Source organism: Amycolatopsis sp. NPDC051372, from assembly GCF_040682095.1.
Lineage (GTDB): Bacteria > Actinomycetota > Actinomycetes > Mycobacteriales > Pseudonocardiaceae > Amycolatopsis.
Genome location: NZ_JBFBAF010000017.1, coordinates 56,620 through 109,871 on the forward strand (window position 1 = coordinate 56,620; position 53,252 = coordinate 109,871).

Genomic DNA, 53,252 nt, shown 5'->3' on the forward strand with positions numbered 1-53,252 from the left:
GGCGGCCTCGACACGGCTCGTGCCCTCGGTGCGCACGGCGTGGCGGGCGACCTGTTCGTCGACGGCGCGCTCGGCTCCCGCACCGCCGCGCTGAGCAGCCCGTACGCCGATGAGCCGGGCACGTCCGGTGCCCTCTACACCGACGCCGCAGGTATCGGCGAGCACCTCGCCGCGTGCACCGAGGCCGGACTGCAGGCCGGTTTCCACGTGATCGGCGACGCGGCCGTCGTGGAGGTCGTCGAAGGCTTCCGGCTGGCCGAGAAGGAGGTGGGCCAGCGCGCGCTCGCCGCCCGCCACCACCGGCTCGAGCACCTGGAGATGGTCACCGCCGACCAGGCCCGCGCCCTCGCCGGCTGGGGTGTCGTCGCCTCGGCGCAGCCGCTGTTCGACGACGCGTGGGGCGGCGACGCCGGCATGTATGCCGAGCGCCTCGGCGCCGACCGCGCCGCCGGGCTCAACCCGTTCGCCACGCTCGCCGCCGAGGGTGTGGTGCTCGCTTTCGGCTCCGACTCCCCGGTGACTGCGCTCGACCCGTGGGCCGCCGTCCGCGCGGCCGTGCACCACCACACCCCGGCCGCCCGGCTCTCCGCGCGCGCCGCCTTCACCGCTCACACTCGCGCGGGCCACCGCGCCGCCGGCGTCAACGACGGCGTGACCGGCAGTCTCGTGCCTGGCGCACCGGCGCACTACGCGATCTGGGACGCGACCGACCTCGTCGTCGCCACGGCCGACACCCGCGTGCAGCGCTGGTCCACCGATCCGCGCTCCGGTGTGCCGCCGCTGCCGCGCCTCGACCCGGGCGCGCCGCTGCCGAAGTGCCTGCGGACGGTGCGCGCAGGCACGGTCATCTACGACCAGTTCACCTCGGCCTCCTAGAGTTCGGGGCGTGGCAGTGACTGTCGCGGACCCCGGACCGGGCGCTCCGCACGAAACGACCTCCAAGCGGCGGAAACGACCGCGGTTCTCGCGCGCGTGGCTGCTGCGGCTCGTCGCCGCCGGCGCCACGGGCTACCTGTACTACCTCAGCTTCGCGCCGAGACCGCTGTGGTGGCTCGCGCCGATCGCGTTCGCCGGCTTCGCGCTCGTCCTTCGTGGACGGTCGCTGCGCGGCGCGTTCGGCTACGGCTTCGTCTACGGCGTCGTGTTCTTCCTGGCGTTGCTGGTGTGGCTGCAGGACTTCCTCGGCCGGGAGTTCGGGCCGTGGCCGTGGCTGGGGCTGTCGTGCGCGCTGTCGCTCTACTTCGGACTCGCCGGGGTCTTGATCCGGGTCGTGTCCCGGCTGCCGCTGGCGCCGCTGTGGGGGGCGCTGGTGTTCGTCGCACTGGAGACGCCGAGGGCGTGGTTCCCGCTCGGCGGCTTCCCCTGGGGCCGCGTCGCGTTCAGCCAGCCCGAAGGCGCGTACCTGTCGCTGGCGTCCGTCGGCGGCGCGCCGCTCGTCGGACTCGCCGTGGTGCTCAGCGGCTTCGGCCTCGCCGCGCTGGCCGCGCGAGGGTGGGAACAGCGCAAGCTGCGCGACCGCCGGCTCATCGCGCCGCTGGTGCTCACGTTCCTGCCGGTCGTCGCCGGGCTGGCCGTGTGGCCGACGGTCGGCACCGACGCGCAGGACGGCTCGCTCACCGTCGCCGCCGTGCAGGGCAACGCGCCCGACATCGGCATCGCGCTCGAAGGTCAGCGTGACGTGCTGCGCCAGAACCACCTCGAGGAGAGCGCGAAGCTGCTCGCGCAGATCCAGGCGGGCAAGGTGCCCAAGCCCGATCTGCTCGTGTGGCCCGAGACCGCCACCGCGGTCGACGGCGACGACCCGGCGGTGGACCAGATGGTGAACTCCTACGGCGTGCCCGCCATCATCGGCGCGCTCTACCGCCTGCCCGACGGGACCGCCCAGAACTCCGCGATCGTGTGGGACCCGAAGACGGGGCAGGGCCAGCGCTACGCCAAGCAGCAGCTGGTGCCCTTCGGCGAGTACGTGCCCGCCCGCGACATCGCGCGCCTGGTGACCCCGTTCGTCGACGACACCGCCGACATGCGCACGGGCGACGGCAGCAACGCGGCCCTGTCGGTCGCGGGCACCAAGGTCGGCGTGTTCATCTGCTACGAGACCGCGTTCGACTACCCCGCGCGCGAAGCGACCGACGACGGTGGCGAGCTGCTCGTCGTACCGACCAACAACGCGTGGTACGGGCCGGGGGAGATGAGCTACCAGCAGCTGGCGATGTCGCGGCTGCGCGCGGTCGAACACGGGCGCGCCGTGGTGGTCTCGGCGACGTCCGGGGTGAGCGCCCTGGTGGCCCCCGACGGGACGATCACCAGCTCAACCGGCCTTTTCACGGCAGACGCCCTGGTCGGCCGCATGCCGCTGCGGACGCAGACTACGCTGTCGGATCGACTCGGTGCGTGGACGGAGTACGGACTGCTGGCACTGGCGATCGCCGGTGTCGCCGGCGGGTTCGTACTCCGTTTTCGCACCCGGCGCGCGAGCGCCGGCACGACAGCAGGGGACGCGGCGGGCTGAACCGCCGGATTCGGAGGAGACGGATGGCGCAGGCGCCGCGGGGGGCCGAAGGTATCGAGCCGGTGCTGGTGGTGATCCCGACCTACAACGAACGGGAGAACCTGGGCCCGGTTCTGGACCGGCTCCACAAGGCACTCCCGGACGTCCACGTGCTCGTCGTCGACGACGGCAGCCCGGACGGCACCGGTGAGCTCGCCGACGAGCGGGCCGCCGCCGACGAGCGCGTCCACGTGCTCCACCGCACGGAGAAGGCGGGGCTGGGCAAGGCCTACATCGCCGGGTTCCGCTGGGGCCTGGCGCAGGGCTACGCCACCTTCGTCGAGATGGACGCCGACGGCTCGCACGCCCCGGAGGACCTGCCGCGGATCCTGGACGCGGTCGCGGACACCGACCTGTCCATCGGCTCGCGCTACGTGCCCGGCGGCAGCACAGTCAACTGGCCGCTGAGCCGGCAACTGCTCTCCCGCGGCGCGAACATCTACTCCCGCATCGCCCTGGGCCTCAAGGTCTCCGACATGACGGCCGGCTTCCGCGCCTACCGCCGGCCGGTGCTGGAGAAGCTCGAGCTCGACGAGATCGCCTCCCACGGCTACTGCTTCCAGATCGACCTCACCCGCCGCACCGCCGACGCGGGCTTCGACATCGTCGAGGTCCCCATCACCTTCACCGACCGCGAGATCGGCCAATCGAAGATGAGCGGCGACATCATGCGCGAGGCCTTCTTCCGCGTCGCGGAGTGGGGCGTGAAGCGGCGCCTGGAGCAGGTCAAGCGCCTGCTCGGCCGGCACTGACGTACTGAGTTCCCGTAAGAGTCCGCCGTCCTGATCCGGGGTGGCGGACTCTCGCATTTCCGACGGAACCGGTGTTGGACCTGCAGATCGATCAGGTCACGATCGGGGCCGAGACCGAGGCGACCGCCATCGACCTGGAGCTGATGCGGATGGTCCGCTACGGCCGTCCAGTCGACGCTCTCGATCCCGGCCACACCGCGCTCGTCACCCTCCGAGGCCCGGGAACCCACCTTCTCCGGCCAGCCACACGGGCCGGCTGGCAGGTGATCCAGGGGATCAATCCGCCGTAGTCGCCCCGGACATACGAAAGGCCCCCGTGGAGGAGGTCACGGGGGCCGATCGATCGGGGGATGGGTGGGAGCCAGCTACTGGCCGAGACTCACGCGGACCGGCTGGTCCGGCGTCCCTTGAGCTCGGCGAGACGTTCGTTCAGCAGGTCCTCGAGCTCGGGAATGGAGCGGCGCTCCAGAAGCATGTCCCAGTGGGTCCTGGGGGGCTTGGTCTTCTTCTGCTCGGGCTGCCCGCCGTCGACGATCTCGCTCTCGCTGCCGTGCAGGCGGCATTCCCAGACGGTCGGGATCTCGGCGTCGTCGGAGAACGGCACCTCGAACTCGTGGTTCTTGGGGCACGCGTAGCGCACGGTGCGGCGCGGGGCGAGGTCGTGATTGCGGTCGGTCTCGTAGCTGACCGCTCCCAGCCGGCTTCCACGGAGAACACGGTCGGCCATGATGGGGGTCCTTTCAGTCAGCTCCGGGTGGAGCCAGGGTGTTGCTCACCCTATGCAACGAACGAGGCGTTCGGGGGATTCCCCGGTAACCATGTCGTTGCTCACGATGAGCTGTGTCACCCTTCGGCATCAGCTTCCTCTACTGGGACAGGTTTCGCGCTCCGGCGTGACGCAGACACCGCCTTCCAAGTGCGGATATCCCCCAGTTGGGCTACTGGTGCTCCGTTCACGACAACCGTAACTGACCGTGGTGGGCCGTCACGGGACCCAAGTCACCCAACCGGAAGTGTCGGCGGCACAATACCTGATAACGGACCGTAGTGAATTCAGCATCGGAACGTGCCGAAGCTGAAGATTCAACTACAGGCTGTTCGGTATCTGCTACTACAACGGTGTCACCCTCGCGGAGTATTTCGTCGTTCCGTACGCGCGCGTTGAACCGGCCCGGGAGCCCGCACCAGCACAGCACCTCGACCTGCACCGGCTGCAGCTCGTCGGCCAGTTCGAACAGCCGGCCCGCACCGGGGAACAGGCGGCTGCGGAAGTCGGTGGCGATGCCGAAGCAGTACACGTCGATGCCGGCCTCGTCGGCCAGCTCCGCCAGCTGGTCGACCTGCGCGGAGGAGAGGAACTGCGCCTCGTCGACGATGATGTAGTCCACGTGCTGCCCGTCGGCCCAGCGCTCGCGCACCAGGTCCCGCACGTCCGTGCCCGCCGCGACCTCCGTGGCGAGGCGCGTGATCCCGATCCGGCTGCTGATCTGCGGCGCCCCGGACCGGTCGTGGCGCACCAGCACCAGCCCACGCCGGCCCTGCCGAGCGTGGTTGTGGTCGATCTGCAGGGCCAGCGTCGACTTCCCGCAGTCCATCGGGCCATAGCAGAACTTCAGGCGGCCGCCCCGGGCGCGCGCGGCGGGGACCGGGGACAGCGCGTCGGTGGGATCGTCGGGCACGGCTTCTTCGAGGGCAGTCACGACGATCGACCCTATCCGGCCCCGGCCCGCTCGCTCACAGCACGGCGGGCGGACGGTTCCCGGCCGCCACGATCGCGCGCCGCACCGGCACCAGCGCCACGAACACAAACCCGAGGACGAAGAAGACCACCAGCGCGACGATCGCCAGCCGGAACGACCCCGTCGCCTGCCCGACGCCGGCGAACACCAGCGGACCCAGCCACGACGTGCCCTTCTCACCCACCACGTAGAGCGAGTAGTACTGCGCGTCCTTGCCGGCCGGGATCATCTGGCTGAACAGCGATCGCGACAACGCGTTCGTGCCGCCCAGCACCAGCCCGATCCCCACCGCCACCGCGTAGAACTGCAGCGGCTGCTCCGGCTGGATGAAGTACGCACCCACCAGCACCACCACCCACAGCACCAGGCTGCCCAGGATCGTCCGCTTCGCGCCCAGCCGGCGCGCGACCAGCCCGTGCAGCACCCCGCCCACGTAGGCGAGGAACTGGATCACCAGCACCGTGATGATCAGCACCTCGTCGGAGAAGCGCAGCTCGTCCTTCCCGTACTGCGCCGACACCGCCACCACCGTGGAGATTCCGTCGGCGAAGAGCAGGTAGCTGCCCAGGAACGCCAGCGTCAGCGGGAACGCCTTCGCCTCCACCGCCGTCCGCCGCAGCTCCCGGAACCCGGCCCGCAGCACCGACACGCCACGCTCGACCGCCACCGGTGTGTGGACGCGGGGGAGCGCGCGCAGCACCGGGATGGTGAACACCGCCCACCACAGGCCGGAGGTCAGGAAGCAGATCCGCACCGCCGTGCCCGTGTCCACACCCAGCGCGTCGCGGCTGAGGTAGAACGCCAGCTGCAACGCGAGCGCGAGCCCACCGCCCAGGTACCCGAACGCCCAGCCCTTCGCGGACACGTCGTCACGCTCGTCGGGCTCGGCGATGTCGACCAGGAACGAGTAGTAGACGACCAGCGAACCGCCGTAGCCGATGTTCGCGACGATGAACAGCGCCGCACCCAGCTGCCAGTCGGAGCCGGCCATGAAGAACATCAGCGCCGACGCCACCGCGCCGAGCCACGCGAACCAGCCCAGGATCCGCCGCTTGTTCCGGCTGCGGTCGGCCACCGCGCCCGCGATCGGCAGGACCAGCACCTGCACCACGGTCGCCACCGACAGCAGGTAACCCCACGTCGAACCGGCAGGGAAATGCAGCCCGAACAACGACACGTCGCAGTTGTGGAGCTTGTCGTCCACACCGGACGCGTCGAGGCACGCCTTGTCCCCGTTAAGGGTGATGTTCTGCTTCGCGTCCGCCGCCGCGACAGTGCTCATGTAGAGCGCGCCGAACACGGTCGTAACCGACGAATAGAACGGCGAATTGGCCCAGTCGTAGAAGTACCAGCCCCACCGTTCCCGCTTCTTGTCACGGGTCTCGGCCAGCGTCATCCACGGCTCCTCAGCGGTCGCGAATCTCCAGGTCAGGCGGCAGACTACTGGGGCGGCCGCCGGCGAAACCGCCGAACGGGTAAACCGTGTCCGGTTCGTCGCTTGCCGATCATCCGCACTGCGTCGAACGGCTCCCGAAATAGCGTGGCAAGCGTGTCGCTCACGTGATTCTTTACCGTTTTGTGTGAGACTGGTGTGCGTGTTGTGACTCTTGTGGTCAATGGGTCACGTGCTTACTGTGCAAACCATGACCGACCGCGTTCGCACTGCTCACCGCGGTGCCGTGAGGATCCTGCTCCTCGCGGCCGCCGTCCTGGGGCTGCAGCTCGCCGTCGCCGGCGCCGCGTCCGCGGACCCCGCTTCGAGCGCCTGGGCCAAGCTGCGCATGTGCGAGTCCAGCGGCCGCTACACGATCAACACCGGCAACGGCTACTACGGCGCCTACCAGTTCGACCTGCCCACCTGGCGCAGCGTCGGCGGCCAGGGTCGGCCCGACCAGGCCAGCCCCCGCGAACAGGACTACCGCGCGCTCTACCTCTACCGCATGCGCGGCTGGCAGCCCTGGCAGTGCGGCGGGATGCTCAAACTCGTCGGCGACGCCGACGCGCGCAGCAAACGCATCCCGTCGTACGACGAATCCGCCTACATGGGCGGCATCGGCCTGCCCGCCCCGCCGGCCCCGAAGCCCCAGCCCGCACCGCCCGCGCCGCCCGGCGGAATGCCCGCCTGGCCCGGCCTCGTCTACGCCTACGGCGACTGCGCACCCGCGCTCAAAACGTTCCAGCTGCGCATGAACGCCTTCGGCTACGGCTTCAGCGGCACCGGCTGCTACTACGACAAGACCAAAACCGCCGTTCTCGACCTGCAGCGCGCCAACGGCATCAAAGACTCCGGCCGCCTCGGCCCGCTCACGTGGAAAGCCGCCTGGCAGGGCAAACGCCCCCGGTAGAAACCCGGCTCAACCGGCCTGCTGCCACACACCCCGCTCGACCAGCACGTCGCGCAGCAGGTCCGGCCGGTCCGTCACGATCCCGTGCACACCCAGGTCCAGCAGCTCCCGCATCTGCGCCGGATCGTCGATCGTCCACGTGTGGACCTCGAACCCCGCCCGCTCCGCCACCTTCACGAACGAACGGTCCACCACCGTCAGCGGCCCCTGCTTCACCGGCACCTGCGCCAGACACCCGCCAGCAAACCGGCCCAGCGGCAACGGCGGCACCCACCCGTTGGCCCACACCATCAGCACCGACCGCGGCCCCATCGCCGTGCACAGCTTCGGCCCCGCCAGCCGCCGCAGCCGCGCCAGCCGCGAGTCCGAAAAGGACGCCGCCGCCACCCGGTCGATCGCACCCGTGCGCTCCAGCACCCGCACGAACGGCTCCACCGCGCTGTTCGCCTTCACGTCCACGTTGAACCGCGCCTGCGGCAGCTCCTCCAGCACGTCCTCCAACCGCGACAACGTCGCCCGCCCACCGACCTTGACGCCCTTCACCTGCTCCCACGTCTGCGTCGCGATCGACCCGCCACCGTCGGTCGTGCGGTCCAGCGTGTCGTCGTGATGCACCACCACCACACCGTCCGACGTCGCGTGCACATCCGTCTCGACGTACCGGTAACCCTCCTCGACCGCGCGCTTGAACGCCGGCAGCGAGTTCTCCATCCCCTCCAGCTCGTCGAGGTGCCACCCGCGGTGGGCGAACGCACGGGGGAGCGGATCGGCCAGATACGGAAACGGTGGGCGCATCCCCACAGTGTGCGCCACCGGCATGGCCTCGGCATGAGAACACGATGGCCAGCTAGGGTCTGGCGGGTGAGGGAACTGGCCGAGCACCCGATGACCGGCGACGAATTGGTCGTACCGCGCCGCAGCAACGCACCCAAGCACTGCGGCTGGTGCGGCCGCCGCCTGCCCGAAGGCGGCAACGTCGGCCGCCGCCGCCGGTACTGCGGGCAGTCCTGCCGCCAGCGCGCCTACGAACGCCGCACCGCCCTGCAACGCAGCGGCCTGCCCGAAGACGCCGTCGTGCTCTCCGACACCGAGATCGCCGCCCTGCAGGACCGCCTCTTCCAGCTGCGCTGCGCCGCCGAGGACATCGCCACCGCCACCCATGACGGCGCCGACGCCGACGAGCTCCGCCGCCTCGCCGAAGAAATCGTGCACGCCGCGAAAGACCTCGAGCAGCTCCGCTGAGAATTCAAGCGGATCCGCCGGGATTTCAAGCGGCTCCACCGGCTCGCGCGGCAGACTAGAGTCCGGAATGTCCCCGGGGGACTGCCGGCAGCGAAGCCGCGCGCCGGCCGAGCGAGGGAGACGCCCATGACGAAGGCCGCGTTCACACCCGCCACCGAACTCGACGCCGTCCGCGAGCTCACCGTCGGCGACCTGCTCCGCGAAGCCGCCGACCGAGCCCCGGACGCACCCGCCCTCGTCGAAGGCCTGCCCGACCCCACGGCGCGCCGCCGCTGGACCTACGGCGAGCTCCTCGGCGAAGCCGAAGACGCCGCCCGCGCCCTGCTCGGCCGCTTCGAACCCGGCGAACGCGTGGCCGCCTGGGCCAACAACATCCCCGAATGGGTCCTACTCGAGATGGCCACCGCCCTCGCCGGCCTGACGCTCGTCACCGTCAACCCCGCCCTGCGCGAAGCCGAACTCCGCCACGTCCTCGGCCAGTCCGGCGCCTCCGGCGTGTTCCTCGTCGGCGAATACCGCGGCACCCCCATGGCCGCCATCCTCGACCACGTCCGCCACGACCTGCCCGACCTGCGCGAAACCATCCGGTTCGAAGACTGGCGCGCCTTCCGCGCCTCCGGGCTGCCCACCCAGGCCCTGCCCACCGTCGAACCCGGCGACCCCGCCCAGATCCAGTACACCTCCGGCACCACCGGCACCCCCAAAGGCGCCGTGCTCCACCACCGGGGCATCACCAACAACGCCCTGCTCTCCTACGCCCGCACGCTGGACATGCGACCCGGCGAGAACTTCGTCAACCCCATGCCCCTGTTCCACACCGCCGGCTGCGTGCTCGCCACCCTCGCCCCGATCGCCACCCTCGGCACCCAGGTCCTGATGCCCTGGTTCGACCCGGCGCTGCAGCTCGCCCTCCTCGAACAGGAGAGGGGAGTGGTCTTCGGCGGCGTGCCCACCATGCTGCTCGCCCTGCTCGGCCACCCCGACTTCCCCAAAACCGACCTCAGCTCCGTCCGCTACGCCCTCAGCGGCGGCGCCACCGTGCCACCCGCCCTCGTCCGCCGCATCGAGGCCACCCTCGGCGTCCCGATGTCCATCATCTACGCCCAGACCGAAGCCTCACCCGGCATCACCATGACCACCCCCGACGACAGCGCCGACGACCGCGCCGAAACCCTCGGCCGCGCCCTGCCCGCCTGCGCCGTGAAGATCGTCGACCCCCTCACCGGCGAAACCGCCGCCACGGGGGAGACCGGCGAGCTCTGCACCCGCGGCTACCACGTGATGACCGGCTACCACGCCATGCCCGAGCAGACCGCCGCCGCCATCGACCCCGAAGGCTGGCTCCACACCGGCGACCTCGCCCGTATGGACGACCGCGGCTACGTCACCATCGAAGGCCGCGTGAAAGAGATGATCATCCGCGGGGGAGAGAACATCTACCCCCGCGAGATCGAACACGTCCTGCTCGACCACCCCGCCGTCGCCGACGTCGCCGTGGTCGGCATTCCCGACCCGGAGTGGGGCGAACAAGTCGGCGCCTTCGTGCTCCTGCGGCCCGGCGCGGACGCCGGCGAGGAAGAACTGTTCGCCCACGTCCGCAAACACCTCGCACCGCACAAGACACCCAAGGTGTGGCAGTTCGTCACCGAGTTTCCGCTCACGGGCTCCGGCAAGATCCGCAAACACCTGCTCCGCGATCAGTACATGGCCACCCACTGATCCCTCAGCCCGCATCACCCGCGCCCAGCCCGTCCAGCGCGCGGTACGTCCGGTTGCTCGCCGCCGCGGCCCGCTGCTCCCGGCCCGTCGCCTCGATGTAGTTCTGGCTCGTGGCCAGGCTCGCGTGCCCCAGCAACGCCATGATCTCCGACGCCGTCGCCCCGTCCTCCGCCAAGCGCGTCGCGAACGTATGCCGCAACGCGTGCAGGTTCGCGCCCGCCGGCACCCGGTCGTGCAACCCGGCCCACCGATAACACGACTTCACCAGGTACTCCAGCGCCCCACGCCCGATCGGCTCGCCCGCCCGATCGCGCAGCAACGGCTCCGCCGCCGGAAACCGCAACTGGGGAAACCGCCGCCGGCACGACTTCCCGTAGTCCTCGATCAGCTTCGCCAGCACCGGCTGCACCGGGATCGACCGATCCCGGCTGCCCTTGCCCGAGACGTGCAACCGCAGCTCACCGTCCCGGCCCACCACCGAACGCGGCGTCAGCGCCCGCATCTCCGCCGCGCGCAACCCCGCCACCAGCCCGAGCGCCAGCACCAGCACGTCGCGCTCCGGCCACGGATCCCGCGCGCGCCGCGCACCGTCGGCCGCCGCGGCGAGCAACCGCTCCGGGGTTTCCTCACCCCGCAACGGTTTCGGCACCAGCGGGGGAGTCTTCGGCCGGGCGACTGCACCCATCGGGTTGCCCGCCAGCAGCCCGTCGGACACGCAGAACGTGAGGAACTGGTTCCACGTCGACCACGCCCGCAGCACCGAGCTCTTCGCGTGCCCGTCGGCGAACGCGCCGAACGCCGTCCTCAGCGCCGGCGCCGTCAAGTGCTCGACATCCAGCTCCTCGGGCGCGAGGCCCAGCTCCTGGAGCAGGAGAGTGGTGATCCCGGCCAGATCACGACGGTAGGCGGCAGTGGTGTGCGGCGAGTCCTTGCGCGGCCGCCGTGCCGCGAAGAACGCTTGCTGTGCCTCGGAAACCAGCATCTGGATCTTGTACAGCACAGCACCGACAGTTCTGTCGTCCGGATGCTCGTCCGGTATGCTGCATAATGGCGATTATGCATGAAACATGGGCGTGGCGGGGCTGAATCCCCTTGGGGGACAACGGTTCTCTCGGTCTCGCGTCCTCGGCTCGTATGGCCGGTTCGGCGCGTCTTCGACTGCGTGGTGCGGTGTTGTCGAGGGATCGTTCATCCGTTCGAGTGGTTGCCTGAGGTCGTTCCAGGGGCCCGTGCTGAGAGCCGATCGACTGTCAATGCTTCGGTACGCGTGTTGGTTGCGTACTTTCAATGTCCCGCCAGTCGCGTTCAATTCGTCACGGTGACGAATTGAACGGGTGTTCCGGTGTTGTGTTGGCGCCTGAACTCGGGGATCTCCGCCGAAGTCTCCGGACGGCCTCCAGGCGGCTTGCTCAGGACTCGTCCCGTGGTGGACGTTCGGTCGAGTGCGGATCGCGGCGCTCCGGCAGGCTTCCCGGGATGCGCTCTCGTTCGCGGTGTGAAACCGCTGGAGTCAGCCTCCTGAAGCCCCTCTCCGGGCTTCCTTCAGCAGGTCGGCCAAGTGCCGATAATGTACATTATGTCAACTTGGTCGGCGGAGCCTGCTCCTCCGGACCTGAGACCGGTGCGGCCGCGCCGGACGCGCGGCGAGGTCGGGTCCGTGACCGACCCGCCCAGTAGACCCATCCGAAGATCATCAAGAGATCGATGGCCGCGATGACGATGCCGACACCGAAGTCGATCTCGTCGGGTCGGTGCAGGTCCACTGCCGCCGCCGGGTCCGCGACCACGTCGACGACCGAGCCCGGCTTGTCGCCGTTCACGGCCACGACTCCGTGCTGCCCGTCCGGCGTGACGACGGCCAGCGCGTGCCGCGTGTACTTGCTCGGCGGCGTGAACGGCGCGGCGGTCCACCGGTCGGTGTAGCCGGTCGAGGTCGCCTGCACTTGCACGCCACGCGTCTGGAGGACGAATCCGTCGACCGCGGTGAGCCCGGCCATGAAGATCATCACGACGTGGATGCCGGCGATGAAAATGCTCAGCAGGACGAATACCCCGGATCGCGCCAGGATCGCCGGGATCACGAGGATCAGGGCGGCACTGATCCAGATCAGCAGAGTGCCCCCGCTGCCGTGGAACACGACCAGCGTGAGCGGCTCCGGCTGGGTCTCCCCTGGCTTACTGCTTCGCGAGCATGTCCACGTAGTGCGGGTTGGACATGATGCCGAGAACGTTGCCGAACGGGTCGACGACCGAGGCGGTGACGAACCCGTGGCCGCGCTCGCGCAGGCCGTCGTGTTCGGTGGCGCCCAGGGTGATGAGGCGGTCGAGTGCGGCGGGCAGGTCGTCGACGTGCCAGTACAGGATCGCGCCGGCGGGACCGTCGGGCGCCGGGGGCAGGTACTGGCGGTCGACGATGCCGAGTTCGGCTTCGCGGTCGCCGAGGCGGTATTCGATGTAGCCGGGTCGGGCGAAGTACGGCTCGATGCCGAGCACGGCCGTGTACCAGGCCTGGGCGGCGGAGAGATCGTCGGCGGAGAAGTTCAGGGTGGCCATTCCACGCAACATGGTGTGGTCCTTTCGTCCGGATCCCCAGCCAAGCACGCCCCACTCCCCTTGGGTCGCCGACTTTTTTGGTGTGCGCCGGCCTGGTTGACTGAAGTAATGAATCGGTGCTTCACTTCTTGACGTGCCCTACCGCAGGACCCCCAAGGTGCAGGAGCGCCTCGACGCGCTGCGCGACTCGATCGTCGCCGCGGCGGTCGAGCAGCTGGCCGAGCACGGCTACGCGGGCTGTTCCGTGGCGGCCGTTGCGGAGCGGGCCGGGGTCGCCGTCGGCACGGTGTACCGCCACTTCCCCACCAAGGCCGAGCTGGTCGTGCGGGTGTTCCGCCAGGTGGTGACGCGGGAGGTCGAGGCGGTGCGGGAGGCGTCGGCGGGGCCGGGTGAGCCGGCGGAGCGGGTGGCGGCGGTGTTCGAGACCTTCGCGGCGCGCGCGTTGAAGGCGCCGCGGCTGGCGTATGCGCTGCTGGCCGAGCCGGTGGACGCGCTCATCGACGCGGAGCGCCTGGAGTTCCGGCGCGCTTTCCGGGACGTGGTGGCCGAGCACGTGGCCGCCGGGGTGCGTTCGGGTGTGTTGCCCGCGCAGGATTCCGTGCTGACCGCGGCGGCGCTGGTGGGTGCCGCGGCGGAGGTGTTGATCGGGCCGCTGCGAGGCGGTGCGGTGAGTGATGTCGTCGAGTTGCGGACGTTCGTCGTCCGGTCTTTGGGAGGTTCCGATGTCCGCCACGCATGAGGTCACCAACCAGGTGCCGCCGTTGGTCTACGACGTCGCGCAGGATCCGGCGCTGCTCGAGTCGCTGGATCGCGCGGACGCGGGCTGGGCGGCGGAGGAGGTCCATGAGCTGGGCCGGCTCGCCGGGAGCGAGCAGGCGCAGGAGTGGGGCCGGATCGTCAACGAGAACGAGCCGGTGCTGCGCACGCACGACCGGTACGGGAACCGGATCGACGAGGTGGAGTACCACCCGTACTGGCACGAGCTGATGACCGTCGCCGTGTCGCACGGGTTGCAGGGCGCGCCGTGGCGTGACGAGCGGGCCGGGGCGCACGCGGCGCGGGCGGCGAAGCTGTACGTGTGGGGTCAGGTGGAGGCCGGGCACACGTGCCCGATTTCGATGACCTATGCGGCGGTTCCGGCGTTGCGGGCCAACGCGGAGCTGGCGGCGCTGTACGAGCCGCTGCTGGCGGCGACGGAGTACGACTTCGGGCTGCGGGAGCCGAGCACCAAGCGCGGGCTGATCGCGGGCATGTCGATGACGGAGAAGCAGGGCGGCTCCGACGTGCGGGCCAACACCACGACCGCGCGGCCGGTCGCCGATGGTTCCTACCGGCTGGTGGGCCACAAGTGGTTCACCTCGGCGCCGATGTCGGACGTGTTCCTCACGCTGGCGCAGGCGCCCGGCGGACTGTCGTGTTTCCTGCTCCCCCGTGTGCTGCCCGACGGCAGCCGCAACCCGATCCGTCTGCAGCGGCTGAAGGACAAGCTGGGCAATCGGTCGAACGCGTCGTCGGAGATCGAGTACGAGGACGCGGTGGGCTGGCTCGTCGGCGAGGAGGGCCGAGGGGTCCGCACGATCATCGAGATGGTGAACAACACGCGGCTGGACTGCGCGCTCGGCAGTGCGTCGGGGATGCGGCTGGGTGTGGTGCGGGCGGTGCACCACGCGACGCACCGGCACGCGTTCGGCAAGGCGCTGGTGGATCAGCCGTTGATGGCGAACGTGCTGGCCGACCTCGTGGTGGAGTCCGACGCGGCGGCGACCGTGGCGATGCGGCTCGCGGCGGCGGGCGACCGGCCCGACGACGCGCAGGAGCAGGCGTTCCGGCGCCTCGGGATGGCGGTCACGAAGTACTGGGTGTGCAAGCGGGCGCCGATGCACGCGGCAGAGGCGCTGGAGTGCTTCGGCGGCAACGGTTATGTCGAGGAGTCCGGGATGCCGCGGCTTTACCGCGAGGCGCCGCTGATGTCTATCTGGGAGGGTTCGGGCAACGTGGCGGCGCTCGACGCGTTGCGTGCGATGGGCCGTCAGCCGGAGTCGGTGGCGGCGTTCTTCGGCGAGGTCGAGCAGGCCGCCGGTGCGGATGCGCGCCTCGACGACGCCGTGGACCGGTTGAAGAAGGAACTGTCCGATCTGGACGACGTGGAGTTCCGCGCGCGGCGCGTGGTGGAGTCGATGGCGTTGGTGCTGCAGGGTTCCCTGCTCGTGCGCCATGGTGACCAGGCCGTTGCCGACGCGTTCTGCGCGTCGCGCTTCGCCGGTGACTGGGGCATCGCGTTCGGCACGCTGCCGGCGGGCACGGACACTTCGGCGATCATCGACCGCGCGCGGGTGTAGGCGGCGCGTTCGGCGGACACGGGGCCGGTCGGCGCGCTAGCGTGCGTGGTCATGACCGCCTCCGAAACCGACTTCGTGTCCGCCACCCGCACCGCTTACGACACCGTCGCGGCGTCCTACGCCGACTTGTCGAAGGACGACCTCGCCGCGAGTCCGTGGGATCGCGCGATGCTGGATACCTTCACCGAGCTCGTAGGCACCGGCGCGCGCGTCGGGGATCTCGGCTGCGGTCCGGGCCGGATCACGGGGTACCTGGCGGGTCGCGGCCTGGCCGCGTTCGGGATCGACCTGTCCCCCGGCATGGTCGAGGTCGCGCGCGAGGCGTACCCGGAGCTGGAGTTCGAGGTCGGGTCGATGGCCGCGCTGCCGCTGGCCGACGCGTCGCTGGCGGGGGCGCTCGCGTGGTACTCGCTGATCCACACGCCGCCGGAGCAGCTGCCGGTGCTGGTCGCGGAGCTCGCGCGCGTGGTCGCGCCGGGCGGGCGGCTGCTGACCGCGTTTCAGGTGGGGGCCGAGCGCCGGCATCTCACCCACGGCTACGGCCACGACATCTCCCTCGACGCCTACCGCCTCGACCCGGATTTCATTGCCGGGCTGCTCACCGACGCCGGGTTCACGGTGGAGGCGCGGCTGGTCCGCGCACGGGCGCCGCGTGAGAAGACGCCGCAGGCGTATCTGCTGGCGCGTAAGGAAAGCTGAGTTATTCGCGCAGCCGGGCCAGGACCGCGTCGAGGCCGCGGCGCACCGAGCCGGGCACGCCGTCGTGGCGCAACGCGGTCATCAGCTGCTGGTTGATCCCGCCCGGTGTGGTGTGTTTAGCGGTCAGTTCGGTGAGCGACGCGATGCCCAGCGACTGGCCCAGCTACGCGAACAGGTGAGTCACGTAGGCGTCGGCGGCGGCGGGTTCGACGCCGTGGCCGGCGAGCCAGCCCGCGATGGTGGTCAGGTAGTCCAGGTGAGCGGCGAAGGTGGCGGTGGCGGCGCTGAAGGCGTCGAGCGTCGGCTCGTCCGGCGGGACGACCACCCCGCCGAGCGGTTCGAACAGGTCCCGGGCGACGGGGTGGTCCGGGAACAGCGCGGTGAGGCTGTGCCGGCGCGCGGCCTGGGGCAGCGGAATGGTCCGTACGACGTGCGCGGCCGGCGCGGTCCACGCCCGCAGCGTCGCCAGCGGCATCCCGGCCACGGCGCTGAGCACCACGTGGTCCGGCCGGAACTCCAGCTCTGCCACCACTTGTTGCGCCACGTCGGGCCGGATCGCGAGCACGATCACCGAAGCCGCGTCGAGCCGCCCGGCCAGCTCGTGTGCGACCTGCCGCCCGCGCGGGGAGAGGAACACGGCGGGCGGGTCGGCCACATCCGCGCTCAGCCCTTCGACGATCGCGGCCGTGATCTCCCCTGCTCCCACCAACCCGTACGCCCGCATGCCCCGCCCTCCTAGTGTGGACCTCGACGATCGGAGGTCACCCGTGCACGCCATGCACTACGAGATCACCCTGCCCGCCGACTACGACATGCAGATCATCCACCGCAGGGTGCGCGAGCGCGGGCCGTTGCTGGACGAGTTCCCCGGGCTGGGGCTCAAGGCGTACGGGGTGCGTGAGCGCGGCGTCGACGGCTCGCAGCTCAACCAGTACTCCCCCTTCTACCTCTGGCACGACCCAGCCGGGATGCACTCGTTCCTGTGGGAGGGCGGGTTCCGCGGGATCGTGGACGACTTCGAGCGCCCGCCCGTGCAGCACTGGACCGTGCTGGCGTTCGAGGAGGGACCGGCGTTCGGCACGACACCTCGCGCGGCGGGCAAACGCACGGAAACCCTGCCGCGCGAGGTCCTTCCGGGTGACGTGATCACGCCGGCGCTGGCCGATCTGTCGGAGCACTCGCGGCGCGACGGTGTCCATTCCGCGGCGCTCGTGATCGACCCGCGCGGCTGGGAGCTGGTGCGCTACACGCTGTGGGCCGAGGACGCATCGGACGAAGACCCCGTGCGGTACCGGATCGGGCACGTGTCGATGCCGGAACTGGCGAAACTGCGCCGTGGCAGGCAGTGGTGAACTCGGTATGGTGACAGCGAGATCGCGGAGCCGAAGCCAACACTACGGAGATCGATGACTCGCTTGCACGATCGCCGGATCCTCGTGACGGGTGCCGGTTCCGGCATCGGCCGCGCCACGACGCTGCGTCTGCTGTCGGAGGGGGCGCGGGTGGTGGCCACCGACGTGTCCGCCGAGACCATCGCGGGCACCGCCGAGCTGGCCGGCGACCCGCGCCTCGAGACCTTCGTGATGGACGTCGCCGACGAGCAGTCGGTGGTGAAGGGCATCGCGGCCGCGGTCGAGCACCTCGGCGGGCTCGATGTGCTCGTCAACGCCGCCGGGATTCTGCAGGCCTCTCACACGCACGAGACGTCGCTGGAGTTCTGGAACCGGATCGTCGCGGTGAATCTCACCGGCACGTTCCTGGTCACGCGCGAGGCGTTGCCCGCGTTGATCGCCACCGGGAAGAGCGTGGTGATCAACTTCAGCTCCACGTCCGCGGCCTTCGCGCACCCCTACATGGCGGCGTACGCGGCGAGCAAGGGCGGGATCCAGGCGTTCACCCACTCGCTGGCGCTGGAGTACAGCAAGCAGGGCGTGCGCGCGGTCAGCGTCGCGCCGGGCAGCGTGAAGAGCGGCATCACCGACAACGCGGGCACCTGGATGCCGCAGGACGTCGACTGGGCGCTGTTCGGCAAGCTCCTGCCGATCCTGCCGACGGATCTCGCGACGCCGGTCGGCAACCCGGTCGGTCGCCCGGAGTCGGTCGCCGGTGTCGTGGCGATGCTGGCCTCCGACGACGGCGAGTTCATCACCGGCACCGAGATCCGCATCGACGGCGGCACCCACGCCTAGCGCGGCACCGGGCTGAACTCGGCCAGATCCGGCAGAGGCGGCACCACCCGCGTGTACGCGTCGGCGACGAGGATGCCGTCGGCGGGGCGGGTGGTGCGCTGCCCGAGCTCGTCGAGGACCTCGCGTTCGGTGCGGCCGCGGGCGAGCAGCAGCACGAACGGGTCGGCGTCGAGCAGCCACGACACCTGGAACGACAGCGCGGCCGCGTGCCGGCACGGCAGCTCGAAGCCGGGGCAGTCGCAGTCCGGGTCGAGGTCGCCGATCCCCGGCAGCAGTGGCACGTCGTCGGCCAGCTCCGGTGGCAGGTGCCGGTCGAGCAGCGCGGCGAGGTTCCCGGCCCGGTCGGCTGCGCGGCCGAGCAGGAGGTCCCAGTCCGCTGTGGACAGTTCGGCCAGGTGCACGCTCGTGCGGAACGGACCGCCGTCGGTGTCGTCCACGGTCGCGGCGATCCGGCCGGGGCTCACGGTGATCGGCCCGACCAGTCCCGCCACGGCGTAACCACGGCCGCGCCGCAGCTGCCGCAGATCCAGGGCCGTGTCCTCCATGGCCTGTAGCCACGCACGGCCCCACCACGTGCGCGCGAACGGACCCCGGCCCTCGCGAGCGGGGAACGCCGCGAACCCCCGGACGCGGTCGGTCATGCCGGCCTCCTCAACTGCACGAGCTCGGCGTCCGTCAGCTCGGTGAACGCCGCTTCCCCACCGGCGAGCACAGCGTCGGCGAGCGCGCGCTTCTCGCGCAGCATCGCGGCGATGCGGTCCTCCACGGTGCCCTCGGCGACGAGCCGGTGCACCTGCACCGGCCGCGTCTGCCCGATCCGGTACGCGCGGTCGGTCGCCTGCTCCTCGACGGCCGGGTTCCACCAGCGGTCATAGTGCACGACGTGGTCGGCGCGGGTGAGCGTCAAGCCCGTCCCAGCCGCCTTCAGCGACAGCAGGAACACCGGCACGGCACCGTCCTGGAACCGGCGGACCAGCTCCTCCCGCTGAGGAACGGGGGTGCCGCCGTGCAGGAGCTGGCTGGGGATTTTACGACTCGCGAGGTGGCGTTGCAGCAGCCGCGCCATCACCACGTACTGGGTGAACACGAGCACCGCGCCGTCTTCGGCGAGGATCGTGTCGAGCAGCTCGTCCAGCAGTTCCAGCTTGCCGGACCGGCCGGACAGGGGCGCGTCGTCGCCTTCGGCCAGGTAGTGGGCCGGGTGGTTGCAGATCTGCTTGAGCGCGGTGAGCAGCTTGACGATCCGGCCGCGGCGCGCCATCCCGTCGCTCGCCCCCACCTCGGCCAGCAGCTCCTGCACGGCCGCCTCGTACAGCGCGGCCTGTTCCGACGTCAGCGCCACGGGCCGGTCGGTCTCGGTCTTCGCGGGCAGCTCGGGCGCGATCCCCGGATCGGATTTGCGCCGCCGCAGCAGGAACGGCCGCAGCAGCCGGGAAAGCCGCTCGGCCGCTGCCGCATCGCTGCCCGACTCGACGGGTTTCGCCCAGCGGGCGCGGAATTCGGTGAGCGTGCCGAGCAGGCCCGGCGTGGTCCAGTCCAGGATCGCCCACAGCTCGGACAGCGTGTTCTCCACCGGCGTGCCCGTCAGCGCCACCCGCGCGGACGATCGCAGCGTGCGCAGCGCTTTCGCCGTGCCTGAGCGGTGGTTCTTCACGTGCTGGGCCTCGTCGGCCACCACCAGGTCCCACGCCACCGCGGCCAGCGGCGCCGGGTCCGCGCGCAGCGTGCCGTAGGTGGTGAGCACGAACCCGTGCAGGTCGTCGAGGGAGCGGGCGCCGCCGTGGAACCGCCGCACGGCCACGCCCGGGGCGAAGCGGTGGATCTCGGCCTCCCACGTGCCCAGCAACGACGCCGGGCACACCACCAGTGTCGGGCCGGCGTCGCGATGCAGGTGCAGGGCGATGAGGGTGAGTGTCTTGCCCAGGCCCATGTCGTCGGCGAGGCAGCCGCCCAGGCCGAGTGAGGTGACGGTGTCGAGCCAGTGCAGGCCGCGCAGCTGGTAGTCGCGCAGGGTCGCCGTCAGTCCCGGCGGCTGCGGCGCCGGGCCGGGCAGCTCGGCGAGCCGGGATCGCACTGTGGCGAGCCAGCCGTCGGTGACGAGCTCGACCTCGGTACCGTCCGCTTCGGTCGTCCCGGCCAGCACGGCGGCAAGCGCGTCGACGGGTGTGAGGGGCTTCAGCGCCCGCTCCCGCGCGCGGCTCGCGGACGCCGGGTCGAGCAGTACCCACCGGTCGCGCAGCCGCACGACGGGCCGGTGGGCCTGCGCGAGCACGTCCAGCTCGGCTGCCGACAGCTGCGCGCCGCCGAGGGCGAGCTGCCAGTCGAGCTCCAGCGCGCGGCCGCCGCCGAAGAACGCCGGCACGTCGTCCGGCACGGCACCCGGGCGGACGACCGCGCGGGCCGTGAGCCCCGCCAGCTCCGCGGGCCAGTGGACGGCGACGCCGAGCTCGGCCAGCCGGCCGGCGGCGTCACCGAGCAGCTCGCGGATGTCGTCGTCGAGCAGCGCCACCTCGGCGGGCACGGGCGCGGCCAGCAGCGGGGCGAGGGGCGGCCACACCTCGGCGCAGCGCCGCAGCACGAGCAGCACCTCGTGCCGGGCCGCCTCGGTACCCGTCCGCCACAGTTCCTCCGCGTCCACCAGTGTGTCGCCGTGGACCTGCACCACGGCGCGGAACCGGCCGCCGTCGAGGTCGTCCGATTCGAGCCGCAGCGACACCCGCGTGGCGGCGGTGAGGCCGGCGACGTCACGCAGGAACCGCACCAGCACAGGGAACGGCTCGGGCAGCCGGGCCGGGTCGCCGGGCAGCGGGGTGGCGTGGGCGTGCGGGGGCATCGCGGCGGCGAGCCGGCGCAGCCACTGTTCTTCCTCCGGTGCCAGCGGTCCCGTCCACCCGGCCTCGGCCAAGCGTGTGCCCGCCTGCGCGGCGACCGACCAGAACTCGGCCGACGCGTCGCCGGAGACCTCCCGCAGCAGCGCGACGGCGTCGGCAATCGGCACCCGCCGCGCCGGAACCGTGTGCAGGCCGTCGCGCAGGACGACGTCGACAGTTCCTGGCTCGCCCGGTCCCACCGGTGTGGTGCCGTCCGGGTGCCAGAACACGACGAAACCCGGCTCGACCACCACGGCCTCCCCCGGCGATGCGCTCCCCACGACTCCCCTTCCGTCGGTCTCGTACGCCGTCCGCCGACATTACCAGAACTCTGTACGACGTACGATAAAATGCAGGGCAGAATGACGCGGATGAGCACGGAGTACACCGGTGGCGGCGACCCGCGGCGCACGATCGAGCTGCTCTGGGGCGTCCCCGGACCGCCTCGGCGCGGGCCGAAACCCAAGCTCACCGTGGCCGACGTCGTCGCCACCGCGACGCGGCTGGCCGACGCCGACGGGCTCGAGGCCGTGACGATGCGCCGCGTCGCCGACGAGCTCGGCGTCGCCCCGATGTCGCTCTACACCTACGTGCCAGGGCACGCCGAGCTGATCGACCTGATGCTCGACGACGCCCACGGCGAGCTCACCGCCGAACTGCCGTCGACCGGCTGGCGCGACGCCCTCACGGCCGTGGCCGAGGACCTGTGGCGCCTCTACCACCGCCATCCGTGGCTGCTGCAGATCACCACCGCCCGCCCGCCGCTCGGGCCCAACACCTTCGCCAAGTACGAACGCGAACTCAGCGCGCTCGACGGCCTCGACCTCGACGAGCTGGAGCTCGACGCCGTCGTCAGCCTCGTCATCGGGCTCGTGCAGGGCACCGCGCGCGGCTCCATCGACGCCGTGCGGCTCGCGCGCCGCAGCGGCCTGACCGACGCCGAGTGGTGGGAACGCAGCGCGCCCGTCCTCGCCGAAATCCCCGCCGCCGATGCCACGAACTTCCCACGCGCGAGCCGCGTCGGCACCGCCGCCGGCCAGGCGAACAACGCCGCGTCCAACCCCGAGCATCACTTCCGCTTCGGCCTCGCCCGCATCCTCGACGGGGTGACGCTGCTCGTCGAGCGCCGCTGAAGGCCTGGAGACTGTCGGTCCGCCGGTTTAGGTTCGCATCCGGGTGTCGGTTTCGCCCCGGTCCGCTCGTCGAGCGGGTATGAGCGAGCCGGTACCGGAGGGAGCACGGGGTGGACAAGCACGGGCGAGACGCCGCGGTGGAGGCCACCGTCGCGCGGGCGTTCCGGGAAGAGTGGTCGCTGGTCGTGGCCACCCTCATCCGGGTCACCGGCGACTGGGACCTCGCCGAGGAGTGCGCCCAGGACGCCTTCACCCTCGCCGTGCGCACCTGGCCGCGCGACGGCATCCCGGCCAAACCCGGGGCCTGGCTCACCACCGCCGCCCGCAACCGAGCCGTCGACCGGATCCGCCGCGACGCCGTCGGTGCGGGCAAGCTCCGGGAGGCCGCGCGCATGATCGTCCCCGACGAACCACCGACCGACGACGGCACCGTGCCCGACGACCGCCTCCGCCTCATCTTCACCTGCTGCCACCCGGCGCTCGCCGTCGAAGCGCAGGTCGCGCTCGCGCTGCGCACCCTCGCCGGGCTCAGCACGGCCGAGATCGCCCGCGCGTTCCTCGTCCCGGAGGCCACGATGTCGCAGCGGCTCGTGCGGGTGAAACGCAAGATCCGCAGCGCCGGCATCCCCTACCGCGTACCGCCCGCGCACCTGCTGCCCGAACGCACCGCGGCCGTGCTCGGCGTGCTGTACCTGCTGTTCAACGAGGGCTACACCGCCAGCGCCGGACCCGACCTGCAACGCCCCGACCTCGCCGCCGAAGCGATCCGCCTCGCCCGCGTGCTCGCGCAGCTGATGCCCGACGAACCCGAGGCCACCGGCCTGCTCGCACTCCTGCTGCTGCAGCACGCCCGCCGCGCCACCCGCGTCGCCGACGGCGGAGAGCTCGTGCCGCTGGAGGAACAGGACCGCGGCCGCTGGGACGCCGCCGCGATCACCGAGGGCACCACCCTGCTGGAAGGCGCGCTGCGTCGCCGCAGCCCCGGGCCGTACCAGGTGCAGGCCGCGATCGCCGCGTGTCACGCCACGGCCGCGCGCGCCGCCGACACCGACTGGGCCCAGATCGCCGGCCTCTACCGCGAGCTGCGCCGCCACCTGCCCACCCCCGTCGTGGAGCTGAACCACGCGGTCGCCGCGGGGATGGCGTTCGGGCCCGGAACCGGGCTCGCGCTCGCCGACGAGCTCACCGCCCGCGGCACGCTGGCCGGCTACCACCTGCTACCCGCCACCCGCGCCGACTTCCTCCGCCGTCTCGGCCGCACCGCCGAAGCCCACGCCGCGTACACCGACGCGTTCGACCTCGCCCGCACCGACGCCGAGCGCAGCTACCTGCGGCGCAGGCTCGCCGAAACATCTCCCGGGAATTCCGGAGCCGCAGTGTCGGTCCCGGCGCCGCCCGTTCGTCGGAGAGACGAACCGACCCGTGAACCGGAAGGACCGCGATGATCACCAAGACCCTGCGCGTACCCGGCGCCGAGCTGACCTACGACGTCGACGGTAACGGCCCCGTGCTGCTGCTCGTGCCCGGCGGCCCCGCCGACGCCACGGCGTTCACCGGCCTGCGCCCGCACCTGACCGACCACTACACCGTGGTCACCTTCGACCCGCGCGGCATCTCGCGCAGCCCGATCGCCGGCGAACCCGGCAGCGACCTCGTCGGTGAGCACGCCGACGACGTGCACCGCCTGCTCACCGAGCTCGGCGGCGGGCCCGCGCACGTGTTCGCCAACAGCGGCGGCGCCATCACGATGCTGGAGCACACCCAGCGCCACCCGGCCGAGGTGGCGACCTTGGTCGCGCACGAGCCGCCGGTCAGCCGCTACCTCGGCGAGATGCTCGCCGACTTCCCCGACATCCCGGCGATCTACCGCGAGCAGGGCGTCGAGGCCGCGCTCGGCGCGTTCATGGCGGCGTCCGGGTTCGACGTGCCGCCGCCACCGGCGAACCCGACGGCCGAGGAAATCGAGCAGGGCAAACGGATGCAGGGCAATTTCGCCTTCTTCTTCGGCCACCTCATGGCCGCGGTCGGCGCCTGGGAACCCGACCTCGACGCCCTGCGCGCCACCGACACCCGCCTCGTTGTCGCCGTCGGCAAAGCCGCGGCAGGCACCCCCGCCCACACCGCCGGGCTCGAACTGGCCCGCGCACTCGGGCGGGAGGCCGTGGAATTCCCCGGTGACCACGGCGGATTCGCCGGCGAGCCCGGCCCCTTCGCCGCCCGCCTGACCGAAGTCCTCACCCATGCCTAGGAGGCAGCTCATGCGTTACCTGCTCATGATCGCCGGCGAAGAACCCACCGAGGAACAGAAGATCGCCGGCTGCGGCGGCTGGACCGACGACCTGCTCGCCCGCGGCATCCTCGTCGGCGGTGGCGGCCTGCACCCGCCCGCCACGGCCACGACCGTGCGCGTACGCGGCGGCGACGTCCTGCTGACCGACGGCCCGTTCACCGAGAGCAAGGAACAGATCGGCGGCTTCGTCATGATCGACTGCGCCGACCTCGACGAGGCCGTCGACATCGCCTCCCGCCACCCCGCCGCCGCGTACGGCACCATCGAAGTCCGCCCCATGCTGGGCTGACCCGACCACGAGGAGAACCCATGCCGTCCCTGGTGGACCGCCAAGACCAGCCCTACGTCGGCTACCGCGCGACCGTCGGCTTCGACGGGCTGCGCGAGGTCGCGCACCGCATCGCCGCCATCGTCGGCGCCCTCGCCGAACGCGGGGTCACGCCGGCCGGCGCGCCGTTCTTCCGCTACCTCGTGATCGGCCCGGACATGGCGAACCTGACGGTGGAAGCCGGCGTGCCCGTCGCCGCGCCGGTCGAGCTGGGCGAGGAGTACCTCAACGACGTCGTGCCCGGCGGGAAATACGTGATGGCCACCCACCACGGGGCGCCGGACGGACTCGTCGCCACCACCGCCGAAGTCCTCACCTGGGGCGCGGCCGAAGGCGTGCACTGGGACCGCACCCAGGCCGCCGACGGCGAGCACTGGACCGGGCGCCTCGAGGTCTACCGCACCGACCCGCGCGTGGAACCCGACGCCACGAAGTGGGAGACCGACCTGTACTTCCGCCTCGCCGACTGACCCGCGCGCCGCGGGACCGGCTCCGGCACCGCGTCAGCCGGTCCCGCGGGCCAGCCACCCGCCCAGCAGGCACGCGAACCCGGCCGTCGAGGCGAAGGCACGCAACAGGTTCCACCGGACCCAGCTCGTCTCGAACTGCCCGCGCAGCTCGGCGAGCGAAGCCGTGCCGCGGTCCAGCGCGTTGTTCATCGGGATGTTCTTCACGGCCGAGATCACGATCATCGCCAGCAACAGCGCGAAGCCGGCGATCAGCCACGGCAGCGCCCCACGTCCGCCGGCCACCAGGTCCAGCACCACAGCGGCCGCGGCCAGCAGGGGCGCGCCGAGGAACGTGAGCAGGAACCAGCCGTTGACGATCGCGATGTTGATCTCGCGCATCGCCGTCACGAACGTGTGGTCGTCCGCCCGCGCCAGGCCCGGCATCACCGACACCGCGTAGGAGTAGAACAACCCCGCGATCAGGCCCGCCGCGACGATCGCGACCACGAGGACCACTCCGGACACTGTGGACATCACGTGCTCCTGTGTTTTTGGCCCCGGCTCCGTCGGCGCGATCTCGCGCTGGGGTCGGGTGAGCGGGCACGAACTCCTCCGCCGAAACCGGACGATAGCGGACATCTCGCCCGATCGCGGCGGAGATTCCCCGGCTACGTCGCCGAACGTCAGCAGCCGCGGACTGGTCAGCTCCAGCGTGCGGCCGTCGAGCGCACCCGTGGTCAGCGCCTCGGCCGCGATGTCGGCGACGTCGTCGGCGTCCACGAACGGCTCCGTGGTCTGCCCGGCAGGCAGTGCGATCTCGCCCGCCGGCACCGGCTCGAGGAAGAAGCGCTCGCTGAAGTTCTGGAAGAACCAGCTCGCCCGCAGCACCGTCCACGCCGCACCCGACTCCCGCACCACCTGCTCACTCATCACCTGCTCACTCACGTCTCCTCACCCGACCCACCCGCGAGATCGCTCAAAGGCGATCTCGCACGCCCCGGCGGAGCCGGGGCAGAAACACCACCGCGCGCAGTCAGCCGCTGCGTCACCCGGCGCCCCGTCTTACCCGTATCGCCCAGAACCAGAGTTGTGTTTGTCATGCCAGCCAGTGAAGCGCCCGCAGATGAGACTCTCCATGGTTCATCAGCTCAATCGCATGTTCCAGCGTCTACACTGCTGCGCATGGATCCGCTCGCAGCGCTGCTCGATGGGCCCCGCGCGCACGGGGCCTTCCTGCTCCGCTCGGTCCTGACGCCGCCGTGGTCGCTGCGCATTGAAGACGAGGCACCGCTGACAATCGTGGCGGTGGTGACCGGTGAGGCGTGGCTCGTGCCCGACCACGGTGACGCCACGCACCTGGAGGCGGGGGACATCGCGATCGCCCTCGGCCCGGATCCGTACCTGTTCGCCGACGACCCGGCCACTCCGCCGCAGGCGGTGATCCTGCCCGGCCAGGAGTGCCGCACTCCCGACGGCGAGCACCTCATCGACCTCGTCGACGTCGGCGTCCGCACCTGGGGCACCCCCGCCGGTGGCGCCACCGTGCTGCTCACCGGGACGTATCCGCGGGTGGGCGAGGTGTCGCGACGGCTGCTCGCCGCTCTGCCCCAGACCCTGCTGGTTCGCGCGGCCGACTGGGACAGCCCGCTCGTGCCGCTGCTCGCGACCGAGATCGGCAGAGACGTGCCCGGCCAGGAAGCCGTCCTCGACCGGCTGTTGGACCTGCTGCTCATCGCCGCGCTGCGCACCTGGTTCGCCCGCCCCGGCTCAGCGGCGCCCGCCTGGTACCGCGCCCACGACGACCCCGTGGCCGGCCGCGCGCTGCGGCTGCTGCAGGACCAGCCCGCCCACCCCTGGACCGTCGCCGAGCTCGCCGCCGGCACCGGCGTCTCCCGTGCCGCCCTGGCGCGGCGCTTCACCGCCACCGTCGGCGAGCCCCCGATGGCCTACTTCGCCGCGTGGCGCCTCGCGCTGGCCGCCGACCTGCTGCGCCAGCAACCCGACGCGACGATCGGCGCCATCGCCCGCCGGGTCGGCTACGGCAGCGCGTTCGCGTTGAGCGCCGCGTTCAAACGCGAATACGGCCGCAGCCCCCAGCAGTACCGCACGCGCGTCCCGGCGTGAGGACGTCGGGACGCGCGTGCCCGAGTGTCCGTCGGGAAGGGCCAGTCAGGCCGTCGCCACCCGCTCCGCGCCCACGATGTGGTCCACGAACCCGTAGGCCAGCGCCTCCTCGGCGTCGAACCACCGGTCGCGGTCGGCGTCGGCGGTGATGCGTTCCACCGGCTGCCCCGTCTGGGCCGCCGTGAGTTCCGCGATCCGCCGTTTCATCTTCCCGAACACCTCCGCCTGGATCGCGATGTCCGTCGCCGCCCCCGAGATCCCCGCCGAGGGCTGGTGCATCACGATCCGCGTGTTCGGCAGCAGGTGCCGCTTGCCCGGCGTGCCCGACGAGAGCAGGAACTGCCCCATCGACGCCACGAACCCCAGTCCCCACGTCGCCACGTCCGGCTTCACCAGCTGCATCGTGTCGTAGATCGCCATCCCCGCCGTGACCGAGCCGCCGGGCGAGTTGAGGTAGAAGGTGATGTCCTTTTCGGAGTCGTCCGCGGCGAGCAGCAACAGCTGTGCCGTGATCCGGTTCGCCACCTCGTCGGTCACCTCGGTGCCCAGGAACACGATCCGGTCGCGCAGCAACTGCTCGTACACCGACTCGTTCGGCTGCTGCCCCGCCGCGTGCATCGCGGGAACCACCGTCAGCGTCATCGTCTTCTCCTTCTCCGTGCGAGATCCCTGTCCGCCCCGAACGTAGGAGCGCGGACGAGGCCGTGGGGACGGCGTTCGCTCACGGCGTGCGCGGTTCGCTCCCGGCGATCACCCGAGGTAGCTGCGCGAAGCAGTCACTTCCCGCGTCGCGACCACGGGCCGCCGTTACGCTCTGCCCATGCAGAACACCGGGGACGACCGCGTCCCCACCCTGTTGCGCAGCCGGCCCAGCTGGCTCGTCACCCAGCTCGCCACACAGGTCACGCGGCTGGTGGGCGACGCGTTCGACGCCGCCGGGTTCCGCCGCTACCACTACGCGCTGCTCGCCGCCCTCGACGAGTTCGGCCCCGCGAGCCAGGCCGCGCTCGGACGGCGCTGCCGCATCGACCGCAGCTACGTTGTCGAGGCCGTCGGCGAGCTGGAGACCGCCGGCTTGGTACTGCGCGCACCCGACCCGGCCGACCGGCGCCGCAACGTCGTCACCCTCACTGGCGAAGGCCGCACCCACCTCGCCGCGATGACGAAAGCCCTCGACGACGTACAGGACGAGCTCACCGCGCCCCTGCCCGCGGCCGAGCGCGAGCAGTTCGTCCACCAGCTCGGGCGGGTCCTCGACCACCTGCGCGAACCCCGCGTCACCGGTAAGGGTCGCGAAACCTCGTGATCTCGATCATGGCGGTGAACGGGACTAGCGTGGCGTACGTGTGAGCCGGAGGCCGTACCGGCTTTCTCCGTTCGTCCGCATGCGAAGGATCCGCCCCTATGACTACTCGCCCGTTCCGCTTCGGGGTCTCCCTGCTCAACGTCGGCTCCCGCACGGACTGGCGCGCCCGTGCCCGCGAGGTGCAGGACCGCGGCTACGACGTGCTCCAGGTGCCCGACCACCTCGGGATGCCCTCGCCCTTCCCCGCGCTGGTCGCGGCGGCGGACGTCACGAGCATCCGGCTGGGCACCTACGTGCTCAACGCCGGCATCCTCAGCCCTGCCTACCTCGCGCGCGACGTTGCCGACGTGCAGCGCCTCACCGACGGCCGGCTCGAGCTCGGTCTCGGCACCGGCTACATGCCGAACGAGTTCGAGGCCGTCGGCGTGCCGATGGGCTCCGGCGGTGAGCGCATCCGCAAGCTGGAGTCCACGCTCAAGGCCACACGCGAGCTGCTGGCCGCGGAAACCGGCGCGACGGTGCCGCCGATCATGCTGTCCGGCTCGGGCGACCGCATGGTGGCACTCGGCGGCCGCGAAGCCGACATCTTCAGCTTCTCGATCATGGCCGGCGTGACCGCAGGCACCGCCCCGGAAGACGCGTTCGCCCACCGCGTGCAGGTGCTGCGCGACGCCGCCGGCGACCGCTTCGGCGACATCGAGCTGAACCTGTTCGTCGCCGCCGTCGGCGACAGCGTCGAGGCGCTCGACCTCGGCGTCATCCGTCAGGCCAGCGGCCTGCCCGACGAACAGCTCGCCGAGCTGCCCGGTGTGCTCGTGGGCTCGCCACGCGAGATCGCGGAGCGGCTCGAGCGGTACCGCGAAACGTTCGGCACCACCTACATCAGCGTGCTCGAACCGCACCTCGCCGCGTTCGCCGAGGTCATCAAGCACCTGAGCTGACGTCCACGGCGCACAGGGACCGCATCAGCTCCAGCACCCCCTGGGCGCCGCGCGGCGACAGGAACTTCGCCAGGTTCGCCGCCGAGTCCCGCGCCTCCTCGGCGGCGCGGGCGAACATCTCCTCCTCGAAGCCGCGCACGTCTTCTGCCGACGCGAGCGCCAAGGCGAGCCGGGCGCCGTCGAGCATCGCCAGGTTCGCGCCCGCGCCGGCGAACGGCGGCATCAGGTGCGCCGCGTCGCCCAGCAACGTCAGGCCTGGAACCGGATCCCATCTCAAGCCGACCGGCAGCGCCGTGATCGGCGGCCGCGTGATCGGTCCTTCGGCCGCGGCGACCAGCTGCAGGAACTCCGGGGCCCAGCCCGCGTAGAGGTCCTGCAGCTGGATCCGGGCGGTCGCCGGGTCGTCGAACGCGATGCCCGAGGTCGCGAAGCAGTCCTCCTCACCGCGCATCGTCAGGTGCACCCGGGCGCTGCCGTCGCCGTTGCGCTGCGCGGACAGCGTGCGGTTGGGGCCGATCGCCATGAAACTGCCGCGCCCGACCAGCACCGAGAGCGCGGGATGGGCGAGGTCGATGTCCGGGATCACGAGCTCGATCGCGTTCACGCCCGTGTGCGCCGGTTCGGCAGGGGTGACGAGCGGACGCACGCGGGAACGGGCGCCGTCCGCGCCGACGAGGAGGTCACAGTCGGCGGCGCTGCCGTCGGCCAGGTGCAGGCGATGTCCGTGGGCGAGCGGCGTGATGTCCTCCACGGCGCGTCCCCAGTGGACGGTCTCGGGCGCAGGGCGTCGAGCAGCAGCTTGCGCAGCGCGGGACGGTCGGCTTCCGGGCGGCCGAACGCGTCGTCGGGCGTGTCCTCGCGCAGCAGCGGGGTGCCGGTGTGGTCGTGGAGCGCCAGGTCCTGGCCCTCCGGGCCGGGCGATGGCGCGGAACCCGGCCGTCAGCCCCGCTTCGCGCAGCGCGAGCTGGCCGCCGGCGGGGTGCAGGTCGAGCGTGCCGTCCTGGATGCGAGCGGTCGGGCCGGTGTCGCGTTCGTAGACGTCGGCGTGGATGCCGTGGACGTGCAGGACCCGGGCGAGCGTCAGGCCACCGAGGCCCCCTCCGGCGATGGCGATACGAGGCAGGAGGACTCCGATCGATACGGCGTATTTCTACAATACGATGTATCAACAAGTGCGGTGTATCGTTACCGCGATGAGCGAACTGGTGTGAGAACGGCCCGAGCCGCCGGCCAGATCGGCGCCGACCCCGCTGAGCCGGGAGCGGATCGTCGCCGCGGCCTGTTCGCTCGCCGACGCCGAAGGGCTGGAAGCCGTGTCGCTGCGCAAGGTCGGGGCTGCGCTCGGCGCCGGGCCGATGCGCCTCTACGGCTACCTCTCCACCAAGGACGAACTGCTCGACCTCATGGCCGACGCCGTCTACGGCGAGCTGCCCCTGCCCGAGCCCGGCACCGACCGTCGCACGGGCCTGCGGGCGCTCGCCCACGCGGTTCGCACGGCGGCACACCGGCACGAATGGTTCGCCGACCTGCTCGGCGGGCGTCCCGGGCTCGGCCCGAACGCGCTGGCCTACCTCGAAGCCTCGCTCGCCACCGCCGACGAAGGCGACATCGACGACGCGCTCGTCGCGGTGCGCGCCGTGCACTCCTACGTGACCGGCGCCGTCCGCAGCGAGATCACCGAGCTGCGCCGCGAACGCGAGTCCGGCCAGGACGAAGCGCAGTGGCAACGCGCGTCCGCTCCCTACCTGCGGCGCATGCTCGCGACCGGCCGCTACCCCACCCTCGCCCGCGCCGTCGACCTCGGCTCCCACCCCGACCCGGACATCGCGTTCGACGCCGGCCTCGCCCGCGTCCTCGACGGCCTCGATGGCCCGGTTACCGCTTAAGCGGCAAAATCGCGGCGTGATCCCCGAACTCGGCCCGACGACCCGCGTCATGCACGCGATGGAACAGCTGTGGGCCGAAATCCGCCGCCGCCACCCCGACGTGCCCGAGGCCATCCTCGTCCTGGCATCCGGCACGATGGGCACCACCACCGAGATCCACGGCCACTTCGCCCGCTCCCGCTGGCACGTCGGCCCCGGCGAGGATCCGCGCGCCGAGTTCTTCCTCGGTGCCGAAGGCCTGCGCCGCCCCGCCACCGACATCCTGGCAACCACGCTGCACGAAGCCGCCCACGGTCTCGCCGCCACGCGCGACATCGTGGACGTGAGCGACGGCCGGTACCACAACAAACGGTTCGCGGCGCTCGCCCACGAGCTGGGTGTACGGGCCGAGCAGGCGGATCGGATCGGGTGGTCGGCCACCACCGCCTTGCCCGAGACAATCGAGGCCTACGCGGATTCGCTGCACGCTCTCGAAAGGGCGTTGACGGTGTGGCGGCACACCGAGCAGGAGGTCGCGGTCCGTGCGCAGGCTCCGCAGCCGCTGCCCACGGATCCCGACCAGCCCGATGTCGTCGTGCCGGCACCGACTCCAGTCGTGATTGCGCCGGTGGACGGCCGCGGTGCTCACCGCGGCGGGCCGAACTACGTGGCCGCGGTATGCGGGTGCGACAAGCCGCGCCGCATCCGCGCGGCCCGGTCGATCCTCGAGCTGGGGCCGATCACCTGCAGTCTCTGCGCGTCCCCCTTCACCGAAACCGCGAGCTGACCGACTCGGCCGGTCGCGGTCGGATGCTCAGGTCAACGGAAACAGTACGAGTCCGACGAGGCGTCGCCGCCCTCCAACCGGACCTGGTGCGGGCGCAGGCCACGGAAGTCGTCGCCGTGCAGGAAGCACTTCCCGTCGACGCGCAGCCCGCCGACGGCGGGATCGGTCTCGAGCTTCGCCATCCAGGCCCCGACGCCGTCCGGGTAGAACTGGTCGTCCCAGGCGCCGTAGAGGGAGTTGGTGACGTAGATCCGGCGACCGTCGCGGCTCACCTCGACCATCTGGGGGCCACCCGAGAGCTGCAGCGACGGCGCGGCCGGATGCGGGACCCGGCCGGTGATGCCCCCGAGGCGCACCGAGCCGGTCTCCCGCGGCCGGGCGGGGTCGCTGACGTCGAACTGCTTGAGCTCGCCGATGCCCCAGCACGACACGTACAGGAACCGGTCGTCCACGCTGAGGCCGATGTCGGTGATCAGGGGCGGCACGGCACCGAACGGCCGTAGCGCCGGTGGCAGGTCCGCGGCGTCGGCGGGCTCGGCGGGAACGGTGATCACCTTGTCCACCGCCCAGGTGTCCCCGTCGAGGTGCCACCGCCACACGGACGCTGACAGGTCCTCGGTGGACACCGTCACACCGACGAACCCCCACGTGGCGTCCGGGTCGTGCGACGGGCGCACCTCGAGCACGATCTGGTGCTGCTCGCCGAGGTCGACGCTCTGGCGGTGCCGGCCCTCGGCCAGGTCCCAGAAGTGCAGCGCGTGCCCGTACTTGTGGCCCAGCAGCAGCTCCGGATCGATGCCGTCCTCGACCATCGCGGGGGTGCCCCACTCGCTGCTGATCAGGACGTTGCGGTTGAGGTGCCACCACGCGTCGTAGGCCAGGTACTGCGGGCCCCGCTCGGTCTCCCACGCACGGACCACGTCGAACGTGTCGTGATCGAGCAGCGCGATGCCGCCCGGACCGCCCGAGCCTTCCCCGGCGCCGAGACACGACACGTACACGCCGTCCGGCCCGCAGTGGGAGGTGTGCGGACGGGAGTATCCCGCCTTCTCGGCCAGCTCGGCCGCGGTCACCGTCTTGTGCAGGACAGGCTGGCGCGGATCGGGCTGGGTGTCGAACACGTGGATGTTCGACGAACGGATCCCGGGCAGCAGCAGGAATCGGCGGCGCAGGCCGTCAGGGTCGTGCCCGGTGTGCGCGAACGCGCTACTGCACGCGTTCCATCCAAAGTGGTGCAGCTCATCGCCGATGGTTGGCAGCTCCGACCAGCCGACCACGCTGCCGTACGTGCCCGAGTCGGGATCCACGTCGACCGTCGCCAGGGCATCCGGTTTGGCGGCCGTCCGGTCGAATGCCACGACGTACGCGAGCTTCTCCGGCGGGGCCGCGATCGCGTCGCCGGGGCTGCGGTAGAAGGTCGGATCGGTCTGTGACTGTGCTGACTGCCCGGTCATCACGTTCTCCCTCCCCTGTCCGATTCCCCGAATGTCCCGCGCGTGCCGTCGTGGCCGCAAGGCACGAACGCGCACGTCAGACGATGCGTGCGACGGCTCTGCCGGAACTGCGGGCGGCCACATGCTCGGTGCGCGACCGGCGCACGACGACCGCCTTCCTCTGCTGCTCAAGGGAAAACGGCTCCGAACGCCGCCCACGGCAGGTGCGCGAACCGTCAGTCGCCCCGGCCGGCACGGCGTGGTCTCACGGCGGCCGAAGCGGCGTGCGGTTGAAACTTCACGGCCCGGGCGGAGGGGTCTCCCCGGGCAGATCGAGCAGTTCCGCCAGCAGATCCGCGCGCAGGTCGGTGTTCTCGGTGGGAGTCGCCAGCGCGAGCCTGTGCACGCGCTCGAGCCGGGACCGCAAGCCGGCGTGGTGCTCCGCGGCCCGGGTGAGCTGCTCCTCGGCCGCGTCCAGCCGGCCGGCCAGGACAGCGGACCGGCTGCGCGCCTCCGCGACGGCTTCGGCCGAGGCGGCGGATTCCGTGCGCTGGTGCTGATGAGCAGCGTCCAGACGTCGCTCCAGGTCTCCGAGGTGGGCCCGGGCGGTGGTGAGTGCCTCGTTGGCCTGGTCGAGCCGGCCGGTGAGGTCCCGCCGGACCTCCTCTTCGCGCGCGCGTGCCTGCGCCAGGCTGGTGAGCGCCGCGTCGCGTTCGGTGGCGCGGACGGCGAGCTGCTCGGAGCGTTGAGCGAGCTCCGCGGCGAGGGCGTCGGCGCGGGCGCGTTCGGTGCGGGTGTCGCCGGCGGCGCGCTCGGCGCGTTCGGCGGCGGCGGTGGCGGAGGCTTCGGCGCGGGCCTGGTCGAGCTCGGCCGCCTTGCGGGCTTTCACCGCTGCCGCGGCCATTTCGTCGGCGGCTTTCGCCAGGTCGGCCTGTTCCTGGGCGTGGGCCTGGGCGGCGGCGGTGGCTTGTTCGCCTTCCACTGCGCGAGCTTCGGCGGCTTGGCGGAGGCCGTCCGCTTCGGTGGCACGGGCTTCCGCGGTTTCGGCGCGGGTGAGGGCGGAGGTCACCTCGTCCTGGGCGCGGGCGGCGACGCTGTCGAGGGCGTTGCGCAGGGTCTGCAGCGGCCCACCCAGCTCCGTGGCGGCGCGGACGAACTGCGCGGCCGCGTCGGTGAGGCCGGCGTGGGAGACCGAATCGCCCAGTGCTTCGCGCAGCGCTTGGTCGGCGGCGGCGAGTTGTTTGCACGTGCGGTCCCCGGGCCAGCGGCGGTCCGGGCAGAACTCGAACGGCCGGCCCCCACGCGGTCCCGGCGGCGGCAACGGCGCCCGGCACTGCCGGAACCCACACAGCGCCGCCGTCCGGTCCTCGATCACAGCTCCCTCAGTCACCCCTGAAGCGTATCTGATTGGTTATATAACTTCTAACCGAGGTTGTAGTTATTTAACTTAATACCTAGGTCAGCTACAGAAGAGAGCTTTTGTTGCTAAGCTGCCAGAGAAGATGATTGATCGACGGAGAGTGACGGAACCAGCAGCTGTGAGTGAGATCGTGAGCCTCGAAACCGCCTCGAAAACTGGGTACCCCCTCTCGGCCGACCACGACGTGTGGCCGGGCGTCGAAGACCCCGCCGCGTTGCTCGACGCGATCGCGGACTGGCTCGCCGGCTACGGAAACCAGGCCACCCGCCGCACCTACGCCGAAGGACTCGGCCTCCCCGTCACCGCGGCCGACCTCGCCGAGTGGGCCGAACCGGGGCGCCACCTCGACACCTGGCGGACGGCCGTCCGCCACTACGCCGACGCCCTCCGCCTCACCCCGAGCCCGAGCCCGAGCCCGAGTTCCGCCACCGCTCCCCCGCCCGCACCGCGCGGCCGGCTGCGCGCGCACCACTGGTTCCGCTGGTGCGTCACGCGCGGCCTCGATCCGATGGCCGCCACCTCGGCCGACGTCAAGAGCTGGCTCGACACCCTCGCCGCCGCCAACGCCGCCCCCGCGACGCGCGACCGGATGCTCGCCACCGTCAAAGCGCTCTACGGCTACCTCGCCGACACGGGCCTCGTCACCGGAAACCCCGCCGCCCTCAACCGCCGCCGGCTCGGCCTCGCCACGGCCGCGAGCAGCACGTCCGGCACCGTCACCCTCACCACACGGCAGGTCCGTGCCCTCTACACCGCCGCCGGCACACCCCGGCGCGGCGCCAGTCCGTTGGACACGGCGCGCGCGGTGGCCGTGGTCGCGCTCTTCACGCTCGGGCTGCGCGTGAGCGAACTGTGTGGGCTGGACCGCTCCGACCTGCACGTCACCCGCGGCCGCCGCGCGCTGCGCGTGCTCGGCAAGGGCGGCAAGACGCGCGTGGTCTACCTCAGCGTCCCGGCCGAGAACTCGCTCATGAGCTACCTCTCCGCCCGCGACACCGCGGCCGCCTCACGCGAGACCACCGTCGAACGCCGGACCCAAGCGCGCCACGCACCGCCGTCGCCGCTATTGCAGACCCGCACCGGCAACCGCTACCAACGCCAGGCGATCTGGCAGCTGCTCCGCCGCATCACCGCCACCGGCGGCACCGACCTCGAACCCGTCGCCGGCGCCATGCACCCCCACGCGCTGCGCCACTTCTACGTCACCACCGCCGTCGAAGCGGGCGCCCAACTGGTGCACGTGCAGGCCGACGTCGGTCACAGCAGCATCGACACCACCCAGCAGACTTACGACCACGCCGCCCGCGCCCCGGAACGCAGCGCTGTCGACCTCGTCGCGAGCAGCTGGTTCCCCGACGACACCGGCGCCGACTGAGGTCCGGTCACGGCGCTGAGGTCTTGTCACGGCGCTGTGGTCTTGTCATGGCGCTGTGGTCAGGCCTCCGGCGAGCCGGCGGCGCGGTGCCCGGTGGCGGCAGATTCCCGTTCGGCGATCCAAGCGAGCCGATCGAGCCTCGCGCGCATGTTGGCGTTGAGGTCGGCCTCCAGATCTCGAACGCCGAAGAACACCCGCAGAATCACGTGCAGGCCTCGCGGCACGGATTCAACGACCTCGTAGGACTCGATCGCCGCGGTACCGGTCGCGTCCGGGCGGAACACGTACCTCCACCGGATGCCGCCACCGCCGCGTTCGGTCCGGCGGATGCTGAACTCCCGTGCCGGATCCGCGACTTCGACGACCGGTTTGTTCGACCAGGTGAACCATCGCCGCTTGTTGCGCGCGAGGAACTCGGCGCCCACCGCCGCACCACTCGCGCCGTCGAGCCAACGGCACTCGATCACCTCCGGGCTCCACTCGGGCGTCCGGGTCACGTCCGACACCAGGTCGTAGAGCGTCCGAGGGTCGGCTTCGACATGCCGACGCACCTCGTCGCGGGTGAGCCGTACATCGTCCCCTCCCAGGAGCAGATGCTTCTCACCGCCGATCGATCCGGCCTCGCGACGCACGTCGCTCTCCGCACTTCGCCGCCCTCAGGGCGGCGTGAGCGGCTGCGGCTGCAGGCGATCGAGGAGATCCTCGACGCGGCGCTCGAGGTCGTGACCGAGAAGGGTGCCACCGCGCTCAACCTGTCGGAGGTGGCGAGGCGGGTCGGGCTGCGCCCTCCCGGCGGTGCCCGGGTTCGAACCGTCGCCGCAGGCGTACCGTCCCAGCCTGGCCGTGCAGGAGTTGACCATGCCGGGCATTCACGGCTGCCGTCGATCGCCATGAGCTGCATCCGGTGGCCGCGTCGGAACGGGGCGTCGGTCTGTTCATCGCCCTCGGTGCCGGCGTCGGCTCGCTCCAGCTGGGCAACGATCAGCACGCCGGCTTCGTCGAGGGCCGGTACGCCCTCCTGGTCGAGCCGGCCCTCGACATGTTCGCCGCATACTTCTCGCCGGACAAACCAGCCGGCTGGACGTCCTGACAGTCTCGGCCATCCAACCGGGGATCACAGCAGGCCGAAGGCCTGCCAGTCGCCGTGCCGGTGGTCCAGAGCGCCAACAGCGGCGCCGATACCCTGGTGAGAACCCCGCCGGCCAGGAGAACACTTGTCCCACCACGATTCGCTCACTGCCGACTGCGGCAGCTGCTTCGGGCTGTGCTGCGTCGCCCTCACCTTCACGCGTTCCGCGGACTTCGCGATGAACAAGGCGGCCGGCGATCCGTGCCCCAACCTGGAACCGGAGTTCGGCTGCGGCATCCACGATCGCCTGCGGGACAAGGGGTTCTCCGGCTGCACCGTCTACGACTGCTTCGGCGCCGGGCAGAAGATCTCGCAGATCACCTTTGCCGGGCGCGACTGGCGCAGCGAACCGGCTGGCGCGAAGCGGATGTTCGCCGCGCTGCCCGTGATGCGCCAGCTGCACGAACTGCTCTGGTACCTCACCGAAGCCCGGTCCCTGGCTGTCACGCGGGAGCTGCACGCCGGTCTCGACGCCGCGCTCGCCGAGACCGAACAACTCACGCTGAGCGACCCCGACACCCTGCTCGCGCTGGACGTCGCCGAGCAACGCGCCCGCGTGGACGTGCTGCTGCAGGCCACGAGCCGGCTCGTGCGGGATGGGGTGCGCGGCAAGAAGAAGGACCGCCGGGGTGCGGATCTCATGGGAGCCAAGCTCGCGAACGCGGACCTGCGGGGCGCGAACCTGCGCGGGGCCTACCTCATCGCCGCGGACCTGCGCGGCGCCGATCTTCGCCAGGCCGACCTGATCGGGGCGGACCTGCGCGACGCCGACGTCCGCGGCGCGGACCTCACCGCGTGCCTGTTCCTCACGCAGTCGCAGGTCAACGCCGCCCGCGGCGACGCCACGACCCAGCTCACCGAGCGCCTCAGCCGGCCCGCTCACTGGTAGCCGGCCGCGTCGACCCGACCACCACGCCACCGAGCCGTGCGACCCAGCTGCCGCACAGGCAGCGAACGTAGTCGGCACGACTGCCGCGCGAGGCGGGCACGACGGCGGACGGGGGCAGTTCGGCCAGGGGCCAGCCACAACGGGGGCAACGGTTCTCATCCATGCCCCGATCGTGCTGTAATGAGTCAGTGCACTTCAACCCTTACGGCGGCTCCGGCGCTCAGGTGGCCGCGGCGCTGGCCACGCTGGCTCGGGACGACAGCGTCTCGGCGGAGGACGTGCTGAGCACCTGCCGGGCCCACGGCATGACGCTGACGGGGCTCACCGACGACGAAGGCGCCCGCATCCTCGACTGGAGCCGGCGGCTGCGTGAGGTCTTCGCCGCGGGCAAAGCGGACCAGGTGGAGCTGGTGAACCGGCTGCTCCTCACCGCGGCGGTGCGCCCGCACATCTCCGGCCACGACGGTAAACCCCCGCACCTGCACTACGCCGGCGAAGACGCCGAGGCCGTCGAACGCGTGCAGGCGCACTCGGCCGGCGGGCTCGCCCACCTCGTGTGCGAAGCGCCCGATCGCTTCGGCCTGTGCGCACGCGAGGGTTGCGGGATCGCCTTCGTCGACACCTCGCGCAACGGCCGCCGCCGCTTCTGCTCGACGCGGTGCGGCACGCGGGTCAACGTCGCCGACCACCGGGCCCGGCAGCTCAGCGCTTGACTCAGCTCATCTGCTCGTGGATCCAGTCAAGGATCGTGTCCACGCGCGCGGTGGTCTCCACACCGGGCTGGGGGCAGTCCGGGCCGTTGTCCTCGATCGCCACGAGCCGGCCCTTCTGGTCGCCCTCGGGGATGAAAAACGGTGAGCCCGAGTCGTCGTGACACGGGCTGTTCTCGACGGTGCGCGCCTCCCGGGGGCTCATGTCGAGCTCGGTGTGGCGGATCTCGCTGACCTCGAAGTGGCCGCGTTTCATGTGATCGGCCGGCGCGACGACGGTGGCCGAGAGCGAGCCCCAGCCCACGAAGTCGACGTCCTCGCCGACCTTCGGCGGACCGGTCGGCAACGTCAGCGGCGCGATGTCGGTGATCGGGGCGCTGAGCTTGACCAGCGCGAGGTCGTTGACCGGCGACTGGCGCACGTCCACGGCCTGCACCACGTGCCCGCGGGGGTCGTCGTCGTTGATCTTCCCGACTGCCACCGTCATGTGGTATTGCGGCGTGCCGCCGACGCGGGTGCCGTCGAGGTCGTGGAAGCAGTGCCCGGCCGTGATGATCCAGTCCGGCGCGATCAGGGACCCGCTGCAGCCCCCGCCGCGCACGCCGCCGCCCTCGACGGGGATGTCCTTCGACGTGAGCTTCGCGTTGAATGGCATCACGCTCGGCGGCAAGGCGGGAGCAGTGCTGCTGGGCGCCGGCTTCGGCTGGGCTGACGAGCCCTGGCCGGCCGCGCCCGCCCGCGTGTGCGCGACTTCCGCGTCGGCGGTCCCGGCGGCCGACGCTGCCGGACCCTTCTGGACGGTGACGTAGCCGCCGGCGAGGCCTGCACCTGCAACGATGGCGAGTGCCAGCGCGCCGTGGCGGGAGCGACGGTGACCGGATCGTGACTTCACACTTGCAACAACGGACGGAGAGGCTGAGAAGTTCAGCCATCCGTGGAGAAATCTCAGCGAATCTCGTCACTCTGTGACACCAAAGGTGATCAAGGGACGATTCGGGCTGCATTAGGGTTCTCGTTATGACCAACCGCTTGGTATCCCTGGGCGATTCCTTCACCGAAGGTGTCGGCGACGACGATCCCGCCGCGCCGAACGGCGTGCGCGGCTGGGCCGACCGCGTCGCCGAGGTGCTGAGCGCCCGTGAGCCGGACTTCCGCTACGCCAACCTCGCCATCCGCGGGAAGCTGCTGCCGCAGGTGCTCGCCGAGCAGGTGGAGCCGGCGATCGCGATGGAACCGGACCTGATCACGCTCTACGCGGGCGGCAACGACCTGATGCGCCCGAAGGTCGGCATCGACGCGCTGACCGACTCCTATGAGCTCGCCGTCGCCCGGCTGCGCGGGACCGGCGCCCGGGTCGTGCTGTTCACCGGCGTCGACGGGGTGGAGGACGCGCTGTTCCGGCAGATGCGCGGGCGGGTCGCGATCTACAACGAGAACGTGCGCGGCATCGCCGCCCGCCACGGCACGCTGCTGGTGGACATGTGGTCGATGCGGCAGCTGCGCGACCGGCGGCTGTGGGCACCGGACCGCCTGCACCTCAATTCCCGGGGCCACCTCGAGATAGCGATCGCGGTACTCGACGTGCTCGGGGTGCCCCACGACCTCACCTCGGGCGAGCTGGGGCCGCGCCCGCGCTTGTCGACTCGCGAACGCCGTGAGGAGAACCTGCGCTGGAGCCGCGAGCACGCGTGGCCTTGGGTGCAGCGCCGCCTGCGCGGCGAGTCCTCCGGCGACACGATGAGCCCGAAACGCCCGGTGCTGGAACCGTTCGGATCAGGTGCTCTCGAGTCAGGTGCTCTCGAGTCAGGCGTGCTTGAGTCAGGCGTGCTTGAGTCAGGCGTGCTTGAGTCAGGCGTGCTTGAGTCAGGCGTGCTTGAGTCAGGCGTGCTTGAGTCAGGCACCGACGCGCGGGGCGTGCGCGGCTGACAAGGCCGGGCGCAGGCCGTCGAACAGGATCGCGACCACGCGGTCGCGCAGCGCGCAGTCGGCGCCGATGTGCTCGGCGGCCTTGGCCGTGCCGATGATCACCGGGATCAGCTCGGCCACGGTGAGGTCGGCGCGCACCGCGTCGGCGTCCTGCGCGCGGCGCAGCAGCACTCCGAGCGCCTCCAGCAGCCGGGTGGCGACGTCCGAGCCCGCCTTCGGCACGTGGATGCCTGCGGCGCTGAGGGCTTCGAAGTAGGCGTTCTTGGCGCTGGACATCTCGATCCAGCTGGTCAGGAACGTGAAGAACGCGGCGCCGGCGTCGGGTGAGTCCTGCGCGACGACCGCCTCGGCCTCGTCGACGAAGCGGTGCAGCCGCGCGTAGAGCACCGCTTCGAGCAGTGCCTCCTTGGTCGGGAAGTGCCGGAACACCGTGCCGACGCCCACGCCCGCCTCGCGTGCGACCTCTTCGGTCGGGGCGCCCGTGCCTTTGGCCGCGAACACCGTCTCCGCGGCTTCGAGCACTTTGGCCCGGTTGCGCCGGGCGTCGGCGCGCAGCGGTTTGGACTCCGTCACGGTGCCTGATCGTAGCCGGGTTCAGCCGGGCAGCGCGCTGAGCACGCGTTCCAGGGCCCGCGGCACGTGCGAGCGCCAGCCGGCGCCCATGATCCGGCGGGACACGCGCTCGAACTCGTCGTCCGGGTCGAAGCCCTCGTGGCTGAGGAACAGCCGGGTTCCGGTGCCCTCCGGTACGAGCCGCCACGTGACCGTCCACTTCGGACCCCATTTAATGCTCAGCTCGCGTTCGGGGTCGGCCACGAGCACCTCGCACTGCACGGGCCCGCCCGCGAACCCGGCCGCCGGCACCGGCTGCGCGAGCAGCTCGAAGCGGTGTCCCACCACAGGTTTGACGTCGTTGGGCATCGCGAGCCAGCGTTCCAGCAGCTCGGGTTCGGTGAGCGCGCGCCAGACCTTGCGCGCGGGGTGCGGCAGGAACGTGTCGACGTGCACCGCCGTCGGGTCCTCCGGGTTCGGCGCGGTCTCGGTCACAGGTCCTCCTCGTCGAGCAGGTCACGCAGGTTGGTGAGCTTCGTGCGCCAGAACTGCTCGAACGGGTGCAGCCACGTCGTGACTTCCTCCAGCGGCGCGGCTTCGAGGGAGTAGAGGCGGTTGCGCCCGGCGCGTTGCTCGGTCACCAGGCCGGCTTCCCGCAGCACGCGCAGGTGTTCCGACAGACTCGGCCGGCGCATGTCGAAGCGCTCGGCCAGATCGCCGGCGGCCATCGGGCCTTCGAGCAGCAGCCGTAGCACCTCGCGCCGCGCGGGGTTGGCGAGCGCGGCGAAGACGTCGTCGTTGACGGGCACGCCGCTCAGCCCGGCCGGTTGCCGAACGCCGAGGGCTCGAGCAGGCCGACGCCGTTGCCATCGAGGTCCTGGAACGAGGTCGCGCGGCCCCACGGCATCGCCTGCGGCTCGGGGACCTCGATCCCGTTGTCGCGTAACGCCGCCACGTCGGCGTCGAGGTCGGTGGTGTCGAGCTGGAAGTGCAGCGGGCCGGTGAGCGTGACACCGGAGATCGGGTAGTCGACGAGCACCAGGCCGGTCTGCGCGCCCTTCGGCGCCACCATCACGAACCGGCCGGCCGGGCCGTTGCGATCGACGACGACCTCGAACCCGAGTTTCCCGACGTAGAAGTCGCGGGCTTTCGCCTGGTCGGCCACCGGCACGGTGAGGAACTGGATGCGGGAGACGGTCATGCCGGAAACAATAGGTAGGATAATTCCTACGTGTCAAGCGGCAGGGCGCTGCGCCGGGGTGGGTGGGCACGGTCGGGCACGGATTCGGAGGGCGCAGACCAGTTCGACCGGGTACGCGCCCGAGGGGCAGTGCCTTGGTGATGTCGGCGAGGAGGCGGCCGGAGACCAAGAGGCGGCCACCGTCGGCGATCGTCGCGGGGACGCCCACCGTGGCGGAGACCTCGTAGTCGAACCCGGACACCGTGAGCGCGTCGGACTCCCCGTCCGCACCCGCGTCGAGCAGCACACCACCCAGCACCGGCACCGGAGGCCGGGACGGGAAGCTCCTGGCCACCCAGGCGACGGCGTCGGCAAGCCCGTCGCGCTCGACACGGATCTTCATGCGCGCCGCCGGGTCGGCCGCGGCGCTCGCCGCGTTGCTGCGCGGCGGAAGCTCTACCGCGACATCTGCGCGACCACCTGACCCCGGGCTGTGTTCACTCGCGCAGCCGGGAGTTCAGGCGTGCGGCCTGCCGGGTGAGGTGCTCGCGTTCGGGGAGGTTGGGCGCGGCCGCCGCGGCTTCGGCGTAGAGCCGGGCCGCAGTGGCCGGGTCGCCGTCGCGTTCGTGGAGGTACGCCGACGCGGCGGTGTGGCGGGGCAGGGTGGGGTCGAGCTCCGCGAGCGCGGCCAGGCCCGCGCGGGGACCGTCGGCCTCCCCGACCGCGACGGCCCGGTTGAGCCGGGCTACCGGACTGTCGGTGAGGCGCACCAGCTCGTCGTACCACTCGACGATCTGCACCCAGTCGGTCTCTTCGGCAGCCTGCGCATCGGCGTGCAGCGCGGCGATCGCGGCCTGGGCCTGGAACTCGCCCAGCCGGTCGCGCGCCAGCGCCGCCTGCAGAATGTCGACGCCCTCGGCGATCAGGGCCGTGTCCCACTGGCTGCGGTCCTGATCGGCCAGGGGCACGAGCCGGCCGTCGGCGGTGGTCCGGGCCGGGCGGCGGGCGTGGTGCAGCAGCATGAGCGCGAGCAGGCCCGCGACCTCCTCGTGGTCGATCCGGGCGGCGAGCTGGCGCGTGAGCCGGATGGCCTCGGCGGCGAGGTCGACGTCGCCGGAGTAGCCCTCGTTGAAGACCAGGTACAGCACACGCAGCACCGTGCCGACGTCGCCGGCCTGGTTCAGGCGCACGCCCGCCACGGTTTTCTTGGCCCGGGTGATGCGCTGGCCCATCGTCGCCTCGGGCACGAGGTAGGCCTGCGCGATCTGCCGAGTGGTCAGCCCGCCGACCGCGCGCAACGTGAGCGCGACGGCCGAAGCCGGGGTCAGCGACGGGTGGGTGCACAGGAAGTACAGCTGCAGTGTGTCGTCCGCGACCTCGGTCGGGCCGGGTTCGGGCTCCTCGTCGGCGCGCAGCTCGCGGTCGCGCCGCGAGGAGTCGGCGCGCACGGCGTCGAGAAACTTGCGCCACGCGACGGTGACCAGCCAGCCCTTCGGGTCGCGCGGCGGGTCGTGCGGCCACACGCGCACGGCCTCGACCAGGGCTTCCTGCACCGCATCCTCGGCCGCCGCGAAATCCGCTCCGCGCCGGCCGAGGATCCCGATCACCGCCGGTGTGAGGGTCCGCAGCAGGGTTTCGTCCACCGGTGCCGTCATTCGGTGATGGCGGGGCACTCGCCGTAGAACGGGCGTACCTCGAGCCACTCCTGGGTCGGCTTCCCGCCCGCACCCGGTGACGCGGACAGCTCGCCGGCGAGCTCGATCGCGCGCTCGTGGGTCTCGACGTCGATGATCACCCAGCCGGCGATGAGGTCCTTGGTCTCCGCGAACGGCCCGTCGGTGACCGGCGGCCGGCCCTCGCCGCCGGAGCGGACCCACGTGCCTTCCTGCGAGAGCGCCTGGCTGTCCACGAACTCGCCGGTGCTTTCGAGCTTGGCCGCGAAGTCGCGCAAGTACTGCATGTGGGCCGTGACCTCCTCCGGGGTCCACTGGTCCATCGGCACGTCGTTGCCCGCGGCCGGCGCGCCGCGGTAGTGCTTGAGCAGCAGGTACTTGGCCATCGTCGTTCTCCTTGGTGTGGTCCGGCCCATTCTGGCCGGGTTCGGTACGGGGACGCAGCCGTTCGCGGGTTCTCGACATCCCGCGGCGGACCTTTTTCGGGCTGGGGTTTTCAGGCTTGCTGACGCTCGGCGCGCTGCTTGACCAGCTCCTCGACGGCGCTGGGCAACGTGGTCTCGAAGTCGATGAGCTTCGCCCAGGTCGGGGTCACGACGACGCGGACCATTCCGTCGTAGAGCGAGCGGATCTCGGCCTCCCACTCGACCCGCTGTTCGGCGGTCATCTCGTAGCTGCCGTTCATCTGCAGGTACTCCTCGGGGATCCCGTCGACGACGTCGAGCTCGGCGCGGCCTCGGATGAGCAGGATCTTGGGCGGGTGCACCTCGGTGTCGATGGTGAGCGCCACCATCGGGTTGGCCCGCAGCGACGGCAGCTTCGGCGCATTTTTGGTGGTGCACATGACGATCTCGGTGCCGTTCCAGGTGAACCCGATGGGCACGTTGCGCGGCGTCCCGTCCTCGGCGACGTAGGCCAGGCGGGTCAGGTCGCGCGCCAGCAATTCCTGGCTGAGCGGGCGGTTGAGGATCTCGGTGATCTGGCTGCGGTCCACGGGATTCTCCTCGGTGGTGTCGATCCGGGCGGTGGGCTTCGGTCTGTGTTCGCCTCGGGGACGGAGCCGCGCACGGGTTCCCGACATCGCGTCGCGAAGTTTTTCGGAACAATCGCAGACCGTGGTCTTCGGCGGATTACGACCACAAAGAGTGACAGGACGAAACGTCCTTCCCGCATCCTTCGTCAGGAATCGCCGAACCAGTGCAAGTGCCTCACACTATTGAGTGACGCCAGTCAGGAGAGGTGTGCATCATGGTTCTAGGCGACAACGAAGTCACCAAGTCAGTCGCAGCTTCCTCCGGAGACCGTCGAGTCCAGGTGCGCCGGGCGGCGCTCGCCGGGTCGATCGGCACGACGATCGAGTGGTACGACTTCTTCCTGTACAACACTGCTGCAGCACTTGTCTTCCCCCACCTGTTCTTCCCCGAGTCGACCGGCTACGCGGGCGTGATGCAGTCGTTCGCCACCTACGCCGTCGGGTTCGCCGCACGGCCGGTCGGCGCGGCGATCTTCGGGCACTGGGGCGACCGGCTGGGCCGCAAGGCGACGCTGATCGTCACGCTGCTCCTGATGGGCTTGGCGTCGGCGCTGGTGGGAGTACTGCCCGGCACCGCGACGATCGGGATCGCGGCTCCGCTGATCCTGGTGCTGCTGCGCCTGGTGCAGGGCATCGCGATCGGCGGCGAGTGGAGCGGATCGGTACTGCTCGCGATGGAATGGGGTGACCAACGCCGGCGCGGGCTGCTCGGGAGTTTCGCCCAAGTCGGTGTGCCGGTCGGGCTGGTGCTCGGAACCGGCGGCATGACTCTGCTGTCGGCCACGCTGTCGCAGGAGGACTTCGACTCGTGGGGCTGGCGGATCCCGTTCCTGCTGAGCCTGGTGCTCGTGGTCATCGGCCTCGTGATCCGGCTGCGGATCCTCGAGACGCCGATGTTCGCGGGGGTCGTGGCGAACAAGAAGACGTCGAAGGCGCCGGTGAAGGACGCGGTGCGCCACCACTGGCGGGAGATCCTGCTCTCGGCCGGTCTGCGCTTCAGCGAGCAGATGCCGTTCTACCTGTTCACCAGCTTCGTGCTCGTGTATGTGGTGGAGCGCCCGGAGTTCAGCAAGACGTTCGTCCTCAACGCGGTGCTCGTCGGTGCGCTGGTGGAGCTGGTGCTGATCCCCGTGTTCTCGCAGTTCTCCGACCGCATCGGCCGAAAACGGGTGTACCTCACCGGCTCGGTGCTCACGGCGGTGATCGCGTTCCCGTACTTCACGATTCTCAGCCACGGCGGGCACACGCTGATCTTCGTGGCGGTGATCGTGTCGCTGGTCGCGCACGCGATGCAGTACGGGCCGCAGGCCGCGCTGATCGGCGAGAGCTTCCCGACCCACCTGCGCTACGGCGGCGCCGGCCTCGGTTACCAGCTGGCGTCGGTGTTCGCGGGCGGTCCCGCGCCGCTGCTGGCGACGTGGCTGCTGCACCTGACGGGCACGCCGTACTCGGTGTCGATCTACATCGTGCTGTCCGCGGTGGTCACGGTCCTGTGTGTGATCGCACTGCCGGACCGGTCGAAGGCGAACATCGACGACGTGAGCGTCTACGCCCGCCGTTAGCGGCGAAAAGAAGGGGGGCGCCGCACCGGAATTCCGGTGCGGCGCCCCCCTTCTTTTCGCCGCTAACGGCGGGCGTAGACGCTCACGTCGTCGATGTTCGCCTTCGACCGGTCCGGCAGTGCGATCACACACAGGACCGTGACCACCGCGGACAGCACGATGTAGATCGACACCGAGTACGGCGTGCCCGTCAGGTGCAGCAGCCACGTCGCCAGCAGCGGCGCGGGACCGCCCGCGAACACCGACGCCAGCTGGTAACCGAGGCCGGCGCCGCCGTAGCGCAGGTGGGTCGGGAAGCTCTCGCCGATCAGCGCGGCCTGCGGCCCGTACTGCATCGCGTGCGCGACCAGCGACACGATCACCGCCACGAAGATCAGCGTGTGCCCGCCGTGGCTGAGAATCGTGAAGTACGGGAACGCGATCACCGCCGTGAGCACCGAGCCGGTGAGGTACACCCGTTTTCGGCCGATGCGGTCGGAGAACTGCGAGAACACGGGGATCAGCACCAGCTCCACCAGCGCACCGACGAGCACCGCGTTGAGGACGAACGTCTTGCTGAACTCCGGGCGCTCCACCACATACACGAGCACGAAGCTGGTGAACAGGTAGAACGGCATCTGCTCGCTGAAGCGCAGACCGGCCGAGAGCAGGATCTCCCGCCAGTGGTGGCGCACCGCGTCCTTCACCGGCGCCTTCGACGTCTTCTTGTTCGCCACGACCCCCGCGAACATCGGCGTCTCGAGGATCCGCAGCCGGATCACGAGGCCGATGACCACGAGCACCAGGCTCAGCAGGAACGGGATCCGCCAGCCCCACGAGTCGAAGTCCTCCTGCGACAGCGTGGCCGACAGCAGAGTCATGCCGCCGGTTCCGAGCACCAGCCCGACCGGCACACCGACTTGGGCGAAACTCCCGAGCAGCCCGCGCCGGCGTTGGTCACCCCATTCCATCGCGAGCAGTACCGATCCGCTCCACTCGCCGCCGATCGCGATGCCCTGCACCAGGCGCAGCAGCACCAGGATCAGCGGAGCCGCGATCCCGATCGTCGCGGTGCCGGGCAGTACTCCCACCAGCGCCGACGCCAAGCCCATCAGGAGCAGCGTGACGATCAGCGTCGCCTTGCGGCCCAGCCGGTCGCCCCAGTGCCCGAAGATCGCCGCGCCGACCGGCCGTGCGGCGAACCCGACGGCGTAGGTGGCGAACGACTGCATCACGCCCGCGTAGCCGGTCGACTCGGGGAAGAACAGGTGGGGGAAGACAAGTGCTGCAGCAGTGTTGTACAGGAAGAAGTCGTACCACTCGATCGTCGTGCCGATCGACCCGGCGAGCGCCGCCCGGCGCACCTGGACTCGACGGTCTCCGGAGGAAGCTGCGACTGACTTGGTGACTTCGTTGTCGCCTAGAACCATGATGCACACCTCTCCTGACTGGCGTCACTCAATAGTGTGAGGCACTTGCACTGGTTCGGCGATTCCTGACGAAGGATGCGGGAAGGACGTTTCGTCCTGTCACTCTTTGTGGTCGTAATCCGCCGAAGACCACGGTCTGCGATTGTTCCGAAAAACTTCGCGACGCGATGTCGGGAACCCGTGCGCGGCTCCGTCCCCGAGGCGAACACAGACCGAAGCCCACCGCCCGGATCGACACCACCGAGGAGAATCCCGTGGACCGCAGCCAGATCACCGAGATCCTCAACCGCCCGCTCAGCCAGGAATTGCTGGCGCGCGACCTGACCCGCCTGGCCTACGTCGCCGAGGACGGGACGCCGCGCAACGTGCCCATCGGGTTCACCTGGAACGGCACCGAGATCGTCATGTGCACCACCAAAAATGCGCCGAAGCTGCCGTCGCTGCGGGCCAACCCGATGGTGGCGCTCACCATCGACACCGAGGTGCACCCGCCCAAGATCCTGCTCATCCGAGGCCGCGCCGAGCTCGACGTCGTCGACGGGATCCCCGAGGAGTACCTGCAGATGAACGGCAGCTACGAGATGACCGCCGAACAGCGGGTCGAGTGGGAGGCCGAGATCCGCTCGCTCTACGACGGAATGGTCCGCGTCGTCGTGACCCCGACCTGGGCGAAGCTCATCGACTTCGAGACCACGTTGCCCAGCGCCGTCGAGGAGCTGGTCAAGCAGCGCGCCGAGCGTCAGCAAGCCTGAAAACCCCAGCCCGAAAAAGGTCCGCCGCGGGATGTCGAGAACCCGCGAACGGCTGCGTCCCCGTACCGAACCCGGCCAGAATGGGCCGGACCACACCAAGGAGAACGACGATGGCCAAGTACCTGCTGCTCAAGCACTACCGCGGCGCGCCGGCCGCGGGCAACGACGTGCCGATGGACCAGTGGACCCCGGAGGAGGTCACGGCCCACATGCAGTACTTGCGCGACTTCGCGGCCAAGCTCGAAAGCACCGGCGAGTTCGTGGACAGCCAGGCGCTCTCGCAGGAAGGCACGTGGGTCCGCTCCGGCGGCGAGGGCCGGCCGCCGGTCACCGACGGGCCGTTCGCGGAGACCAAGGACCTCATCGCCGGCTGGGTGATCATCGACGTCGAGACCCACGAGCGCGCGATCGAGCTCGCCGGCGAGCTGTCCGCGTCACCGGGTGCGGGCGGGAAGCCGACCCAGGAGTGGCTCGAGGTACGCCCGTTCTACGGCGAGTGCCCCGCCATCACCGAATGACGGCACCGGTGGACGAAACCCTGCTGCGGACCCTCACACCGGCGGTGATCGGGATCCTCGGCCGGCGCGGAGCGGATTTCGCGGCGGCCGAGGATGCGGTGCAGGAAGCCCTGGTCGAGGCCGTGCGCGTGTGGCCGCACGACCCGCCGCGCGACCCGAAGGGCTGGCTGGTCACCGTCGCGTGGCGCAAGTTTCTCGACGCCGTGCGCGCCGACTCCTCGCGGCGCGACCGCGAGCTGCGCGCCGACGAGGAGCCCGAACCCGGCCCGACCGAGGTCGCGGACGACACACTGCAGCTGTACTTCCTGTGCACCCACCCGTCGCTGACCCCGGCTTCGGCCGTCGCGCTCACGTTGCGCGCGGTCGGCGGGCTGACCACTCGGCAGATCGCGCAGGCCTACCTCGTGCCCGAGGCGACGATGGGCCAGCGCATCACCCGGGCCAAGAAAACCGTGGCGGGCGTGCGCCTGAACCAGGCCGGCGACGTCGGCACGGTGCTGCGTGTGCTGTACCTGGTCTTCAACGAGGGCTACTCCGGCGACGTCGACCTCGCCGCCGAGGCCATCCGGCTCACGCGCCAGCTCGCCGCCCGGATCGACCACGAGGAGGTCGCGGGCCTGCTCGCGCTCATGCTGCTGCACCACGCCCGCCGCCCGGCCCGGACCACCGCCGACGGCCGGCTCGTGCCCCTGGCCGATCAGGACCGCAGCCAGTGGGACACGGCCCTGATCGCCGAGGGCGTCGACATTCTGCAGGCGGCGCTGGCGCGCGACCGGCTGGGCGAGTTCCAGGCCCAGGCCGCGATCGCCGCGCTGCACGCCGATGCGCAGGCTGCCGAAGAGACCGACTGGGTGCAGATCGTCGAGTGGTACGACGAGCTGGTGCGCCTCACCGACAGTCCGGTAGCCCGGCTCAACCGGGCCGTCGCGGTCGGGGAGGCCGACGGTCCCCGCGCGGGCCTGGCCGCGCTCGCGGAGCTCGACCCCACCCTGCCCCGCCACACCGCCGCGTCGGCGTACCTCCACGAACGCGACGGCGACCCGGCCACTGCGGCCCGGCTCTACGCCGAAGCCGCGGCGGCCGCGCCCAACCTCCCCGAACGCGAGCACCTCACCCGGCAGGCCGCACGCCTGAACTCCCGGCTGCGCGAGTGAACACAGCCCGGGGTCAGGTGGTCGCGCAGATGTCGCGGTAGAGCTTCCGCCGCGCAGCAACGCGGCGAGCGCCGCGGCCGACCCGGCGGCGCGCATGAAGATCCGTGTCGAGCGCGACGGGCTTGCCGACGCCGTCGCCTGGGTGGCCAGGAGCTTCCCGTCCCGGCCTCCGGTGCCGGTGCTGGGTGGTGTGCTGCTCGACGCGGGTGCGGACGGGGAGTCCGACGCGCTCACGGTGTCCGGGTTCGACTACGAGGTCTCCGCCACGGTGGGCGTCCCCGCGACGATCGCCGACGGTGGCCGCCTCTTGGTCTCCGGCCGCCTCCTCGCCGACATCACCAAGGCACTGCCCCTCGGGCGCGTACCCGGTCGAACTGGTCTGCGCCCTCCGAATCCGTGCCCGACCGTGCCCACCCACCCCGGCGCAGCGCCCTGCCGCTTGACACGTAGGAATTATCCTACCTATTGTTTCCGGCATGACCGTCTCCCGCATCCAGTTCCTCACCGTGCCGGTGGCCGACCAGGCGAAAGCCCGCGACTTCTACGTCGGGAAACTCGGGTTCGAGGTCGTCGTCGATCGCAACGGCCCGGCCGGCCGGTTCGTGATGGTGGCGCCGAAGGGCGCGCAGACCGGCCTGGTGCTCGTCGACTACCCGATCTCCGGTGTCACGCTCACCGGCCCGCTGCACTTCCAGCTCGACACCACCGACCTCGACGCCGACGTGGCGGCGTTACGCGACAACGGGATCGAGGTCCCCGAGCCGCAGGCGATGCCGTGGGGCCGCGCGACCTCGTTCCAGGACCTCGATGGCAACGGCGTCGGCCTGCTCGAGCCCTCGGCGTTCGGCAACCGGCCGGGCTGAGCGGCGTGCCCGTCAACGACGACGTCTTCGCCGCGCTCGCCAACCCCGCGCGGCGCGAGGTGCTACGGCTGCTGCTCGAAGGCCCGATGGCCGCCGGCGATCTGGCCGAGCGCTTCGACATGCGCCGGCCGAGTCTGTCGGAACACCTGCGCGTGCTGCGGGAAGCCGGCCTGGTGACCGAGCAACGCGCCGGGCGCAACCGCCTCTACTCCCTCGAAGCCGCGCCGCTGGAGGAAGTCACGACGTGGCTGCACCCGTTCGAGCAGTTCTGGCGCACGAAGCTCACCAACCTGCGTGACCTGCTCGACGAGGAGGACCTGTGACCGAGACCGCGCCGAACCCGGAGGACCCGACGGCGGTGCACGTCGACACGTTCCTGCCGCACCCCGCGCGCAAGGTCTGGCGCGCGCTCACCGAACCCGAGCTGCTGGAACGCTGGCTCGCGATGCCCAACGACGTCAAACCTGTGGTGGGACACCGCTTCGAGCTGCTCGCGCAGCCGGTGCCGGCGGCCGGGTTCGCGGGCGGGCCCGTGCAGTGCGAGGTGCTCGTGGCCGACCCCGAACGCGAGCTGAGCATTAAATGGGGTCCGAAGTGGACGGTCACGTGGCGGCTCGTACCGGAGGGCACCGGAACCCGGCTGTTCCTCAGCCACGAGGGCTTCGACCCGGACGACGAGTTCGAGCGCGTGTCCCGCCGGATCATGGGCGCCGGCTGGCGCTCGCACGTGCCGCGGGCCCTGGAACGCGTGCTCAGCGCGCTGCCCGGCTGAACCCGGCTACGATCAGGCACCGTGACGGAGTCCAAACCGCTGCGCGCCGACGCCCGGCGCAACCGGGCCAAAGTGCTCGAAGCCGCGGAGACGGTGTTCGCGGCCAAAGGCACGGGCGCCCCGACCGAAGAGGTCGCACGCGAGGCGGGCGTGGGCGTCGGCACGGTGTTCCGGCACTTCCCGACCAAGGAGGCACTGCTCGAAGCGGTGCTCTACGCGCGGCTGCACCGCTTCGTCGACGAGGCCGAGGCGGTCGTCGCGCAGGACTCACCCGACGCCGGCGCCGCGTTCTTCACGTTCCTGACCAGCTGGATCGAGATGTCCAGCGCCAAGAACGCCTACTTCGAAGCCCTCAGCGCCGCAGGCATCCACGTGCCGAAGGCGGGCTCGGACGTCGCCACCCGGCTGCTGGAGGCGCTCGGAGTGCTGCTGCGCCGCGCGCAGGACGCCGACGCGGTGCGCGCCGACCTCACCGTGGCCGAGCTGATCCCGGTGATCATCGGCACGGCCAAGGCCGCCGAGCACATCGGCGCCGACTGCGCGCTGCGCGACCGCGTGGTCGCGATCCTGTTCGACGGCCTGCGCCCGGCCTTGTCAGCCGCGCACGCCCCGCGCGTCGGTGCCTGACTCAAGCACGCCTGACTCAAGCACGCCTGACTCAAGCACGCCTGACTCAAGCAC

60 protein-coding genes and 6 pseudogenes (2 of these 66 only partly in view) are annotated in these 53,252 nt (G+C 71.1%); 38 read left to right on the forward strand and 28 right to left on the reverse strand.

Going from position 1 to position 53,252, the window contains the following annotated elements; all coding sequences use genetic code 11:
* The 4 genes from AB0M56_RS25160 to AB0M56_RS25175 form a co-directional block, all read left to right on the forward strand.
* Nucleotides 1-876: the 3' portion of an amidohydrolase gene (locus AB0M56_RS25160; RefSeq protein ID WP_364180114.1), read on the forward strand. It extends 741 nt beyond the left edge of the window; only the last 876 of its 1,617 coding nucleotides appear in the window; its start codon lies off the left edge, out of view; it ends in the stop codon at nucleotides 874-876.
* Between the two features lie 10 nt (nucleotides 877-886).
* A complete protein-coding gene (gene lnt / locus AB0M56_RS25165; RefSeq protein ID WP_364180116.1) occupies nucleotides 887-2,512 on the forward strand; it encodes an apolipoprotein N-acyltransferase in 1,626 nt (541 codons plus the stop codon).
* A 23-nt stretch (nucleotides 2,513-2,535) separates the two neighbouring features.
* Entirely contained in the window at nucleotides 2,536-3,303 is a 768-nt protein-coding gene (locus tag AB0M56_RS25170; protein WP_364180118.1) for a polyprenol monophosphomannose synthase, read from the forward strand.
* Between the two features lie 74 nt (nucleotides 3,304-3,377).
* Nucleotides 3,378-3,593, forward strand: coding sequence for a hypothetical protein (locus tag AB0M56_RS25175; RefSeq protein WP_364180120.1), 216 nt, complete (start codon nucleotides 3,378-3,380; stop codon nucleotides 3,591-3,593).
* Between the two features lie 89 nt (nucleotides 3,594-3,682).
* Here the strand turns inward: AB0M56_RS25175 and AB0M56_RS25180 are convergent, their stop codons facing one another.
* From AB0M56_RS25180 to AB0M56_RS25190, 3 genes are all read right to left on the reverse strand, one after another.
* Nucleotides 3,683-4,030 carry an RNA polymerase-binding protein RbpA gene (locus tag AB0M56_RS25180; RefSeq protein WP_091613651.1) on the reverse strand — a complete coding sequence of 116 codons (348 nt, stop codon included), beginning with the start codon at nucleotides 4,028-4,030 and terminating at the stop codon, nucleotides 3,683-3,685.
* A 226-nt stretch (nucleotides 4,031-4,256) separates the two neighbouring features.
* A complete protein-coding gene (locus AB0M56_RS25185) occupies nucleotides 4,257-5,003 on the reverse strand; it encodes a thymidine kinase (RefSeq protein ID WP_364180122.1) in 747 nt (248 codons plus the stop codon).
* Nucleotides 5,004-5,037: 34 nt separating this feature from the next.
* Complete coding sequence (locus AB0M56_RS25190; protein WP_364180124.1) at nucleotides 5,038-6,438, reverse strand: MFS transporter; 1,401 nt, start codon at nucleotides 6,436-6,438, stop codon at nucleotides 5,038-5,040.
* 247 nt (nucleotides 6,439-6,685) lie between these two features.
* Here AB0M56_RS25190 and AB0M56_RS25195 point away from each other — a divergent pair, with 247 nt between their 5' ends.
* Nucleotides 6,686-7,387, forward strand: a complete 702-nt coding sequence (locus AB0M56_RS25195; RefSeq protein ID WP_364180126.1) for a transglycosylase family protein — start codon at nucleotides 6,686-6,688, stop codon at nucleotides 7,385-7,387.
* Nucleotides 7,388-7,396: 9 nt separating this feature from the next.
* Here the strand turns inward: AB0M56_RS25195 and AB0M56_RS25200 are convergent, their stop codons facing one another.
* Entirely contained in the window at nucleotides 7,397-8,182 is a 786-nt protein-coding gene (locus AB0M56_RS25200; RefSeq protein WP_364180128.1) for a glycerophosphodiester phosphodiesterase, read from the reverse strand.
* 90 nt (nucleotides 8,183-8,272) lie between these two features.
* Between AB0M56_RS25200 and AB0M56_RS25205 the strand changes: the two genes are divergently transcribed.
* Nucleotides 8,273-8,629, forward strand: a complete 357-nt coding sequence (locus AB0M56_RS25205) for a hypothetical protein (protein ID WP_364180209.1) — start codon at nucleotides 8,273-8,275, stop codon at nucleotides 8,627-8,629.
* 126 nt (nucleotides 8,630-8,755) lie between these two features.
* Complete coding sequence (locus AB0M56_RS25210) at nucleotides 8,756-10,348, forward strand: AMP-binding protein (protein ID WP_364180130.1); 1,593 nt, start codon at nucleotides 8,756-8,758, stop codon at nucleotides 10,346-10,348.
* A gap of 4 nt (nucleotides 10,349-10,352) precedes the next feature.
* Here AB0M56_RS25210 and AB0M56_RS25215 read toward each other — a convergent pair whose 3' ends face one another.
* The 3 genes from AB0M56_RS25215 to AB0M56_RS25225 all read right to left on the reverse strand — a co-directional run bounded on the left by AB0M56_RS25215 (nucleotide 10,353) and on the right by AB0M56_RS25225 (nucleotide 12,901).
* Nucleotides 10,353-11,348 carry a tyrosine-type recombinase/integrase gene (locus AB0M56_RS25215; protein WP_364180132.1) on the reverse strand — a complete coding sequence of 332 codons (996 nt, stop codon included), beginning with the start codon at nucleotides 11,346-11,348 and terminating at the stop codon, nucleotides 10,353-10,355.
* Between the two features lie 574 nt (nucleotides 11,349-11,922).
* Nucleotides 11,923-12,486, reverse strand: coding sequence for a hypothetical protein (locus AB0M56_RS25220; RefSeq protein WP_364180134.1), 564 nt, complete (start codon nucleotides 12,484-12,486; stop codon nucleotides 11,923-11,925).
* Between the two features lie 37 nt (nucleotides 12,487-12,523).
* On the reverse strand, nucleotides 12,524-12,901 hold the full coding sequence (locus tag AB0M56_RS25225; protein ID WP_364180136.1) for a VOC family protein: 378 nt from the start codon (nucleotides 12,899-12,901) through the stop codon (nucleotides 12,524-12,526).
* A gap of 133 nt (nucleotides 12,902-13,034) precedes the next feature.
* Between AB0M56_RS25225 and AB0M56_RS25230 the strand changes: the two genes are divergently transcribed.
* From AB0M56_RS25230 to AB0M56_RS25240, 3 genes are read left to right on the forward strand one after another with little or no spacing between them, the layout of a single operon-like run.
* A complete protein-coding gene (locus AB0M56_RS25230) occupies nucleotides 13,035-13,640 on the forward strand; it encodes a TetR/AcrR family transcriptional regulator (protein WP_364180138.1) in 606 nt (201 codons plus the stop codon).
* Nucleotides 13,624-15,240, forward strand: coding sequence for an acyl-CoA dehydrogenase family protein (locus AB0M56_RS25235; protein WP_364180140.1), 1,617 nt, complete (start codon nucleotides 13,624-13,626; stop codon nucleotides 15,238-15,240). Before AB0M56_RS25230 ends, AB0M56_RS25235 begins: the two co-directional genes overlap by 17 nt.
* A 51-nt stretch (nucleotides 15,241-15,291) precedes the next feature.
* Nucleotides 15,292-15,939 carry a class I SAM-dependent methyltransferase gene (locus tag AB0M56_RS25240; RefSeq protein WP_364180142.1) on the forward strand — a complete coding sequence of 216 codons (648 nt, stop codon included), beginning with the start codon at nucleotides 15,292-15,294 and terminating at the stop codon, nucleotides 15,937-15,939.
* Nucleotides 15,940-16,102: 163 nt separating this feature from the next.
* Here AB0M56_RS25240 and AB0M56_RS25245 read toward each other — a convergent pair whose 3' ends face one another.
* Entirely contained in the window at nucleotides 16,103-16,663 is a 561-nt protein-coding gene (locus AB0M56_RS25245; protein WP_364180144.1) for a pyrroline-5-carboxylate reductase, read from the reverse strand.
* Between the two features lie 52 nt (nucleotides 16,664-16,715).
* Here AB0M56_RS25245 and AB0M56_RS25250 point away from each other — a divergent pair, with 52 nt between their 5' ends.
* Together AB0M56_RS25250 and AB0M56_RS25255 are read left to right on the forward strand one after the other, a co-directional pair.
* The gene (locus AB0M56_RS25250) at nucleotides 16,716-17,291 is read left to right on the forward strand and encodes a DUF4865 family protein (RefSeq protein WP_364180211.1); all 576 of its coding nucleotides are present in this window, start codon (nucleotides 16,716-16,718) and stop codon (nucleotides 17,289-17,291) included.
* Nucleotides 17,292-17,345: 54 nt separating this feature from the next.
* Complete coding sequence (locus tag AB0M56_RS25255) at nucleotides 17,346-18,128, forward strand: SDR family oxidoreductase (protein WP_364180146.1); 783 nt, start codon at nucleotides 17,346-17,348, stop codon at nucleotides 18,126-18,128.
* Here the strand turns inward: AB0M56_RS25255 and AB0M56_RS25260 are convergent.
* Together AB0M56_RS25260 and AB0M56_RS25265 are read right to left on the reverse strand one after the other, a co-directional pair.
* Nucleotides 18,125-18,769, reverse strand: a complete 645-nt coding sequence (locus tag AB0M56_RS25260) for an SWIM zinc finger family protein (RefSeq protein ID WP_364180148.1) — start codon at nucleotides 18,767-18,769, stop codon at nucleotides 18,125-18,127. The two genes, AB0M56_RS25255 and AB0M56_RS25260, sit on opposite strands and share 4 nt — an antisense overlap.
* Nucleotides 18,766-21,279 carry a DEAD/DEAH box helicase gene (locus tag AB0M56_RS25265; RefSeq protein WP_364180150.1) on the reverse strand — a complete coding sequence of 838 codons (2,514 nt, stop codon included), beginning with the start codon at nucleotides 21,277-21,279 and terminating at the stop codon, nucleotides 18,766-18,768. The genes AB0M56_RS25260 and AB0M56_RS25265 overlap by 4 nt, the downstream gene beginning before the upstream one ends.
* 81 nt (nucleotides 21,280-21,360) lie before the next feature.
* Here AB0M56_RS25265 and AB0M56_RS25270 point away from each other — a divergent pair, with 81 nt between their 5' ends.
* The 5 genes from AB0M56_RS25270 (at nucleotide 21,361) to AB0M56_RS25290 (ending at nucleotide 25,219) form a co-directional block, all read left to right on the forward strand.
* The gene (locus tag AB0M56_RS25270; protein WP_364180152.1) at nucleotides 21,361-22,131 is read left to right on the forward strand and encodes a TetR/AcrR family transcriptional regulator; all 771 of its coding nucleotides are present in this window, start codon (nucleotides 21,361-21,363) and stop codon (nucleotides 22,129-22,131) included.
* Between the two features lie 110 nt (nucleotides 22,132-22,241).
* Complete coding sequence (locus AB0M56_RS25275; RefSeq protein ID WP_364180154.1) at nucleotides 22,242-23,576, forward strand: RNA polymerase sigma factor; 1,335 nt, start codon at nucleotides 22,242-22,244, stop codon at nucleotides 23,574-23,576.
* Nucleotides 23,573-24,379 (forward strand): alpha/beta hydrolase, encoded by an 807-nt coding sequence (locus AB0M56_RS25280; RefSeq protein WP_364180156.1) that lies wholly within the window; start codon nucleotides 23,573-23,575, stop codon nucleotides 24,377-24,379. Before AB0M56_RS25275 ends, AB0M56_RS25280 begins: the two co-directional genes overlap by 4 nt.
* 10 nt (nucleotides 24,380-24,389) lie before the next feature.
* Complete coding sequence (locus AB0M56_RS25285) at nucleotides 24,390-24,710, forward strand: YciI family protein (protein ID WP_364180158.1); 321 nt, start codon at nucleotides 24,390-24,392, stop codon at nucleotides 24,708-24,710.
* A 20-nt stretch (nucleotides 24,711-24,730) separates the two neighbouring features.
* Nucleotides 24,731-25,219, forward strand: coding sequence for a GyrI-like domain-containing protein (locus AB0M56_RS25290; RefSeq protein WP_364180159.1), 489 nt, complete (start codon nucleotides 24,731-24,733; stop codon nucleotides 25,217-25,219).
* A 33-nt stretch (nucleotides 25,220-25,252) separates the two neighbouring features.
* Here AB0M56_RS25290 and AB0M56_RS25295 read toward each other — a convergent pair whose 3' ends face one another.
* On the reverse strand, nucleotides 25,253-26,143 hold the full coding sequence (locus AB0M56_RS25295; protein WP_364180160.1) for an anthrone oxygenase family protein: 891 nt from the start codon (nucleotides 26,141-26,143) through the stop codon (nucleotides 25,253-25,255).
* A gap of 237 nt (nucleotides 26,144-26,380) precedes the next feature.
* On the opposite strand from AB0M56_RS25295, the gene AB0M56_RS25300 reads away from it, so the two are divergent.
* The gene (locus AB0M56_RS25300) at nucleotides 26,381-27,322 is read left to right on the forward strand and encodes an AraC family transcriptional regulator (RefSeq protein ID WP_364180161.1); all 942 of its coding nucleotides are present in this window, start codon (nucleotides 26,381-26,383) and stop codon (nucleotides 27,320-27,322) included.
* 45 nt (nucleotides 27,323-27,367) lie between these two features.
* Here AB0M56_RS25300 and AB0M56_RS25305 read toward each other — a convergent pair whose 3' ends face one another.
* Nucleotides 27,368-27,964 carry an ATP-dependent Clp protease proteolytic subunit gene (locus AB0M56_RS25305; protein WP_364180162.1) on the reverse strand — a complete coding sequence of 199 codons (597 nt, stop codon included), beginning with the start codon at nucleotides 27,962-27,964 and terminating at the stop codon, nucleotides 27,368-27,370.
* A 178-nt stretch (nucleotides 27,965-28,142) separates the two neighbouring features.
* On the opposite strand from AB0M56_RS25305, the gene AB0M56_RS25310 reads away from it, so the two are divergent.
* Together AB0M56_RS25310 and AB0M56_RS25315 are read left to right on the forward strand one after the other, a co-directional pair.
* On the forward strand, nucleotides 28,143-28,628 hold the full coding sequence (locus AB0M56_RS25310) for a MarR family winged helix-turn-helix transcriptional regulator (protein ID WP_364180163.1): 486 nt from the start codon (nucleotides 28,143-28,145) through the stop codon (nucleotides 28,626-28,628).
* A 98-nt stretch (nucleotides 28,629-28,726) separates the two neighbouring features.
* On the forward strand, nucleotides 28,727-29,569 hold the full coding sequence (locus AB0M56_RS25315) for a TIGR03621 family F420-dependent LLM class oxidoreductase (protein WP_364180165.1): 843 nt from the start codon (nucleotides 28,727-28,729) through the stop codon (nucleotides 29,567-29,569).
* Here AB0M56_RS25315 and AB0M56_RS25320 read toward each other — a convergent pair.
* Entirely contained in the window at nucleotides 29,553-30,320 is a 768-nt protein-coding gene (locus tag AB0M56_RS25320; protein ID WP_364180167.1) for an FAD-dependent monooxygenase, read from the reverse strand. The two genes, AB0M56_RS25315 and AB0M56_RS25320, sit on opposite strands and share 17 nt — an antisense overlap.
* Before the next feature lie 514 nt (nucleotides 30,321-30,834).
* On the opposite strand from AB0M56_RS25320, the gene AB0M56_RS25325 reads away from it, so the two are divergent.
* Nucleotides 30,835-31,455 carry a TetR/AcrR family transcriptional regulator C-terminal domain-containing protein gene (locus AB0M56_RS25325; protein WP_364180213.1) on the forward strand — a complete coding sequence of 207 codons (621 nt, stop codon included), beginning with the start codon at nucleotides 30,835-30,837 and terminating at the stop codon, nucleotides 31,453-31,455.
* 16 nt (nucleotides 31,456-31,471) lie between these two features.
* Nucleotides 31,472-32,221 carry a hypothetical protein gene (locus tag AB0M56_RS25330; RefSeq protein ID WP_364180169.1) on the forward strand — a complete coding sequence of 250 codons (750 nt, stop codon included), beginning with the start codon at nucleotides 31,472-31,474 and terminating at the stop codon, nucleotides 32,219-32,221.
* 32 nt (nucleotides 32,222-32,253) lie between these two features.
* On the opposite strand, the gene AB0M56_RS25335 is transcribed toward AB0M56_RS25330, so the two are convergent.
* Nucleotides 32,254-33,675, reverse strand: a complete 1,422-nt coding sequence (locus AB0M56_RS25335; RefSeq protein ID WP_364180171.1) for a selenium-binding protein SBP56-related protein — start codon at nucleotides 33,673-33,675, stop codon at nucleotides 32,254-32,256.
* Between the two features lie 277 nt (nucleotides 33,676-33,952).
* On the reverse strand, nucleotides 33,953-35,044 hold the full coding sequence (locus AB0M56_RS25340; RefSeq protein WP_364180173.1) for a response regulator receiver protein: 1,092 nt from the start codon (nucleotides 35,042-35,044) through the stop codon (nucleotides 33,953-33,955).
* Nucleotides 35,045-35,192: 148 nt separating this feature from the next.
* Between AB0M56_RS25340 and AB0M56_RS25345 the strand changes: the two genes are divergently transcribed.
* On the forward strand, nucleotides 35,193-36,449 hold the full coding sequence (locus AB0M56_RS25345; protein WP_364180175.1) for a tyrosine-type recombinase/integrase: 1,257 nt from the start codon (nucleotides 35,193-35,195) through the stop codon (nucleotides 36,447-36,449).
* A 59-nt stretch (nucleotides 36,450-36,508) separates the two neighbouring features.
* On the opposite strand, the gene AB0M56_RS25350 is transcribed toward AB0M56_RS25345, so the two are convergent.
* Nucleotides 36,509-37,081, reverse strand: a complete 573-nt coding sequence (locus tag AB0M56_RS25350) for an SRPBCC family protein (protein WP_364180177.1) — start codon at nucleotides 37,079-37,081, stop codon at nucleotides 36,509-36,511.
* 272 nt (nucleotides 37,082-37,353) lie between these two features.
* On the opposite strand from AB0M56_RS25350, the gene AB0M56_RS25355 reads away from it, so the two are divergent.
* The 3 genes from AB0M56_RS25355 to AB0M56_RS25365 all read left to right on the forward strand — a co-directional run bounded on the left by AB0M56_RS25355 (nucleotide 37,354) and on the right by AB0M56_RS25365 (nucleotide 39,180).
* The gene (locus AB0M56_RS25355) at nucleotides 37,354-37,539 is read left to right on the forward strand and encodes a hypothetical protein (protein WP_364180178.1); all 186 of its coding nucleotides are present in this window, start codon (nucleotides 37,354-37,356) and stop codon (nucleotides 37,537-37,539) included.
* A 124-nt stretch (nucleotides 37,540-37,663) separates the two neighbouring features.
* On the forward strand, nucleotides 37,664-38,467 hold the full coding sequence (locus AB0M56_RS25360; protein ID WP_364180180.1) for a pentapeptide repeat-containing protein: 804 nt from the start codon (nucleotides 37,664-37,666) through the stop codon (nucleotides 38,465-38,467).
* A gap of 188 nt (nucleotides 38,468-38,655) precedes the next feature.
* On the forward strand, nucleotides 38,656-39,180 hold the full coding sequence (locus tag AB0M56_RS25365) for a CGNR zinc finger domain-containing protein (protein WP_364180182.1): 525 nt from the start codon (nucleotides 38,656-38,658) through the stop codon (nucleotides 39,178-39,180).
* 1 nt (nucleotide 39,181) lies between these two features.
* Here the strand turns inward: AB0M56_RS25365 and AB0M56_RS25370 are convergent, their stop codons facing one another.
* Nucleotides 39,182-39,832, reverse strand: coding sequence for a trypsin-like serine protease (locus AB0M56_RS25370; protein WP_364180183.1), 651 nt, complete (start codon nucleotides 39,830-39,832; stop codon nucleotides 39,182-39,184).
* Here AB0M56_RS25370 and AB0M56_RS25375 point away from each other — a divergent pair.
* From AB0M56_RS25375 to AB0M56_RS25385, 3 genes and pseudogenes are all read left to right on the forward strand, one after another.
* The gene (locus AB0M56_RS25375; RefSeq protein WP_364180185.1) at nucleotides 39,810-39,986 is read left to right on the forward strand and encodes a hypothetical protein; all 177 of its coding nucleotides are present in this window, start codon (nucleotides 39,810-39,812) and stop codon (nucleotides 39,984-39,986) included. The two genes, AB0M56_RS25370 and AB0M56_RS25375, sit on opposite strands and share 23 nt — an antisense overlap.
* Before the next feature lie 208 nt (nucleotides 39,987-40,194).
* Nucleotides 40,195-40,950 (forward strand): annotated as a pseudogene (locus AB0M56_RS25380) (SGNH/GDSL hydrolase family protein); the annotation flags it as partial.
* 19 nt (nucleotides 40,951-40,969) lie between these two features.
* Nucleotides 40,970-41,029: pseudogene (locus AB0M56_RS25385) on the forward strand (hypothetical protein); the annotation flags it as partial.
* On the opposite strand, the pseudogene AB0M56_RS25390 reads toward AB0M56_RS25385, so the two are convergent.
* The 9 genes and pseudogenes from AB0M56_RS25390 to AB0M56_RS25430 form a co-directional block, all read right to left on the reverse strand.
* Nucleotides 41,024-41,074: pseudogene (locus AB0M56_RS25390) on the reverse strand (hypothetical protein); the annotation flags it as partial. The pseudogenes AB0M56_RS25385 and AB0M56_RS25390 sit on opposite strands and share 6 nt — an antisense overlap.
* Nucleotides 41,071-41,676 carry a TetR/AcrR family transcriptional regulator gene (locus AB0M56_RS25395; protein ID WP_364180187.1) on the reverse strand — a complete coding sequence of 202 codons (606 nt, stop codon included), beginning with the start codon at nucleotides 41,674-41,676 and terminating at the stop codon, nucleotides 41,071-41,073. The pseudogene AB0M56_RS25390 and the gene AB0M56_RS25395, both read right to left, overlap by 4 nt.
* Before the next feature lie 21 nt (nucleotides 41,677-41,697).
* Nucleotides 41,698-42,150: an SRPBCC domain-containing protein gene (locus AB0M56_RS25400; protein WP_364180189.1), complete on the reverse strand. Its 453-nt coding sequence runs from the start codon at nucleotides 42,148-42,150 to the stop codon at nucleotides 41,698-41,700.
* Nucleotides 42,147-42,464 (reverse strand): metalloregulator ArsR/SmtB family transcription factor, encoded by a 318-nt coding sequence (locus AB0M56_RS25405; protein ID WP_364180215.1) that lies wholly within the window; start codon nucleotides 42,462-42,464, stop codon nucleotides 42,147-42,149. Before AB0M56_RS25405 ends, AB0M56_RS25400 begins: the two co-directional genes overlap by 4 nt.
* A 5-nt stretch (nucleotides 42,465-42,469) precedes the next feature.
* Nucleotides 42,470-42,856, reverse strand: a complete 387-nt coding sequence (locus AB0M56_RS25410; RefSeq protein ID WP_364180190.1) for a VOC family protein — start codon at nucleotides 42,854-42,856, stop codon at nucleotides 42,470-42,472.
* A 124-nt stretch (nucleotides 42,857-42,980) separates the two neighbouring features.
* A pseudogene (locus tag AB0M56_RS25415) lies at nucleotides 42,981-43,238 on the reverse strand (DNA polymerase III subunit beta); the annotation flags it as partial.
* Between the two features lie 94 nt (nucleotides 43,239-43,332).
* Entirely contained in the window at nucleotides 43,333-44,490 is a 1,158-nt protein-coding gene (locus AB0M56_RS25420; protein ID WP_364180192.1) for a sigma-70 family RNA polymerase sigma factor, read from the reverse strand.
* Complete coding sequence (locus tag AB0M56_RS25425) at nucleotides 44,487-44,894, reverse strand: YciI family protein (RefSeq protein ID WP_364180194.1); 408 nt, start codon at nucleotides 44,892-44,894, stop codon at nucleotides 44,487-44,489. Before AB0M56_RS25425 ends, AB0M56_RS25420 begins: the two co-directional genes overlap by 4 nt.
* A gap of 110 nt (nucleotides 44,895-45,004) precedes the next feature.
* Nucleotides 45,005-45,502, reverse strand: a complete 498-nt coding sequence (locus AB0M56_RS25430) for a pyridoxamine 5'-phosphate oxidase family protein (protein WP_364180196.1) — start codon at nucleotides 45,500-45,502, stop codon at nucleotides 45,005-45,007.
* Nucleotides 45,503-45,756: 254 nt separating this feature from the next.
* On the opposite strand from AB0M56_RS25430, the gene AB0M56_RS25435 reads away from it, so the two are divergent.
* Nucleotides 45,757-47,103, forward strand: coding sequence for an MFS transporter (locus AB0M56_RS25435; protein WP_364180198.1), 1,347 nt, complete (start codon nucleotides 45,757-45,759; stop codon nucleotides 47,101-47,103).
* Nucleotides 47,104-47,165: 62 nt separating this feature from the next.
* Here AB0M56_RS25435 and AB0M56_RS25440 read toward each other — a convergent pair whose 3' ends face one another.
* Nucleotides 47,166-48,512 (reverse strand): MFS transporter, encoded by a 1,347-nt coding sequence (locus tag AB0M56_RS25440; protein WP_364180198.1) that lies wholly within the window; start codon nucleotides 48,510-48,512, stop codon nucleotides 47,166-47,168.
* A gap of 254 nt (nucleotides 48,513-48,766) precedes the next feature.
* Here AB0M56_RS25440 and AB0M56_RS25445 point away from each other — a divergent pair, with 254 nt between their 5' ends.
* From AB0M56_RS25445 to AB0M56_RS25480, 8 genes and pseudogenes are all read left to right on the forward strand, one after another.
* Nucleotides 48,767-49,264, forward strand: coding sequence for a pyridoxamine 5'-phosphate oxidase family protein (locus tag AB0M56_RS25445; protein WP_364180196.1), 498 nt, complete (start codon nucleotides 48,767-48,769; stop codon nucleotides 49,262-49,264).
* Between the two features lie 110 nt (nucleotides 49,265-49,374).
* The gene (locus AB0M56_RS25450; RefSeq protein ID WP_364180194.1) at nucleotides 49,375-49,782 is read left to right on the forward strand and encodes a YciI family protein; all 408 of its coding nucleotides are present in this window, start codon (nucleotides 49,375-49,377) and stop codon (nucleotides 49,780-49,782) included.
* Entirely contained in the window at nucleotides 49,779-50,936 is a 1,158-nt protein-coding gene (locus AB0M56_RS25455) for a sigma-70 family RNA polymerase sigma factor (RefSeq protein ID WP_364180192.1), read from the forward strand. The genes AB0M56_RS25450 and AB0M56_RS25455 overlap by 4 nt, the downstream gene beginning before the upstream one ends.
* Nucleotides 50,937-51,030: 94 nt before the next feature.
* Nucleotides 51,031-51,288, forward strand: a pseudogene (locus AB0M56_RS25460) (DNA polymerase III subunit beta); the annotation flags it as partial.
* A 124-nt stretch (nucleotides 51,289-51,412) separates the two neighbouring features.
* Nucleotides 51,413-51,799 (forward strand): VOC family protein, encoded by a 387-nt coding sequence (locus AB0M56_RS25465; protein ID WP_364180190.1) that lies wholly within the window; start codon nucleotides 51,413-51,415, stop codon nucleotides 51,797-51,799.
* A 5-nt stretch (nucleotides 51,800-51,804) separates the two neighbouring features.
* Complete coding sequence (locus AB0M56_RS25470; RefSeq protein WP_364180215.1) at nucleotides 51,805-52,122, forward strand: metalloregulator ArsR/SmtB family transcription factor; 318 nt, start codon at nucleotides 51,805-51,807, stop codon at nucleotides 52,120-52,122.
* Nucleotides 52,119-52,571 (forward strand): SRPBCC domain-containing protein, encoded by a 453-nt coding sequence (locus tag AB0M56_RS25475; protein ID WP_364180189.1) that lies wholly within the window; start codon nucleotides 52,119-52,121, stop codon nucleotides 52,569-52,571. The genes AB0M56_RS25470 and AB0M56_RS25475 overlap by 4 nt, the downstream gene beginning before the upstream one ends.
* Before the next feature lie 21 nt (nucleotides 52,572-52,592).
* Nucleotides 52,593-53,198: a TetR/AcrR family transcriptional regulator gene (locus AB0M56_RS25480; RefSeq protein WP_364180187.1), complete on the forward strand. Its 606-nt coding sequence runs from the start codon at nucleotides 52,593-52,595 to the stop codon at nucleotides 53,196-53,198.
* Between the two features lie 41 nt (nucleotides 53,199-53,239).
* On the opposite strand, the pseudogene AB0M56_RS25485 reads toward AB0M56_RS25480, so the two are convergent.
* Nucleotides 53,240-53,252, reverse strand: a pseudogene (locus tag AB0M56_RS25485) (hypothetical protein) (its annotated part continues 62 nt past the right edge of the window); the annotation flags it as partial.

Excerpts from the sequence above, each read along its gene's own strand:
- AB0M56_RS25435 (WP_364180198.1), top strand. The coding sequence starts at position 45,757 with ATGGTTCTAGGCGACAACGAAGTCACCAAGTCAGTCGCAGCTTCCTCC.
- AB0M56_RS25315 (WP_364180165.1), top strand. The coding sequence starts at position 28,727 with ATGACTACTCGCCCGTTCCGCTTCGGGGTCTCCCTGCTCAACGTCGGC.
- AB0M56_RS25240 (WP_364180142.1), top strand. The coding sequence starts at position 15,292 with ATGACCGCCTCCGAAACCGACTTCGTGTCCGCCACCCGCACCGCTTAC.
- AB0M56_RS25310 (WP_364180163.1), top strand. The coding sequence starts at position 28,143 with ATGCAGAACACCGGGGACGACCGCGTCCCCACCCTGTTGCGCAGCCGG.
- AB0M56_RS25300 (WP_364180161.1), top strand. The coding sequence starts at position 26,381 with ATGGATCCGCTCGCAGCGCTGCTCGATGGGCCCCGCGCGCACGGGGCC.
- AB0M56_RS25235 (WP_364180140.1), top strand. The coding sequence starts at position 13,624 with ATGTCCGCCACGCATGAGGTCACCAACCAGGTGCCGCCGTTGGTCTAC.
- AB0M56_RS25455 (WP_364180192.1), top strand. The coding sequence starts at position 49,779 with ATGACGGCACCGGTGGACGAAACCCTGCTGCGGACCCTCACACCGGCG.
- AB0M56_RS25280 (WP_364180156.1), top strand. The coding sequence starts at position 23,573 with ATGATCACCAAGACCCTGCGCGTACCCGGCGCCGAGCTGACCTACGAC.
- AB0M56_RS25450 (WP_364180194.1), top strand. The coding sequence starts at position 49,375 with ATGGCCAAGTACCTGCTGCTCAAGCACTACCGCGGCGCGCCGGCCGCG.
- AB0M56_RS25255 (WP_364180146.1), top strand. The coding sequence starts at position 17,346 with ATGACTCGCTTGCACGATCGCCGGATCCTCGTGACGGGTGCCGGTTCC.
- AB0M56_RS25370 (WP_364180183.1), bottom strand. The coding sequence starts at position 39,832 with ATGCCATTCAACGCGAAGCTCACGTCGAAGGACATCCCCGTCGAGGGC.
- AB0M56_RS25200 (WP_364180128.1), bottom strand. The coding sequence starts at position 8,182 with ATGCGCCCACCGTTTCCGTATCTGGCCGATCCGCTCCCCCGTGCGTTC.
- AB0M56_RS25285 (WP_364180158.1), top strand. The coding sequence starts at position 24,390 with ATGCGTTACCTGCTCATGATCGCCGGCGAAGAACCCACCGAGGAACAG.
- AB0M56_RS25180 (WP_091613651.1), bottom strand. The coding sequence starts at position 4,030 with ATGGCCGACCGTGTTCTCCGTGGAAGCCGGCTGGGAGCGGTCAGCTAC.
- AB0M56_RS25335 (WP_364180171.1), bottom strand. The coding sequence starts at position 33,675 with ATGACCGGGCAGTCAGCACAGTCACAGACCGATCCGACCTTCTACCGC.
- AB0M56_RS25195 (WP_364180126.1), top strand. The coding sequence starts at position 6,686 with ATGACCGACCGCGTTCGCACTGCTCACCGCGGTGCCGTGAGGATCCTG.
- AB0M56_RS25410 (WP_364180190.1), bottom strand. The coding sequence starts at position 42,856 with ATGACCGTCTCCCGCATCCAGTTCCTCACCGTGCCGGTGGCCGACCAG.
- AB0M56_RS25210 (WP_364180130.1), top strand. The coding sequence starts at position 8,756 with ATGACGAAGGCCGCGTTCACACCCGCCACCGAACTCGACGCCGTCCGC.
- AB0M56_RS25250 (WP_364180211.1), top strand. The coding sequence starts at position 16,716 with ATGCACTACGAGATCACCCTGCCCGCCGACTACGACATGCAGATCATC.
- AB0M56_RS25290 (WP_364180159.1), top strand. The coding sequence starts at position 24,731 with ATGCCGTCCCTGGTGGACCGCCAAGACCAGCCCTACGTCGGCTACCGC.
- AB0M56_RS25420 (WP_364180192.1), bottom strand. The coding sequence starts at position 44,490 with ATGACGGCACCGGTGGACGAAACCCTGCTGCGGACCCTCACACCGGCG.
- AB0M56_RS25270 (WP_364180152.1), top strand. The coding sequence starts at position 21,361 with ATGACGCGGATGAGCACGGAGTACACCGGTGGCGGCGACCCGCGGCGC.
- AB0M56_RS25225 (WP_364180136.1), bottom strand. The coding sequence starts at position 12,901 with ATGGCCACCCTGAACTTCTCCGCCGACGATCTCTCCGCCGCCCAGGCC.
- AB0M56_RS25465 (WP_364180190.1), top strand. The coding sequence starts at position 51,413 with ATGACCGTCTCCCGCATCCAGTTCCTCACCGTGCCGGTGGCCGACCAG.
- AB0M56_RS25260 (WP_364180148.1), bottom strand. The coding sequence starts at position 18,769 with ATGACCGACCGCGTCCGGGGGTTCGCGGCGTTCCCCGCTCGCGAGGGC.
- AB0M56_RS25440 (WP_364180198.1), bottom strand. The coding sequence starts at position 48,512 with ATGGTTCTAGGCGACAACGAAGTCACCAAGTCAGTCGCAGCTTCCTCC.
- AB0M56_RS25190 (WP_364180124.1), bottom strand. The coding sequence starts at position 6,438 with ATGACGCTGGCCGAGACCCGTGACAAGAAGCGGGAACGGTGGGGCTGG.
- AB0M56_RS25305 (WP_364180162.1), bottom strand. The coding sequence starts at position 27,964 with ATGACGCTGACGGTGGTTCCCGCGATGCACGCGGCGGGGCAGCAGCCG.
- AB0M56_RS25425 (WP_364180194.1), bottom strand. The coding sequence starts at position 44,894 with ATGGCCAAGTACCTGCTGCTCAAGCACTACCGCGGCGCGCCGGCCGCG.
- AB0M56_RS25245 (WP_364180144.1), bottom strand. The coding sequence starts at position 16,663 with ATGCGGGCGTACGGGTTGGTGGGAGCAGGGGAGATCACGGCCGCGATC.
- AB0M56_RS25170 (WP_364180118.1), top strand. The coding sequence starts at position 2,536 with ATGGCGCAGGCGCCGCGGGGGGCCGAAGGTATCGAGCCGGTGCTGGTG.
- AB0M56_RS25205 (WP_364180209.1), top strand. The coding sequence starts at position 8,273 with ATGACCGGCGACGAATTGGTCGTACCGCGCCGCAGCAACGCACCCAAG.